This is a genomic window from Sphingobium sp. YR768 (assembly GCF_900111125.1).
GTDB lineage: Bacteria > Pseudomonadota > Alphaproteobacteria > Sphingomonadales > Sphingomonadaceae > Sphingobium.
The window spans coordinates 1-55,916 of the sequence record NZ_FOGE01000022.1 but is presented as its reverse complement, the minus strand read 5'-3'; the positions used below and the strand labels follow the sequence as shown (position 1 = coordinate 55,916).

Here is a 55,916-nt window from a genome sequence, read left to right as displayed (position 1 = left end):
CTTTCACGAAACCGAAAAACATTTGCCAAGTCCGCCCTGAGTCCGCCATGCACTTTATAGAAACGCCATGCTCGTGCATCGGGTTGCCAGAGGACAATGGCTGTCCCACTCACCCAAGCGCCCAAGCGGCACATTTCAGCCTGTTGCTGGCTTTCCGACGATATGGGAAGGACCAGTGCGTTAATAAAGGAACTGCCCGTGCAACCGCCGAAAAAATCCGGACCGCCCCGCAGGGCAGGACCCGGCGGCCCAAGACGCCCGACCGGCCCCGGTGGTCCCGGCGGCAAACGTCCCGGTGGAGGCCGGGATGGGGATGGCAAATCGCGCTTCGGCCGTAATGAAGGCGAACGTAGCGAGCGCCCCCGTGACCGGACCAGGTCTGACGGACCGCGCTTTGGCGCGCCGAAGGACGCACGCGGCAGCCGGGGTGAAAGCGACCGATCGGAACGCCCCCGCACCGACCGTGGCCGCCCTGATCGTGCACGGTCGGAAGGATCACGCTTGGGCGCCCTCAAAGACGCGCGCGGCAATCGCAGTGAAGGCGAGCGCTCAGACCGTCCACGTTTCGACCGTGGTCGGCCAGACCGGGACCGCACCGACGGTTCGCGCTTCGGCGCGTCCAGAGATGCACGCGGCAGCCGGGGCGACGGCGAACGGGCAGAACGGCCCCGCTTCGATCGCGGCAGGTCCGACCGGGCCCGGCCGGAAGGATCACGCTTCGGCGCGCCGAGAGATGCACGCAGTGAGGGCGAGCGTTCTGAGCGGCAGCGTCCCGAGCGGACACGCACCGATGCGCCGCGTTCGGGTGCACCAAGAGATGCGCGCACGAAACGGAGCGAAGGCGATCGCGCCGAACGCCCCCGTTTCGATCGCAACCGGGCCGTAGCACCGAAAAGCTATCCGCCCCGCAAGCCGGGTGGAAAGAAGCCCGCCCCCGCAGGTCCGGCCAACCCGCATCCCGCCCATGCCGCAGCGGAAGGCACGGGTGAACCGCAGCGCATCGCCAAGCTGCTGGCCCGTGCAGGCGTCGCTTCCCGGCGTGAGATTGAGCGTATGATCGAGGAAGGCAGGGTGGCGAAGGACGGCGTGGCGCTGGATACGCCCGCGACCTTGCTGACGTCGCTGCGTGGCGTGACGGTCGACGGCGTTGCTGTCGCCGCACCGGAACCCACGCGCCTGTTCCTGTTCCACAAGCCGACCGGCTATCTGACCACCGAGCGTGATCCGGCCGGGCGGCCGACCATCTATGATCGCCTGCCCGCCGACCTGCCCCGCCTGATGCCGATCGGTCGCCTGGACATGAATACCGAAGGACTATTGCTGATGACCAGCGATGGCGGCTTCAAACGGCAGATGGAATTGCCATCGTCCGGCGTGCCGCGCACCTATCGCGCCCGCGCCTTTGGCGAGGTGAGCCAGCAGCAACTGGAAGACCTGTTCGACGGTGTGGAGATTGACGGTATCCGCTACGGCCAGATCGAGGCCAATCTGGAGCGGCGGACTGGCCGCAACCAGTGGATCGAAATGACCCTGGCCGAAGGCAAGAACCGCGAAGTGCGCCGGGTGCTGGAGCATCTGGACCTGAAGGTGAACCGCCTGATCCGCACCAGTTACGGCCCCTTCCATCTGGGCGAACTGCCGGTCGGCGCGGTCGAAGAAGTGCGTCAGCATGATCTGGATCATTTCCGCGCGAGCCTGAAGGTGGCACCGAAATGAGGATCATTTCAGGCCAATGGCGCGGACGGCCGCTGGCCGCGCCGAAGGGCGATGCGACCCGCCCGACCGCCGACCGCACGCGCGAGACGCTGTTTTCGATGCTGACCAGCCGGATAGGATCGTTCGAAGGGCTGGCCGTGGGTGATTTCTTCGCCGGGTCGGGCGCGCTGGGCTTTGAATCCCTGTCACGCGGTGCGGCATCCTGCCTTTTCGTGGAGCAGGACAAGGCGGCGCTGGACGTGATCCGGGCCAATGGCGACCGGCTGGGCATTCGCCCCGAAATCCGCGCTAGCAGCGTCCTGTCGCTCGGGCCTGCGCCCAAGCCGCTCGACCTGATCTTCATGGACCCGCCCTATGAAACAGGTGCGGGTCAGGTGGCGCTCGACAAGCTGGCGCGACTGGGCTGGACCAACAGCGCGACCTGGGTGAGCATCGAAACCGACCGGCGCGAGGATGTGGTGGTGAAGGGCTTTGCCGTCGACGCGGTGCGCGACGTGGGCAAGGCGCGGATCACCCTGCTGCGGACGGAGGACTGAACATGGCGGGCGCGACCAACTGGTTCGATCAGGGTGGCGCCAACTATGCCCGCTATCGCCCGAACTATCCCGATGCGCTGGCACAGGCGCTTACGGAACTGGCGCCCGACCGGCGGCTGGCGGTCGACGTTGGTTGCGGCAACGGGCAATTCACCCAGTTGCTGGCAGCGCATTTCGATGCAGTGATCGGGCTTGATCCCAGCGCGGACCAGATCGCCCATGCCGCCCCGGATGCGCGGATTGTCTATCGTTGTGCGCCCGCCGAGGCGCTGGCGGTCGAGGATGGCACGGCCAATCTGATCACCGCAGCACAGGCGGCACACTGGTTCGACCTGCCGACATTTTATGCGGAAGCGCAGCGGATCGCAGCGCCCGGCGCGGCGATTGCGCTGGTCAGCTATGGCGTGGCGCGGCTCGATCCGGGACCGATCAACGATCGGCTGGCCCGCTTTCATGATCTGGACGTCGGCCCCTTCTGGCCTGCCGAACGGCATATGGTCGAAAATGGCTATGCCGACATGGCCTTTCCTTTCCCGCCCTTGTCGGTGCCTGCGCTGGCGATCCGTCGGGACTGGAATGCCCATCAATTGCTTGGTTATGTCGGCACATGGTCCGCGGTCCGCCGCGCGCGGGAGGCCGGGCAGGAACAGAAGCTGACGGATTTCGCCGCCGACCTGATCGACCTTTGGGGCGACCCCGAACAGGCGCGCGCCATAAGCTGGCCGATCAGCGTGCGGGCGGGGACACAGTGATTTCCCGCTCGGTTCTGGACAAGCGCGAACCGAACGGATGTTTCCTCAGGCCGCTACGGCGTAAGCCTTCGCCTCTTCCGCAATAAGAATGTCCGCCAGGAACTGATAGGCTTCGGCCCAGGCGGCCAGCACGGCGTCAGTCGCGACCTCCTCGCCCAGTACGTCGCGGATGGCGGGCAGCAGGGCGGCGGCGACCTTGGGATAATGTTCGGGTTTCACACCCGTATCGACATGGCGCGAGACCATGCGGGCGACCGCGCCGCCCAGCGCCTCCAGCTTGTCGATATTCTCGGCATAGCCCAGGATCGCCGCCGCCAACCGCCGGGGCTGTTCGCCGCTGTCCTGCGCCGCAGCGTCGAACATCGCCTTCACTTCCGCATCCTGAAACAGGCGGGCATACATGGCCGTAGTGATCTCCACACCATGGCGGCGCAAAGCGGGGCCGGTGGATTTCACGATGGCGACGGTTTCCTGAGACAGCGAGTGAGACACTTGTTTGACCTTTCTGCGGAGTCGATAAGATGCATTTAATTTGCATCTTATAACATGTAAACAGGATATATGTTTGAAAGCCAAACGACGCCGCTCTATCGGATAATGTTATGCAATTGACCCGCCACACCGACTATGCGCTGCGCGTGCTGATCCACCTTGTGGCAGCGCCTTCGGGACGGGCGACCATTGCAGACATCGCCGATGGCTATGGCCTGTCGCGCAATCATCTGATGAAGGTGGTGCATCATCTGGGCCAGGGCGGCTTCATCGCCACCCAGCGAGGGCGCGGTGGCGGATTCATGCTGGCCCGCCCGCCCGAAGAGATCAGCATCGGCGCGGTGGTGCGGCATAGCGAACCGGACATGCGGATGGCGGATTGCCCGTCCTGCGCGATCCGGGCGGCGTGCGGCCTCTCGGGGATATTGGTGGAGGCGACCAACGCCTTTCTGGCGGTGCTGGATCGCCATAGCCTGGCCGATGCGGCACGCGACCGGCGCGGGCTGGCGGCGCTAATCGCCGCCCTGCCCGCGCCGATGGGTAGCGTCAGCGCAGCTTGCGCGCCTTCCCCGCTTCGCCGGGATTGACACAACTGTCCTGCACGGCGCGCGAGCAGCGCGGATAATCCTTTGCCTCGGTCGGAGGCGGGGTCATGTTGCCACCAACCGTCACCGGATTTGCGGAGGAGCCGACCGGTGAGCTCGGGTCTTCCGGAACGCCTGCCGGTGCAGGCACCATGCCCGTGTCGGCGGGCACCGCGCCGGTCGGCTGGCTGGCATTGGGATCGGCAACGGCTGGATTAGCGGGTGGCGGCGTTGCAGCGTCGCCCGGCGCCTGGCTGGTCGGCACCTCCTGCGCCATCGCGATACCGGACATGGCGGTGAGACCAAGCATGGCGGCACCGGCAAGCATGAAGTTCTTCATCGGGATTTCCTTCCTATGTTCTCGCCCCGTTTGCCCGCTCGGGCTCAGGAGAAAACCGGAAGCGCCATCCCGTCGTTCCTTACGCTAACGGCCAAACGTGCCGCAGCCACGACGGACCGTCCATCACGGACCTTCAGGATAGCGTTCGAAGCTGGGCAGATCCTGCAAATGCGCCATCCATGGTGCGGCTTCGGCCATCTGGATCTGCGCCTGTGGCGGCAGGGCGGCGGGATCGTCTAAAGTCGCCGTCTGCACATCGATCGCACCGGGGAAAATGACCGGATTGGTGTAGAACAGGCCGGTGCCACAGGTGCCGCAAAAATGGCGGGTGGCGTTTTCCGACGATTGATAACGCACGGGAACGCCGCTGATCGTCACCTTGTCTTCCGGGAACAGCGCCCAGCCAACCATCGGCGCGCCCGCGCTCGCGCGGCAATCGGCGCAATGGCACAGCGCGCTATAGGCCGGCTCTCCCTCCGCTTCATAACGGATGGCCCCGCACTGGCATTTACCTTTCACCATGGCGCATCTCCCTTGCATGATTCGCCTTTTGTTCTCATAGAAAGGCGGTCGCCGCAAGGGGCCGCTCCGGCGCTCGCCCCTTGCTCCCCTTGCCTGCCATCCCTAGTTGACCCCGATGACCTTGCCAGCCCCCTCCCCCAATGATCCGCCCTACCTCAAGGGCCTGAACGAACCGCAGCGGGAGGCCGTGCTGACGACCGAAGGACCGGTGCTGGTGCTGGCGGGCGCGGGTACGGGCAAGACGGCGGCGCTGACCGCGCGGCTCGCCCATCTGATCGGCACGCGCCGGGCCTGGCCGTCGGAAATATTGGCCGTGACCTTCACCAACAAGGCGGCGCGGGAAATGCGCGCGCGAGTCGGCAGCATGATCGGCGACGCGGTGGAGGGTATGCCCTGGCTCGGCACCTTCCACGCGATCGCGGCGAAGATGCTGCGCCGCCATGCCGAACTGGTGGGGCTGCAATCCAATTTCACCATCCTGGACACCGACGACCAGTTGCGTCTGATGAAGCAATTGATTCAGGCCGAGGGGATCGATGAAAAACGCTGGCCCGCGCGGCAACTGGGCGGGCTGATCGACCAGTGGAAGAATAAGGGCTGGACGCCGGAGGATGTCGGCGCGGGGGAAAGCGAGGGCTATGCCCATGGCAAGGGGCAGAAGCTTTATGCCGCCTATCAGGCGCGGCTGCGCGATGTGAATGCTTGCGATTTCGGCGACCTGCTGCTGCATGTGCTGACGATATTGAAGAAGCATCGCGACGTGCTGGAGCAATATCAGCAGAAATTCCGCTATATCATGGTGGACGAATATCAGGACACCAATAGCAGCCAATATCTGTGGCTGCGGCTGCTGGCCCAGACGCGCAAGAATATCTGCTGCGTGGGCGATGACGATCAGTCCATCTATAGCTGGCGCGGCGCGGAGGTGGCGAACATCCTCCGCTTCGAGAAGGATTTTCCGGGCGCGACGATCATCCGGCTGGAACAGAATTATCGCTCCACGCCCCATATTTTGGGCGCGGCCTCCGGCGTGATCGCCGAAAATGGCAATCGGCTGGGCAAGACATTGTGGACCGATATCGATGTCGGCGAGAAGGTGAAGGTCGTCGGCGTGTGGGACGGGCCGGAGGAGGCCCGGCGCGTCGGCGAGGAAATTGAGGGGATTGAGCGCAGCGGCGGATCGCTGGACGAAGTGGCGATCCTCGTCCGTGCACAGCACCAGACCCGTGAGTTCGAAGACCGCTTCATCCAGATCGGCCTGCCCTATCGCATCGTCGGCGGCTTCAGATTCTATGAGCGCGCCGAAATCCGCGATTCGCTGGCCTATCTGCGCCTCGTCAACCAGCCGGCCGACGATCTGGCGTTCGAACGGATCGTCAACGTGCCCAAGCGGGGCCTGGGCGACAAGGCGGTGGAGAAACTGCACCGACTGGCCCGCGCGGAGGGCATTCCGCTGGCACTGGCGGCAGCGCGCATTCTGGACACCGACGAACTGACGCCGCAGGCGCGCCGGTCGCTGGGCGCCTTCGTCGGCGATCTGGCGCGCTGGCGCGATCGTGCCGCGCAACTGCCCCATGCCGAACTGGCGCGGCAGATATTGGACGAAAGCGGCTATACCGCGATGTTGCAGGCCGAGCGCACCACCGAAAGCGCGGGGCGGCTGGAGAATCTTTCCGAACTCGCCCGCGCGATGGAGGAATATGAGACGCTGGGCGCCTTTCTGGAGCATGTCAGCCTCGTCATGGACAATGAGGCACAGGCAGATGAGCGCAAGGTCACGATCATGACCATCCACGCAGCCAAGGGGCTGGAGTTCGACACGACCTTCCTCGTCGGCTGGGAGGAAGGCGTGTTCCCGTCGCAGCGCGCACTGGACGAAGGCGGGCAGAACAGCCTGGAGGAGGAACGGCGGCTCGCCTATGTGGCGATCACCCGCGCGCGCAGGCGCTGCACCATCCTCCATGCCGCCAACCGCCGCATTTATGGCCAGTGGACCAGCAGCATCCCGTCGCGATTCGTGGGCGAATTGCCGCCCGAACATGTCGAGGAGGAAAGCAGCATGTCGGGTGGTGCATCGCTGTGGCGCGCCAACTGGTCGGAACGGGAAGACCCCTTCGCCAATGTCGCGCGGGGATCTGGACGTGGACCGGGCTGGCAGCGGGCGCAATCGTCCGGCCAGTTCAGCCGGGAGCCGGTGCGAATCGTCGAGGCGCGCGCATCCGCCGTATCGCTGGGCAATAAGGGGCGCAGCGACATGAGTGTCGGCCAACGCGTGTTCCATCAGAAATTCGGCTATGGCGCCGTCGCGGAGATCGAGGGCAACAAGCTTGAGATCGATTTCGAAACGGCCGGGCGCAAGCGGGTGATGGATAGTTTCGTGTCGCTGGCCTGACAGGTCGATTCTTACCGGCCCGGCGGGACGAAATTGATAGCGATAGAGACTCGCGGCCCGGCCCCTGTGAATCGACGCACCGAATGCAGCAGCCAGGACGGGAACATGACCAATTTTCCCGTTCGCGGACTGATGCGATGGGCTAGACCCGCGTCGAGACAGCCTTCGACCTTCATCTTGAGTTCCGACGACAGCATCGTCGCCACCGAACCGCGCGGATCGGCAAATTCCAGTTCCCCGCCCAGATCGCCTTCGTGCCCGGCCATGCCGTCATCAACCCAATAGACGGCCGACCAATAGGCCCCCGGATGGGCATGCTGGGCGTTGCCATGCCCTGTTCGGTTGACATTGGCCCAGGCATTGAAGGTCCAGGCCAGATCGGCCTCCAGCAGGCCCCGTTCGGGATGCCAGACGGCAGACAGCATATTGGCGAGTTCGGTCGCGAAATCGATCAGTTGCTGCCCCGCCTCGCAGGTCCAGACGAGCAGGTCGTCGCTGGATTGCCAGCCGCCCTCATTGCTGTGGCTGACACCGGGATGGCTGGATTCGCGATCGAGGATAGCCGCCTTCAGCGCCGCGCTGAGTCGCGAGGCATCGGGATGGACGACACTGACGAGCGGCGTCGGGAATAATTTCGTGATGGTCAGCGAAGCGGGATCTATCGCGATGGTTCCTGTCGGTCCGAAGACCGCCCCCTTGTTCGAAAGGAAATGCCCTCTCCATTCGACGTCGCGCGCTGATTATTACCGTGCGTGGCAGGCGTGCAAAGGGGCCGCCAGCCCCTTTATGCGGGCGGAAGGGAAAAAGCGATGCAGGATGCACGGCAAAATCAGCCTAACGGCTGTGCGCATTTTCTGAAATGTTCAGGATGTTTTGGCACCAGCAATTGATGCTGTGCCACCCTCGCTTTGCTGGGGGAATTTTCGGAAAAATGTCTCCCGGACATTTTCCGGTTCCGAAAAATTGGTGGAGCCTAGCGGGATCGAACCGCTGACCTCCTGCATGCCATGCAGGCGCTCTCCCAGCTGAGCTAAGGCCCCATCATTTGCGGCAAGTGCCGCATCCCAATGGGTCAGACCATGTCCGGCAATGCCGTCGGTCATATGTGCATTCCGCCAAAGGCGGAATTGGTGGAGCCTAGCGGGATCGAACCGCTGACCTCCTGCATGCCATGCAGGCGCTCTCCCAGCTGAGCTAAGGCCCCGTACCAGTGAAGCGCCGCTTGGGTCCGGCGCTTCGGAGGTCGCTGCCTCTAGGGTCAGGTGACCCCGTTGGCAAGCATAAATTTCACTTAATTGTCGTCGTTGTCGTCGTCGCCGGCGGCATCGACGCCCAGGTCGTCATCACCACCCAGATCGACGTCATTATCCGGCGAATCACCGTCGTCATCGACGTCGATGTCCAGATCGTCATCAGCCGTTTCCAGCTCGCCATCGGCTGTTTCGATCACCTTCTTGGGCGCCGCTTCCTCATAAGGCAGCGGCTGCTTCGATTTCAGCACCGGTTCCGGTTCCCAGGCACTGTTGCAATTGATGCAGGTGACCGGATCGTCCTTGCCCAGGTCGTAGAAGCGAGTCGCGCATTTCGGGCAGGTCCGCTTCGTGCCCCATTCAGCCTTCGCCATGTCCGGCCTGTTCCTTCTTCGATGCTCAAACAGAAATCACGCGGCACAACGCTTGTTGCCCGCGAAACGTCGGGCGCCTTGCCATAGCAGGATCGCGCTGTCAAAAGCCGGGCGCATTTTTTCGGTTCCATGACAACGGATAGCCCGTGACCCAGCATAGCGATATTCCCGCCCCCAAGACCTTCACCGCCGCGCCTGCGCTTTCGGGCAGCGTCACCGTGCCGGGCGACAAGAGCATTTCCCACCGGTCATTGATGCTGTCCGCCCTGGCCGTCGGCGAAAGCCGGGTCGAGGGTCTGCTAGAGGGCGAAGACGTATTGGCCACCGCCGCCGCGATGCGAGCGATGGGCGCGGACATTCAGCGCGATGCGGACGGCGTATGGCATATCCATGGCGTGGGCGTCGGTGGCCTGTTGCAGCCCGAGACGGCGCTGGACATGGGCAATAGCGGCACATCGACCCGGCTGCTGATGGGCCTGCTCGCCAGCCATGACCTGACCGCGACCTTCGTGGGCGACGCGTCGCTGAGCAAGCGGCCCATGGCGCGCGTGACGGAGCCGCTGTCGCGGATCGGCGCCAGCTTCACGACCAGCCCGGGGGATCGCCTGCCGCTCACCATGAAGGGCGCCTGCCCGGCCGTGCCGCTCGATTACACCCTGCCCGTCGCATCGGCGCAGGTGAAGTCGGCGATCCTGCTCGCTGGCCTCAATACGCCGGGCATCACCCGCGTCGTCGAGCCGATCCCGACCCGCGACCATAGCGAGCGGATGCTCAAGGGCTTCGGCGCGGACCTGACTGTCGAAGTTCAGGCGGACGGTACCCGCGTCATCACGCTGGTCGGCGAGGCGGAACTCAAGCCGCAGAATATCGTCGTGCCAGGCGACCCCTCCTCCGCCGCCTTCCCGATGGTCGCCGCGCTGCTGGTCCCGGGATCGAAAGTGACGATCGGCAATGTCGGTCTGAACGGCACCCGAGCTGGCCTGATCGACCTGCTGCGCGAGATGGGCGGGTCGATCGAGGTCGTGAACGCGCGCGAAGTCGGCGGCGAGCCGGTCGGCGACCTGATCGTCACGGCGTCTCCGCTCAAGGGCGTGGAGCCTGATCCGGCACGCGCGCCGAGCATGATCGACGAATATCCCGTCGCCTTCGTCGCCGCCGCCTGCGCCTACGGCCGCAGCGTCTTCCGTGGCCTTGAGGAATTGCGCGTCAAGGAATCGGACCGCATCGCCACCATGGCGGACGGGCTGCGCGCGATCGGCGTGCAGGTCGAGGAACTGGAGGACGGCATCATCATCGAGGGCAGCGGCGGCGCGCCGCTGGCTGGTGGCGGACCGATCGCGACAAAACTGGACCATCGCATCGCCATGAGCTTCGCCGTGGCGGGGCTGGTATCGAAGGATGGCGTCACTATCGACGATATGCGCCCGGTGGCGACCAGCTTCCCGACCTTCGTTCCCCTGTTGCAGACACTCGGCGCGGTCACATGACCGCTGCCGCCTTCGACTGGGACTGGGCCAATATCATCGGCCTGATCGGCAGCGGCATCATGGTGGTCGCCTATGCTTATAGCAATGTGGCGAAGCAGATGAACTTCCTGCTGTTCAACCTGCTGAACCTGGTCGGATCGCTGCTGCTGATCTGGTCGCTGACTGTATATTTCAACCTGGCGTCGATGACGCTGGAAATCGTCTGGACGCTGATTGCGCTACTGGGCGTGATAAAAGCATTGAAGAGAAAGCCATCATGATCATCGCCGTCGACGGCCCCGCCGCATCGGGCAAGGGCACCATCGCCAAGGCGCTGGGCCGCCATTACGGCCTGCCGGTGCTGGACACCGGCCTGCTCTATCGCGCGGTCGGCCTGTCCGTGTTGAAGGCCGGCGGCGATCCGGACCATGAGGCGGACGCACTCTCCGCCTGCGGATTTGACGATGCGATCCTGAGCGATCCGGCGCTCCGCAGCGAAGCCGTCGGCAGCCTCGCCTCCCGCGTATCAGTGCATCAGAATGTGCGCGACGCGCTGATCCAGCGGCAGCGCGACTTTGCAACCCAACCGGGCGGCGCAATTCTGGACGGTCGCGACATCGGCACGGTGATCGCGCCCAACGCAGACGCCAAGATTTTCGTCACTGCCAGTGTCAAGGTGCGCGCAGAGCGCCGCTTTCAGGACGCTCTCAACCATGGCGGCCATCCTGACATGGACAGTCTGGTCGCCGACATTCAGGCCCGCGACACGCGCGACATGAGCCGCGACCATGCCCCGCTGAAGCAAGCGGAAGGCGCAGACTTGCTAGATACCAGCGATTTGACTATAGACGCGGCCGTCCAGCGGGCGATCGCGCTTGTGGACGCCCAGCTTGAAGGTCGCCCCTGAGGGATGACCCGATAAGGCGCGCGGATATTCCGGGCGCCCTTTTCGCTTATCTGGCCTGCGCGTCCCCGAACCGGCAACCCATTGGATACGCGCCGGATATTCGGTCCTGCGCGTGGTTTGGCCAAAGACCATCGGACACAACCGATTGGCCAGCAATGATGAACGAAGGACCTTTTATGGCCTCTGTGGCATTCCCCTCGCGCGACGATTTCGCCGCGCTTCTCAATGATTCTCTCGGTGGTGAAGATGGCGGCTTTGAAGGCCGCGTCGTCAAGGGCACCGTTACCGCCATCGAAAACGACCTGGCCGTCATCGACGTAGGTCTGAAGTCGGAAGGCCGCGTGCCGCTGCGCGAATTCGCTGCGCCGGGCCAGAAGGCTGACCTGAAGGTCGGCGACGAAGTCGAAGTCTATGTCGACCGCGTCGAAAATGCCCATGGCGAAGCTATGCTTTCGCGTGACCGCGCTCGCCGCGAAGCCGCCTGGGACAAGCTGGAAAGCGAGTTCACCGAGAGCGCCCGCGTCGAAGGCGTCATCTTCGGCCGCGTCAAGGGTGGCTTCACCGTCGACCTCGACGGCGCCGTGGCGTTCCTGCCCGGTTCGCAGGTCGACATTCGCCCGGTTCGCGATGTCACCCCGCTGATGGACATTCCGCAGCCCTTCCAGATCCTGAAGATGGATCGTCGCCGCGGCAACATCGTCGTGTCGCGTCGCGCAATTCTGGAAGAAACCCGCGCCGAACAGCGTTCGGGCCTCATCCAGACGCTGGCCGAAGGCCAGATCATCGAAGGCGTCGTCAAGAACATCACCGACTATGGTGCGTTCGTTGATCTGGGCGGCATCGATGGCCTGCTGCACGTCACCGACCTGTCGTACAAGCGCATCAACCACCCGAACGAGATGATCAATATCGGCGACACCGTCCGCGTTCAGATTATCCGCATCAACCGCGACACCCAGCGCATCTCGCTCGGCATGAAGCAGCTGGAAAGCGATCCGTGGGAAGGCGCCAGCGCCAAGTACCCGGTCGGCGCCAAGCTGTCGGGCCGCGTCACGAACATCACCGAATATGGTGCGTTCGTCGAGCTGGAAGCCGGCATCGAAGGTCTGGTCCATGTTTCGGAAATGTCCTGGACCAAGAAGAACGTCCACCCCGGCAAGATCGTTTCGACCAGCCAGGAAGTCGAAGTTCTGGTTCTGGAAGTCGATCCCGAAAAGCGCCGCATCTCGCTCGGCCTCAAGCAGGCCCAGTCGAACCCGTGGGATTCGTTCGCAGAACGTCACCCGATCGGTTCGACCGTCGAAGGCGAAGTCAAGAACGCGACCGAATTCGGTCTGTTCATCGGCCTGGACGGCGACGTGGACGGCATGGTCCACATGTCGGACATCGCATGGGGCATTTCGGGCGAAGACGCGCTGGCGCTGCACCGCAAGGGCGAATCGGTTTCGGCCGTGGTTCTCGACATCGACGTCGAGAAGGAACGCATCAGCCTCGGCATGAAGCAGCTTGAGCGTGGCGGCCCGGCCGCTGGCGGCACCACTGCTGCTGCTGCTGGCCTGAACAAGAACGCGATCGTCACCGTGACCGTTCTGGAAGTTCGCGATGGCGGCCTGGAAGTCCAGGCTGGCGAAGATGGCGCCACCGGCTTCATCAAGCGCAGCGACCTGGGCCGCGACCGCGACGAACAGCGTTCGGAACGCTTCCAGCTCGGCCAGAAGTTCGACGCCATGGTGACCGGTTTCGACCGCGCCAAGAAGCCGACCTTCTCGGTCAAGGCGATGCAGATCGCCGAGGAGAAGCAGGCTGTGGCACAATATGGCTCGTCCGACAGCGGCGCGTCGCTGGGCGACATCCTGGGCGAAGCGCTCAAGGCCAAGAGCGAAGGCTAATCGCCTTTTCTGCCATCCGGCATGAAAAAGAAGCCCGCCGAACCTTGGTTCGGCGGGTTTTTTCTTTGCCTTTCGCCCCTGTCCTTATGAAAGTGAAACGAACTTCTTGTTGCCCGATTGTCAAAGGCTTGCCGAATCTCTATTGTGCATGTGGGGCACAGCAGAGGGGCGCTGGAGATCCAATGATCCGTTCGGAATTGATCCAGAAACTGGCCGAGGAAAATCCCGGTCTTAACCTCCAGGAAGTGGAGAAGATCGTCGATCTTTTCTTCAAGGAGATTGTCGACCGCTTGTCATCGGGGGGGCGAGTCGAACTGCGCGGCTTCGGCGCCTTCACCACGCGATCGCGCGATGCGCGGACGGGCCGCAACCCCCGGACCGGGGAACAGGTGCCCGTGGATGCCAAGCGCGTTCCCTATTTCAAGCCGGGCAAGGAAATGCGCGAGCGGTTGAACGTCAAGGGCGAGGCCTGATTTCATCTGTCGCTTGACCTGTCGCCCGCCAGCCTTCAGGGGTGACGGGCCTTGGGCACATAAGCGGACGTGGCGAAATCGGTAGACGCAGCGGACTTAAAATCCGCCTTCCCCTGGAATTGCGGGTTCAAGTCCCGCCGTCCGCACCATCCTGACATCATCCCAGAGCATGATGCGATTAGATTGAACTGCATCATGCTCTAAAAGTCTTTTGTTTTCGGCATTTTGCGAGCCGTCATCTGTTCCAGATGACTTCAAAATGCTCTAATGCCAGCGCAGGCGATGTGCGACGCAACGCTTGACCCACATCGTACCACAAGCCACCTGTAATTCGGGTCGCGAGGCATTGCATTGCATGGGGGAATGGGGTGGAGAAAGCATTGAGGCGGATCGGTCGCGCGATCCGGTCCTTCCGATATAATCGAAATCTGATACCCGATCTGGTAGACGCGCTCTATCGCACATTGTTGTTGCGTGCGCCCGATCCGGTGGGCCGTACGCAACATATCAACGCCCTGACCAAAGGTCGCCTTTCCATCAGCGACGCGCTGAATTCGATGCTTGGTTCGGAAGAGTTTTTCCACAAGCGCGGACGCTTGCTGACCCATCATCATCCCGAACGGCACGACCATTTCTTCATGGACATGTCGCAATTCGGCGAAATCCCCACCCTCGTCCGCGCCATGATGGACATGGTCTGCACCAACCGCATCGTCGTGGACGTGGGTGTTCTTGGCGTCCATGATTCGAACAGTTACGACCTGATGCGCTGGTTCGGGTGGCGCGGCCTGTTGATCGAAGCGAACGACAGGCTGATCGACCGGATCAAGCATGAATTCGGTCCATTGGATTATAAGATCGTCAATGTCGCGGTTTCCGACCATGAAGGCGAAGCCACGCTCCATATCGGCACCAATAATGGCGTATCGTCCCTGACGCAGGCGCATTCGGCCAAATTCGGGCCAACCACCGACAGTATCAGCGTGAAAGTCCAGACGCTGCCCGCCATATTGGAGCAGGAGAATATCCCCCTGCGCTTCGACCTGCTGTCGATCGACATTGAAGGCGAGGATATCAAGGTGCTCAACCACCTCGTCACCACATCCCCCTATCGCCCCAACTGGATCATCGTCGAAGCCGGGCTGGAAACGCCCTACAGCCCCGGCATCCTGCCATTGGTTCCCGCGTTCGATGCAGAATATGAATATGTTGGCGCCACAATCGCCAATCTGATCTTCCGCAATCGGTCATTGCTGGCGCGACTGAAGGCGGACGGCGGCGTATAAAACCGACGAACAGACGATTATTTGCGACAAACTCTGGTCATTTGCGACCGCAGCCGCGATGATGGGGCATGGCAGGCACAATCAATACCCAGAGCTTCAGCGACTCCCTCGTCATCCTTGGCGCGGCAGGCCTTGTCATTCCCGGTTTTGCGCGCTTTCGCATCAGCCCGGTGATCGGCTTCATCCTGGTGGGTCTAGCGGTCGGGCCTGCGGGCCTTGGCGCACTGGTCGGCCAATATCCGTGGCTTTACCATGTGACGATATCCAATCGCGAGGCGATCGAGCCATTCGCCGAATTAGGCGTCATATTATTGCTCTTCTCGATCGGACTGGAACTGAGTTTCCGCCGATTATGGACGATGCGTGCGCAAGTGTTCGGCGTGGGTGCGGCGGAACTGATCGGCAGCGGATTGCTGATCGCACTGGGCCTTTACATGCTGGGTCAGCCGACAGCCGGCGCCATTGGCCTTGGCCTTGCCCTTGCCCTGTCTTCCACGGCGGTCGTGCTACCGATGGTCGGTACGCAGAATGCGGTCGGACGATCCGCTTTCTCCATGCTGCTGTTCGAGGATCTGGCCCTCGTCCCGATCATCTTCATGCTCGGCGCACTGGCGCCATCCGTGGCAGCCAGCCCCGAAGGTGCGTGGAACGAACTGGCCAGCACGTTGATGAAGGGCGGCATCACCATTGCCGTGATGCTGGTGCTGGGTCGTCTGGCCCTGCCCCAGATGTTCAGTCAGGCCGCTCGAACCAAGAGCCCCGAAGTATTCCTCGCTGCAAGCCTGCTGGTCGTGATCGTATCGAGCCTTGCGACATCAATCGCCGGCCTTTCGCCGATCGTGGGCGCGCTGCTGGCAGGCCTGCTGATCGCCGAGACGGATTATCATGGCGAGGTCGAAGTGATGACCGCCCCGTTCAAGGGGCTGGCGCTGGGCGTGTTCCTGATCACCGTCGGCATGAGCCTGGACATTCGCGTCATCCTGGCCAACTGGCCCAGCCTGCTGCTGGCGGTAATGGGCGTGGTGGTGGCCAAGACGCTGGTGACATCCGGCCTCCTCTATCTGTCAGGCGTGCGCAAGGGCGTGGCGCTGGAAGTCGGCGTGCTGATGTCCAGCCCGTCGGAAACCACCCTGATCGTGCTGTCGGCGGCGGCGGCAGCGCAATTGATCCTGCCTTCGACGGCCGCCTTCTGGCAGATCGTGACCGCCATCGGCCTGACCATCACGCCACTGCTGGCGCGCATCGGCCATGATATTGCCCGGCGGCTGGAAATGGCTATCGGCGAAGAACGGGTAGAAGCCGAGCAGGATCAGACGGAGGCCGCCGCTGTGGTCATCGGTTTCGGTCGGGTGGGGCGCATGGTGTGCGACCTGCTCAAGACCCACAAGCAGCGCTTCATCGTTGTCGAGTCTGATCCGGACGTCGTCGCGGAAGCGCGGCGGCTGGGCTACCCCATCCTGTTCGGTGACGTGGCGCGGGCGGAAATGCTTGACAAGCTGCGGTTGGGCCATGCCCGCGCGCTCATCCTGACGATGGATGACCCGGTGCTGTCGGTGCGCGTGACCAAGCGGGTGCGTGGCTGGGTGCCCGACCTGCCGATCATCGCCCGTGCGCGCGATACCGAACATGCGACTCAGCTCTACAAGGCTGGGGCAAGCGATGCCGTGCCGGAGACGCTGGAAAGTTCGCTGCAACTGGCAGAGACGGCGCTGGTCGACCTTGGCGTCGCGATGGGGCCAGTGATCGCATCGATCCACCAGACACGCGAAGATCTGCGCATGGGGATCAAGGAAGCCGCCCATCTGGAAACCGCCCCGAAGCTGCGTCGATTGCGGCCGGATGAAGTGCCTTAACGTGCATCCGGCGGGCTGAAGACCGACCAGCCAGTGCGGCGCGCCAGCAATTCCAGCGCCTGCGTACCTAATTGGCTGTTGCCATTTTCATTCAGCCCCGGCGACCAGACCGCGATCGAAGCGCGGCCCGGCACGATGGCCAGGATGCCGCCCCCTACGCCCGACTTGCCGGGAATGCCGACCCGAAAAGCGAAGTCGCCCGATGCATCATAATGGCCGCAGGTCAACATCAGCGCATTGATACGCCGGGCACGGCCGGGCGATACCACCCTGCCCCCTTCAGGATGCCGGCCGTCCAGCATCAGGTAGCGGCCGGCCAGCGCCAGTTGCCGACAATTCATCTCGATCGCGCACTGATGGAAATAGCTGCCGAGCACCAGGTCGACCGGATGGCGGACATTGCCGAAGGCGCGCATATAATTGGCCAGCGCCATGTTGCGGAAACCGGTCGCGGTTTCGGACGCGGCAACCTCCTCATTGATGGCGATCGCGTCATCACCAGCCAGATACCGCACGAAACGCAGCATTTCGCCGATCGCCACACGCGGTTGATGCCCGCCCAGATTGACGTCGGACACCACGATCGCACCGGCATTGATGAAGGGGTTGCGCGGGATGCCCTGCTCCTGCTCAAGCTGAACGATCGAGTTGAAGGCATTGCCGGACGGCTCCCGCCCGACCCGTTCCCATAGCTGATCGCCGACCTTGCCCAGCGCCAGGGTGAGCGCGAACACTTTCGAAATGGACTGGATCGAAAAGCCGGTGTCGGCGTCGCCACCCGCGATCAGCCGCCCGTCGGCGGTCGCGATAGCGATGCCGAATTGCGCCGGATCGACCTTGGCCAGTTCGGGGATATAGCTGGCGACCCGGCCGCGGTCCTCCATCGCGTGCATGATGGTAGCGACTTCATCGACAAGAGCGGGGAGATCGGGAGCCATGGCGATAATCCATAAGCGCAAAGGCCGGACATGGCACGGCGGAAAATCCGCTCCACCATCAGCGCCGCGCAAAAGAAAAGCGCGCAAAACCCGATGGGTCTGCGCGCTTCAAGGATCGCTTGGGAGCGTAGGAATCAGCGCGAGGCGAACTGGCGTCCACGGGTAGCGAGCGCCCAGCGTTGCGGCGTGGCGTTCGGCGCGGTTTCCCGCACGAAGCACTGGCCGCGTTGCGCCCGGATCGTGCGGCAGGCCATCGTCGCATCGGCCCGGCTAGCAAAGCCGCTGATGGCGAGGCGATGATAAGGCTTGCCGTTGACGGTCGCCTGGCTGGTGAGAACCGGGAAGGCGGCCAGCGTGCCGCTGCGACCGGCCATGCTCATATATTTTTCCTTGGCGATCGCCGCGCTGTCATAGGCGCCAAGCTGGACGACCCAATTGCTGGCGCCATTGCTGACAGGCTTCAGGAAGGCAGCCTGCTGCATCCGGGCAACCGGCGCGGCAGAGACCTGTGCCTTACCAGAAGATTTGGCGAAAGCCTTTGCCGCGACCGGGCGAGCGTTATGATCTTCGATGATGAAATCGCGCGCGGCGACGCGCACCGGCCTGGACGATGCCTTGATGACCGGCGCCGGGGCAGGTTGAGCGACCGGCCGCGGTGCTGTGACAGGCGCTGGCGGCGGGGCGGCTTCGGCGACCTGCACGGGGGCGATCGGCTGGGGTTCGGGCTGGGGCGCGGCGACCGGAGCGGCCTCCGCCATCTGCACCGGTGCGGCGGCGGGCGCAGTGAGCGCCAGCGCGACCGGCTGGCCCGGGTCGCCTTCGTTACGGATCACGCCCATCAGCGCGGCGACGCGCATCGGCGCCAGCGACGGTTCGGCAATCTGCGCCCAGTCGGAGATGCGCTTGTTGGCGTCGAGCGGTTCCATGTCCATGCCCACGATCATGCGGGCATCCTTCCAGCGGCCACCCAGCGCATAGGCATAGGCCAGATTCTGGCGGGTGCGCGCCGTGGCGGAGGGATCATGGATCGCCTGCGACAGGATGCGCACGCCTTCGACCGGATCGCCCGCCATCGCCATGGCAAGGCCATAGTCGCCGGCAGGGACGGTGTCGGCATGTTCGATCAGCAGGTTGCGCGCCGCGTCGGGACGGCCCTGCGCCACCTGCACCAGCGCCAGGCTGACGACGGTGCTGGCATCGACATTGCCCAGATCCATCGCATCGGCGAGCGCGGTTTCAGCCGAGGCGAAACGCCCGGCCAGCACATAGGCGCGGCCCAATATCTGACGATAGGCAGCGTTTTGCGGAGCAAGCTGGACCGCAGCTTCGGCCGATTCAACTGCCTTTGCCGCGTTGCGGCCGACCAGCGCCTTTTCAGCGGCGGCGGCGAGTTTGGTCGGATCGCCCTTCTGCTGGACCGCCGAGGTCCGGGGACGGAAGGCTGCACCGGTGCAGCCGACCATGGTGGTGGCGACGATCAGCGAGGATAGTGCCGCCTTTCCAAATGTCTTGCGGTTCATATCAATACCCACCCTTCATTCACTGGCCGTCGCGCATGTGCGGCAGCTGCTGCGTCAGCCGGTCGATTTCCGGCAGGTCGTTGAGAAAATCGTCGAGCGCGTCGGTCACGATCTGTTGCGCGGACTGGCCAGTGATTGCACAGGCCAGCCGCAGCTTGAGATGCCGTTCAGCGTCCAGCCGCAGCGTGAAGGCGGCCTTGCGCCCTGTTGCCGTCGCCTTGGCCTCCACCTTGGCGCGCTTACCCATGATCCGTTTCGCCAGCGTCCGGCGTTCGGTGACGACGGGCGGTTCCGGCGCGGCGATCGGTGGGACAGGCGCCATCGGCGTCAGGCCGATCGGTGCGACGGGCTCCTCGACCGGCTGGAGCACCGGCTCGACATCGAAGCCCATGTCGTTCCAGCCAAGATCATCCTGCGGCACGGCCGCCGTCACGGCGCGGCCGAAGCCGAGCATCGGGCGGCGCATGGCCGGCTGCGCCGCGCCCTTGCGGGCGAGCAGGCCGGAGGTCAGCGATGCGAGTGGTTTGGGTTCTGCCATTTATCCGCCCCCTTTACTGGCCGATCACGCGGCGGCCGAAGCCTCCGCCCGAAGGCCGCGCCGCGCCGGCCGTGCCGACGCTGCCCTGGGGCACGGAAAAGACCGTGCGGCGGAAATTCTTTTCCAGCCGGTCCGACACATAGGACCAGAGCGCCACGACCTCACCGGCCGAGCGTCCCTTGGGGTCGACCTCCATCACGGTGCGGCCATCGATCATCGATGCCGCGAAATCGGTGCGGTGATGCAGCGTCACCGGCGCGACCGTGCCATGCTGCGACAGGGCGACAGCCGCTTCGGAGGTGATGCGCGCCTTGGGCGTGGCGGCGTTGACGACGAAGATCAGCGGCTTGCCTGCGCGCTCGCACAGGTCGACGGTGGCGCCCACGGCGCGCAGGTCGTGCGGACTGGGCCGGGTCGGCACGACGATCAGTTCGGCCACGGAAATGACGCTCTGAATCGCCATGGTGATGGCCGGCGGCGTATCGATGACGGCCAGCTTGAAACCCTGCTGCCGCAATATCTCCAGATCAGCGGCCAGACGCGCGACCGTGGTCTGGGCGAAGGCGGGATATTCGGCCTCGCGTTCGTTCCACCAGTCGGCGAGCGACCCCTGCGGGTCGATGTCGATCAGCACCACGGGTCCGGCACCGGCCATCTGCGCCTGCACGGCCAGATGACCGGACAAGGTCGTCTTGCCCGATCCGCCCTTCTGTGATGCCAATGCCAGAATTCGCACGCACGTCCCCCCAGAAAATCCAGTTCCGTGCGGATTGCCACGAGTGCGCCTAAAATTCGGTTAACTGCCCGAACGACTATGTCTGGTCTTGATGCACCCGCGCTAACGCGACATTAACCTTGTTTGGGGATAGATGTTTTGTAAATTCATCTGGGCAGGAGCATGGGTACATGCACGGTAGACATATTTGGGGATCGGCGGCTGCCGCGCTGTTGATCGCGACCGCACCGGCCATCGCCGATGTAAAGACCGGCGTCGATGCCTGGCAGCAGGGCGATTATGCCAAGGCGATTGGCGAATGGCGGCCGCTGGCACAGGCGGGCGATTCCGATGCGCAATTCAATCTGGGCCAAGCCTATAAGCTGGGTCGCGGCGTCCAGCCGGACCTGAATATTGCAATCGACTGGTATCGCAAGGCCGCCCAACAGGGGCATATGCGCGCCGAGGATAATCTGGGCCTGCTGCTGTTCCAGCAGGGCGACCGGAGCGGCGCCATGCCCTATCTCCAGCATGCCTCCATGCGCGGCGAACCGCGCGCGCAATATATTGTCGGAACGGCCCTGTTCAACGGCGACATGATCGGCAAGGATTGGGTCCGCGCCTATGCGCTGATGACCCGCGCGTCGGCTGCGGGCCTGCCGCAGGCGTCGTCCAGCCTTGAACAGATGGACAAGTTCATTCCCGAGGACCAGCGCAAGCAAGGTCTGGCACTGGCCGCCAGCCTGGAAAAGAACGACAGCAGCAGCAACGCGATGGCGGCCGTCACCCCGGCACCAGTACGCAGCGCCCCGTCTGCGGTCCGCACGACCGAATTGCCGCCTTCGATCATGAACATACCGCCTGCCTCGCCGCCGAGGCAAGTGGCGAGCGCGACCCCCGCTCCGGCCCAGCCAAAGCCGGTACAACCCAAGCCTGTTCCACCCAAGCCTGCGCCACAGGTGGCCGTGGCAAAGCCAGCACCCACGCCGCCCGCCCCCCGCGCCGCGCCTGCGCCTGCGGCATCGGGCAACTGGCGCGTTCAGCTTGGCGCATTCGGTGAAGAAGGGCGCGCCCGTGCGCTCTGGAGCCAGCTCAGCAAGAAGGTTGGCGGCCTGTCCGCTTATCAACCCTATCTGGTCAAGGCCGGGGCCGTCACGCGGCTTCAGGCCGGGCCGATCGCCAGCAGCGCCGACGCCAGCCGCCTGTGCGGCGCGATCAAGGCTGCCGGTGCGGACTGCATGCCCAAGAAGATGTGACCATCCGTACGAGCGTAGCGGGTCTTTGATCCTCTACGCTCGCCTTTCACCCCCTGCCGGCCTGATCCACCATCCAGTCGCGAAACTGGGCCAGCGGCCCGGCCAGCGCATCGGGCGGATAGACGAGATAATAGGCCTGCTCGGTCGACATCGGTCGGGCGAAGGGGATGACCAAAGTTCCTGCCTCCAGTTCCGGCCGGATCAGGAAGCTGGGGATCAGCGCCACCCCTGCCCCGGCCGCCGACGCCTGCGCCAGCATCAGGAAATGTTCGAAAGCGGGACCGGGCGCCAGTCCCGATGCATCCACGCCCGCCGCCGTCAGCCAGCGCGCCCAGGCGTCCCGACGGGAAGACTGGCTGAGCAAGGGGACATGCAGCAGGTCAGCCGGCTCCCGCAGCGGATGCGCCGCGAGCCAGGCCGGCGCGCAGACCGGCACCGCCTCTTCCCGGAAAAGAAAGTCCATCGCGACGCCGGGCCATTCTTCCGCGACACCGAAATGGACAGCCGCATCGAAATCCTCATGCCCGAAGTCGAAGGGCTGGGACCGGGCGGCAAAGTCGATCACCAGATCGGGATGGCGCGCGGTCAGTTGCGGCAGACGCGGCGCCAACCAGCGCATCCCGAAGCTGGGCAGGGTCGCGACGCGCAGCGCCGTCTGCGAGGGTCGCGCCGAAGCCCGCGCACTGGCGCGACGGATATTGTCGAGGGCAGGCAGCAAATCCTCGGCATAGGCGCGCCCGGCCTCGTTCAGGCGTACCCGCCGCCCGATCCGGTCGAACAGCGGCGTTTGCAGCCACGCCTCCAGCTGAGCGATCTGACGGCTCACCGCACTCTGGGTCAGGCCGATTTCCTGCCCGGCACGGGAAAAGCCACCATGGCGCACCGCCGCCTCGAACGCGGTTAGCGTGCTCATGGGGGGCAGCCATTTGCGGAAATTGCTCATTCCAAACTCGCATCAACAGATGACAGGTCGCCATTTTGAAAATCATGCCTATCTTGCGATAATGATGCTGTCACCCCGGAGCATTTCATGTCGAATGAGAATATAAGCACGATAGAGGCGCTGGTCGTCGCGACGCTGGGCGAGGATATTGCCCGCCAGACGCTGGACATGCTGACGATCGACCCGGCACTGCTGGCCGAGAGCGGCGATAACGTGTCGCGCGCCGCCTTTGCCATGGCGATGAATGTCTGCCTGTTCCATGACCTGCTTGCCCGCGTGCCGAGTGGTGACGCCTATGTCGCCGACACGCTGGCGCGGGGCGGCACCGTGCTGTTCGATCATGGCGCGCTGCGCGCCATCCGCTTTCCCGATGGACCGACCGGCGCGCTGCCCGGCGGCGAGGATGCCTTTACGCGCATCTTCCTGCCGCTGGGGTTCGAAATGGCGGCCCTCTATCCGCTGGAACGGCTGCGCATGACCGGCCGCGCCTATCGCCATGCCGACTATCCCGAAGCCATTCCGCAATTCTTCATGTCCGAACTGCATGTCGATCGGTTCGACGCGGAATTTGGCGAGGCGGCGGCCCGCGTCTTCGGCACATCGCGCGATCCGCTGGATGCGGCGGCGAAGGCGGTGCTGGCGCGCTATGCCACAGGCGAAGCTGTCTCACTCGCTGACGCAATCGCAGTTCTGCCGACCATATTGTCGGCCTTCGATCGCCAGCATGAACCGCCCGCCTTCGACGATTATCAGTTGCTGCTGTCCCGTTCCAATGAGGCCGCCTGGATCGCGACCGAGGGGAATGCCTTCAACCATGCCACCGACCGCGTGGCCAACGTCGCCGCGCTGGCCGAACGGCTGAAGGCCGAGGACCGCCCGATGAAGGAGAAGCTGGAAGTGTCCGCCACCGGCCGGGTGCGCCAGACCGCCTTTCGTGCCGACAGTGTCGAGCGTCCGTTCGCCGATGGGGAGGTGCGCATGGTGCCGGGCTCCTTCTATGAATTTATCAGCCGCGACATCGACCCGGCAACCGGTCGCCTCGACCTGGCGTTCGACACCGGCAACGCCACCGGCATTTTCGCCATGACCAGCGCGAAGGAAGCAAAGTGAGCGCCATGTTACAGTCCTTCGACCCGGCATCACGCGAACTGGTCTGGGAAGGGCCGGTTGCGGGCGCGGAAGAATGCCATCGCGCCATTGCCACCGCGCATGCCACCCTGCCCGGCTGGCGCGCGCTGCCGGTGGACGACCGCATCGCCATCGCCCGTCGCTATGCGCAGGTGCTGGGCGAACGGCGGGCGGCACTCGCCGAACTCATCTCGCGCGAAACGGGCAAACTGCTCTGGGAAAGCGACGCTGAAGTCGGATCGATGATCGCCAAGGTCGATGTGTCGATCAAGGCGCATGGCGAGCGCACTGGCGAGCGCGCGGCAGATATGCCCTTTGGCCGGGCAGTGCTGCGCCATCGCGGCCATGGCGTGATGGCGGTGCTGGGCCCCTATAATTTCCCCGGCCATCTGCCCAACGGCCATATCGTTCCGGCGCTGATCGCGGGCAATGCCGTCGTGTTCAAGCCGTCCGAGATCACCCCGGCTACTGGCGCGGCGATGGCGGATGCCTGGGCTGCCGCAGGCCTGCCCGAAGGATTGCTGACCGTGGTGCAGGGCGGGCGATCGACCGGCGAAGCCTTGGTGGCGGGTGATATTGACGGGCTGCTCTTTACCGGATCGGCAGGCGCAGGCGCGGCGTTGCGGCGCGCGCTGGTCGATCGGCCGCATGTCATCATGGCGCTGGAACTTGGCGGCAATAATCCGCTGATCGCCTGGGACAGTCCCGAAGCCGCCGCGTCGATCATCGTCAATTCGGCCTTCATCACCACCGGCCAGCGCTGTTCCTGCGCGCGCCGGCTGATCGTGCCGGAAGGCGCGACCGGCGATGCCATAGTGGAGGCGACCGCCGCACTGGCCGCCCAGCTTCCCATCGCCGCCTGGAATGAACCGGGCGAGGCCTTCATGGGACCGCTGGTGTCGGATCAGGCTGCTGCCGCATCGCACCGCGCCGTCAGCGACCTGATCGCCCGCGGCGCGAAGGTCATCCGCCCGGTCAACGGCGTCGATGGTCGCAGCGCCGCCTTCGTCACCCCTGCCCTGCTGGACATGACCGGCATGGAGGCGCCCGACGCCGAGATTTTTGCGCCGGTGCTTTCGATCATTCGAGTGCCGGCGTTCGATGCGGCGATCGCAGCCGCCAACGCCACCAGCTTCGGCCTGTCGGCGGGCCTGATCTCGCAGGACGAAGCGCTGTGGCAGCGCGTGGTCGAGGAAAGCCGGGCCGGCGTGGTCAATCGCAACCGGCCGACCACGGGCGCGGCGGGCAATATGCCATTCGGTGGTCTGGGCGCATCGGGCAATCACCGGCCCAGCGCCTATTATGCCGCCGACTATTGCGCCTATCCAATCGCCAGTTTCGAGGCGGATGCCGTGATCGCGGTGCCGGTTAACGGCTTGAACAGCTAAAGCCATTAGGGCAACGGCATGCCATCTTTATCGGAGGGGCCGTTGTCCAATATTGCCATCCCGTCCTGGGTACTGACCCTAGTCTGCGCCGATCGCGTCGGAATCGTCGCGGCGGTCAGCCGCTTTCTGGCCGAACGTGGTGGCTTCATCACCGACAGCCAGCAATATGCCGACCGGGAAGCCGATCTGTTCTTCATGCGCGTCGCCTTCGAAGCCACCGATGATCGGATGCACGATACCGATGGCCTGCGCGCCGACTTTGCCGGCATTGGCGAGGAATTTGCGATGGACTGGTCGCTCACAGCCGCCAGCCATCGCCCCCGCATGCTGATCGCGGTGTCGAAGGGATCGCATTGCCTGGCCGACCTGCTGCACCGCTGGCAGACGGGCATGCTGGCGGTCGACATCATGGGCGTGGTGTCCAACCATCCCGACATGCGGCGCATCACCGAATGGCATGGCATTCCCTATCATGAACTGCCCGCCAATGGTGATAAGGCAGCGCAGGAAGCCGCGTTGTTCGATATCTTCGATCGCAGCCGGTCCGACTATCTGATCCTTGCCCGCTATATGCAGATACTCTCGGAAGATCTGATCGCGCGGATGGCCGGGCGCTGCATCAACATCCACCACAGTTTCCTGCCCGGATTCAAGGGCGCCCGTCCTTATCACCGCGCGCATGATCGCGGGGTCAAGCTGATCGGCGCGACCGCCCATTTCGTGACGGCCGATCTGGACGAAGGGCCGATTATCGAACAGGCGGTCGAGCGCGTCGACCATCGCGCCACCGCCGACGACATGATCCGCATCGGCCGCGATATCGAGGCGCAGGTGCTGGCCCGCGCGGTCGGCTGGATCGCCGACCGGCGCGTGCTGATCAATGGCGGCAAGACGGTAGTGTTTCGGTAACAAGCCTCTCTGGTTCGAAGCGAAAGAAGGCCGATTGGAGCGTCACATATCCCCAATAATCCGTTCGCCTTGAGCTTGTCGAAGGGCCGTACTTTTCTTAAACGCTGCAGAAAAAACGGGGCTTCGACAAAGTCGAAGGGCCGAACGGACTTTGAGCGATATCTGTTTAACAGAAGGCCTCTACAGTCCCAGCCGTTCCCAGAAGTCGTCCGCGGCTATGGGTGCTGGGGCTGCGGGCGCAGACTTGTGATCGGCGCGGGTCCAGCTACTGTGGGGGATATAGATATGCTGCGCGGGCTGCGCGTGGCGTTGCAGGCGGGCGCGTGTGGTCGTGCGGGTCATCGTCTTCTCCTCAAGCAAGGGAACACGAAACCTGGCGTGGTCGCTTCGGCACCGTGCGCTTTAGCCGTTGGTGACGCGGAGCAAGCTGACATCCTTCAAAAGCCGCGGAGCGTTAAGCTCGCCACTTTATCTAGCGATTAAATTGAGAATGTCGAAATAGCTTTGCTTGGGGGCAGATACAGATGACCTTGCCCGCCACAAGTACGTGCCAATCCCTGCTGCCAAGCGCGATCCTCCGGAAAGGCGGCCAGATCGAAAGCTCGTAAAGCCGATCAGCCCACGATGCTGTAGAGGAACCAGCCTACGATCAGCAGGCTCGATACGATGCAGATACGATCACCAAAGACGTCGATACGAGACATCACCAAACATCCTTCCACCAAGAGCGATCTTTGTCGCTTCGAAGGAAAGATTACATCAGTTTTTACCGTGACGGAATAGCAAAGTTGCGGCGGAGCGAGGTGAAACGAAGGCGAGCCGACAAAATCCACCTCTTGAAAGGCCAAATCGCGAGATAGTACGCCACAATCTGGTTAGCAAACGAACGAATCGCCCCGGATCAGGTCTTGGCCCGATGTTTCAGGATGGACCGAGTCGCTTCTTCCGGCCCACGATAGGCCTCCTGCAACTCGGCGCTCCAATATTTCAGGTCTTGCAAATCGATTTGCGCACCCGAGACGGCGCAGAGCACGAAGCGCCCCGGCCGCACGATATCGAAATCGGCAGCGCCATAATGCAGCACCGCCAGCCCCTGAATATCCCCGATCATCGCGGCCCCATCAATCGCCGGTCAGAATGCGGTCGACCAGTTGCTTCACGGTCGGCACGAACCCGTTCGAATAGAAGGGGTCCTGCTTGAACCGATAGGCGGCATGGCCTGCGAACAGCAGATTCTTGTCGAGATCGCCGCCATGGACCGATTCCTGGAGCGACTTCTGGATGCAGAAGCTACGCGGATCGGCCAGACGGCCGGTGGAGTTGGTCTCGCTGTCCATCCAGCTGGAGAAGCTGCACTGCGACAGGCAGCCCATGCAATCGGTCTGGTCCTTGCGGATTTCCGCCTTTTCCGCGTCATCGACGAATACCAGCGTATTGTCCGGCGTCTTGAGCGCCGACGTGAAGCCGGCGCCGAACCATTCGCGCGCGCGCTGAAGGTCGCCCAGCGTCACCCAGAAATTCTTGCCCTTCACGCCCACGTCGAGCTGGTGGGTATGATCGCCCGCCTGTTCGGTGCTGAACGGAATCTGGCGGTCCGAGCGTGCTTCGAGCGAGCGCAGGAAGGGATTGCGGATCGCCGAGCTGTAGAAGCCGGTGGGCGAGAATTTGTGCAGCAGCACATCGCCCGGCTCCAACTGCATCAGCCGGTCCTTCCACCCCTGCGGGATCGGGCTTTCCTGCGTCAGCAGCGGACGGGTGCCGAACTGGAACATGATCGATCCCAGTTCCGGATTGTCGATCCAGTCGTTCCAGTCCTTGAGCGCCCAGACGCCGCCCGCCATCACGATCGGCACTTCGTCCGAAATGCCGCCTTCGCGCATCGTCGCGCGCAGATCGCGCACGCGGGGATAGGGGTCCTGCGGCGCGCGCGGATCTTCCGCGTTGGACAGGCCGTTATGGCCGCCCGCCAGCCAGGGATCTTCATAGACCACCGCCGCCAGCCATTCCGACGCCTTGGAATAGGCACGCTTCCACAGCGCGCGGAAGGCGCGGCCGGAGGAGACGATCGGAAGATAGCTGACATTGTAGGACGCGGCGATTTCGCTGAGCTTATAGGGCATGCCCGCGCCGCAGGTGACGCCGGCCACCATGCCACGGGTCTTCTCCAGCACGCCGTGCAGAACCCGCTGCGCGCCGCCCATTTCCCACAGGACGTTGATGTTGATCGCGCCCTTGCCACCGGCGATCTCGAACGCGCGCTTCACCTGTTCGACGGCGCCGTCGATGGCATAGGCGATCAGCTCTTCATGCCGGTCGCGGCGGGTGCGGCCATGATAAAGTTGGGGGATGACGTTGCCGAAGCTGTCATAGCTGTCGGCGTTGACCGCCGACACCGTGCCGATGCCGCCGGCCGCCGCCCAGGCGCCAGAGCTGCTGTGGTTGGATACGGCAACGCCCTTGCCACCTTCGACTATCGGCCAGACTTCGCGGCCACCATAGACGATGGGCTTCAACCCCTTGAACAACGACATCTCCTGCACATGCACCCGGCCCCCTCGACCGGGTAAAAAGCGACCCTATAGCAGCTTTGGCTGTCTATGACGAATTTGGCGCGCCCTAGCGCAAAATCATGGGACTGGCCAGAGCCTCCCCATAAAGGCGTGCATAAGCGTTTACCATGTCTTCCTCGGCATAATCGCGCGTTGCGCGCAGTCGGTTCGCAGCACCCAGACGCTGGCGCAAATCGGCATCCGATGCCAAGGCCCCAAGCGCCTGCGCCAGACCCGTTTCGTCCGGCACGACGAAGGGCCGGTTTTCGGGCGCGACCATGTTGGCGACGTCGCCCACATCCATCGACGCGGCCGGTATGCCCGCCGCCATCGCCTCCACCAGCGAGATCGGAAATTGCTCGCTGTCGGAGGACAGGGCGAAAATATCGAACAGGCCCACGAAGCGCCAGGGACGATCCATGAAGCCGGCCATATGGATGTCGGTGAGACCATGGGCGACCGCCTCCGCCAGGATCACATCGCGTTCCGGCCCCTCTCCCACCACCACCAGTTGCAGCCTGTCCCTATGGGCGGCGACAGCGCGGACGAGGCGCGGGATATTCTTGACCGCGCGCAAGCCGGCCAGCGTGCCGACCAGCAGCTTGCCGGGCGTGCGGACAAGGCCGGGGATCGCATCCGGCGCGGGCGGCTGCGCATAGCGGGCGACATCGATGCCGTTGCGGATCAGATGCACCTTTGCCGCCGGCTGCTTCCACACAGTGCGGGCAATCCCCTCCAGCCGCACCGACGGCACGACCAGCGCATGGGCACGTTGCAAGGCCAGGCGACGAAACAGGTTGCGCTTGGTCTTGAGGCCATTTGCTTCATCCGCGTTGAAGCCATCCTCATGATGGATCAGCGGCGGCATGCCCGCGGAGGCGCCCGCCAGCCGATGCGCCATCACCGCATCCATCGATCCCCAATTATAGGTCAGGATCAGGTCGAAGCGCTTGAGGAAAGCGCGTATCTCCCGATAACGCGCCGGTCCGGGCTTACCGGCGAAGGATGGCCCACCGGGGAAATCCACATCAATGGACGGGTCGATCGCGCTGCGCGCACCCAGCGCCTGCGCGTCTGCACTGACGATGCTATGGCGCGCCTTGTCGCCCCAGATGTTCATCAGCCGGATGGCGCGCGCTTCCTTGCCGCCCAGGGTGAAGCTGCCATGGACATGGAGCATATGGGGCCGTTTCCCGCCTGCCATGTCAGCCCTGGAGGACGCGGGTCAGCAGCCGGTCGATCGCTGCCGCGCTTTCCGGCTCATCCAGCGCCGGTGCATGGCCGACGCCCGGCACCGTGACCAGTTCGACAGTCTCGCCAATGTCCCCTGCCATGCGCTGCGCCGTCGCTTCGCTCAACAGATCGGACCGTTCGCCGCGCAGCAACAGGGTCGGGATGCCCCGAAATGCCTGCACCACCGGCCACATATCGACGCCCGCCTCGCTGCCCATGGCGCGGATCGGCTCGGCGATCTTCATGTCATAGTCCAGCACGACGCGCCCGCCGCTGTTCAGGCGATACAGACGCTTGGCCATGGCCAGCCATTGTTCCAGATCATAAGCGGGATAGACATCTTCATTCGCCTCCGCCAGCGCGCGGGCGGCATGGACCCAGGTGGGATGCGACTGGCCGACGCCGACATAGGAACGGATGCGCGCCAGCCCGCCTTCATCCAGCACCGGCCCCACATCGTTGAGCAGCGCGCCTGCCAGCCATTCCTTGTGCGTGGCGGCCATCAACATGGTGATAATGCCGCCCAGCGATGTGCCGATCGCAACGAAGCGCGTAATGGCAAGGTCCGCCAGCAACCGGCCGATATCCTGAAAATAGGTCAGCGGGACATAGGTCATCGCATCCTTGGCATAGGCGCTTTCGGCGCGGCCGCGCATGTCCGGGCAGATCAGCCGCCATTCGCCCGCCAGCCGACCGGCCAGCGGTTCGAAATCACGCGCATTGCGGGTCAGGCCCGGCAGGCACAGCAAGGGCGGACGCCCATCCTCACCGCCGGCATAATCCCGATAATGGAGCCGAAGGCCGTCAGGCGACCACCAATATCCGTCGCTATATCCGCTCAAGCTTGATCCTTCTGGTGACCTTCCCCCATATCGCCTTATGAACCAGACGCCGCAAGCCGCCAATTATCGCCCCGCGACCGAAATCGACACGCTGATGCCCGACATCGGCGATCCGGTCGCAGCCGCAGACTTTCCACAAACGATCCTGCGCTATCGCAACGACCGGGCGGCGGAGTCCGTAGGGCTGGATGGGCTGAGTGACGCGGAATGGATCGCGCATTTCGGTCGTTTCCAGCCGCTGGAGGGCAGCCTGCCCCGGCCGCTGGCGCTGCGCTATCATGGCCATCAGTTCCGCCACTATAATCCCGATATCGGCGACGGACGCGGATTCCTGTTCGCGCAGATGCGGGATGCCGACGATCGCTTGCTCGATATGGGCACCAAAGGATCGGGACAAACCCCCTATAGCCGCTTTGGCGACGGGAGGCTGACGCTGAAAGGCGGCGTGCGGGAGATATTGGCGACGGAGATGCTGGAGGCGCTGGGCGTCAACACGTCAAAGACCTTCTCCATCATCGAGACGGGCGAGGCGCTGGAGCGCAATGACGAACCCTCCCCCACGCGCGGAGCGGCGATGGTGCGGCTGAGCCATTCGCATATCCGCATCGGCACGTTCCAGCGCGCGGCCTTTCATGAAGACAAGGCGTTACTGGAGCGGCTGACCGATTATGCCCTGACGCGGCTCTATGACGAAATTCCCGACGACAATCCGCCCGCGCAACTGCTGGGGCGCGTGGTGGAGCGTACCGCCGATCTGGCGGCGAGCTATATGGTCGCGGGCTTCGTGCATGGCGTGCTCAACAGCGACAATATAAATGTGACCGGTGAGAGTTTCGACTATGGGCCATGGCGCTTCACCCCGCTGTGGGACGCGAATTTCACCGCCGCCTATTTCGATCATAATGGTCTCTATGCTTTCGGGCGGCAGGCCGAGGCGATTCACTGGGACGTCGCGCAACTGGCGGTGTCGTTGCGCGCGCTGGTCGAGGCGCCGGCGTTGATCGAGCAACTGGAGCGATTCCCGGCCCTCTATGGCGATGCGATGCAGCGTCGTTTCTGCTGGCGGCTGGGCGTCGAGCCGGGTGCGGACCCCGGTGCGATGATCGAGTCCGCCGTGCGCGGCATGGTGACGAGTGCGACGCCGATCGATCGTTTCTTCCATGACTGGCGGGGCGGCGTGGCGGGGGATGACGCCGCCTATGGCGATGCTACATGGGCGCCTTTCCGGGAAGCGATCCAGAACTTTACCGCGACGCCCGGCGCGCGGAATCATGCCTATTGGACCGACGAAACGCCCTGCTCCATGCATATCGAGGAAGTCGAAGCGATTTGGAGCGCGATCGACCGCGATGACGACTGGGGGCCGCTATCTTCCAAGGTCGCCGCGATCCGGCGCATGGGGGAAGCGCTGGGGCCGAAAGCGACGAGTTGAAAATATCCCTCGCCATTCCTTAACCAATTTCCATCATACCTCCGGCCCAAATGGTCGCGCTTACATCTTATGAACCTGCAACCGGCGCCCTGCTGTGGCAAGGCGAGCCGGGCGATGTCGATACGGAAGTCGCGCGCGCCCGCGCCGGCTGGCCGCGCTGGGCCGCGCAGCCCATCGCCTATCGCATCGAAACGCTGCGCCGCTTCGTCAATGTCGTGCGCCGGCACGAGGATGCGCTGGCGGACCTGATCGCCCGCGAAACCGGTAAGCCGCTGTGGGACGCCCGCAATGAAGTCGCCGCCGTCATGGGCAAGATAGACGTCAGCGTCGCCGCCTACTCCGAACGCACCGGGCAGAAGCGGCTGGAAGCGGCGCTGGGCGCGCGCCAGTCCGTGCGGCACAAGCCCCATGGCGTGATGGCGGTGCTTGGCCCCCATAATTTCCCGGCGCACCTGCCCAACGGTCATATCATTCCCGCGCTGCTGGCGGGCAATGCCGTGGTGTTCAAGCCGTCGGAAAAGACGCCCGCCGTGGGCGAAATGCTGGTGAAGCTCTACCATGAAGCGGGCGTGCCCACCGATGTCATCCGACTGCTGATCGGCGGCGCAGATACGGGCAAGGCGCTGAACGCGCACCCCGATGTCGGCGGCATATTGTTCACCGGATCGGCGCAAACCGGCATCGCCATCAACCGCCAATTTGCCAGCAATCCGTCCAAGATTCTGGCGCTGGAGATGGGCGGCAACAATCCGATCATCCTGTGGGACACGCCGGAAATCAGTGCGGCCGCGACACTTGTGGTCCAGTCGGCCTTCATGACCAGCGGCCAGCGTTGCACCGCCGCCAGTCGCCTGATCGTGAAGGAAAGCCTCGCCGATCGCCTGATCGCCGAGGTCAAGAAGCTGGCGGACCGGCTGATCGTGGATCATCCCCATGCCAACCCCGCCCCCTATATGGGACCGGTGATCGACAACCAGACCGCCGATGGCCTGACCGAAAGCTTCCTGTGGCTGATGAGCAATGGCGGCCGGCCGATCAAGCATATGGTGCGCCCGCAAAAGGGCCTGCCCTTTCTGACGCCCGCCATCATCGACGTCACCGCGATGAAGGAGCGTCCCGATGTCGAACTGTTCGGCCCGCTGCTTCAGGTGATCCGGGTAACGGAATTTGAGGACGCCATCGCGGAGGCCAATAATACGCGCTATGGCCTGTCCGCTTCCCTGATCGGCGGATCGCCCGAGCAATATAATCTCTTCTGGTCGAACATCCGGGCCGGTATCGTCAACTGGAACCGGCCGACCAATGGCGCCTCTTCCAACGCGCCGTTCGGCGGCGTCGGGGTATCGGGCAATCATCGGCCCAGCGCCTATTATGCCGCCGATTATTGCGCCTATCCGGTGGTGTCGGCGGAGATCGAGACGCCCCGCGCATCCATCGGCGTGGGGCTGAAGGATATCGACGTCGCCGTCATGGGCGATTGAGCCGGGACCTATCCGGCCCCTATCCGGCAAGAGCGCGAAAACATTTCCTAATCCCCGCCATACCCATTCTGAATTGAACTCACGCGGCGCATTCGCCATGTGGGCGACCATGGCTCAAAATGCATCTGCTACCGTCCACCTGGTGGGCGCGGGACCGGGCGATCCGGAACTGCTGACGCTCAAGGCAGTGCGCCTGATCGGCGACGCCGACGTGATCGTGCATGACGGGCTGGTATCCGACGCCATATTGGCGCTGGCATCGCCCGACGCCGAACTGATCTCCGTTGCCAAACAGCGCAGCCGCCATTCGATGCCGCAGGAGGGAATCAACGCCCTGCTGATCGATCTGGCGCGTGAAGGGCGCCGGGTCGTTCGGCTGAAGGGCGGCGATCCGTTCATCTTCGGCCGGGGCGGCGAGGAAGTCGATGCCTGCCGCGCCGCCGGCGTACCGGTGGAGGTGGTGCCAGGGATCAGCGCCGCGATCGGCAGCGCGGCGGCCGCGCAACTCCCCTTGACCCATCGCGCCGCGTCCAGCGCAGTCAGCTTCGTCGCTGGCCAGTGCAAGGGGCTGACCGATCAGGACTGGTCCGGTCTGGCGGGTAAGGGCCGTACACTCGTTATCTATATGGGCGTGGCGACCGCTGCCGACATCGCCGACAAGCTGATCGCCGATGGCGTGTCGCCGACCTTGCCCGTCGCCGTGCTGGAAAATGGGACGCGCGCGGACATGCGCACGCTGCGCACCCTGCTCGCCGATCTGGGCGACATGGTGGTGCGGGAACAGGTGGTCAGCCCGGCGCTGATCGTGGTCGGTGAAGTCGCCGCCCATGCGCTGGCGCAGGACGCGCTGATCGCCTATCGCGACACGGCAGAGACTATGGAGGGTTCGGCAACGACCGGGCCGGATGGGAAAAGGCCAAATTGGAAAAGGGTGGCATGAAGATATTGACGGGCAATGACCTGGTGAGCGGCGACGTCATCTGGTGGGCGGGCGACGGCTGGTCGCGGCAGGTTGGCGATAGCGCAGACGTGGGCGACAAGGGCGACGATCTCGCCCGCACCGAAGAAGCCGCGCTGCGCGTCGTGGGCGCTTATGTGATCGATGCGACCGTGACCGACGAAGGCGTGCGCCCGGCCCATATCAAGGACCGCATCCGCGCCCTTGGCCCGACTGTCCGCCCCGACCTCAATCTCAAACCGAATGATGCCGACGCCGGCAACTGGGTGATCTGACCATGTATCGCTACGACAGCTATGACCAGTCCATCGTCGACGCCCGTGTCGATGAATTTCGCGATCAGGTGCAGCGGCGCCTGACCGGCGCGCTGACCGAGGATCAGTTCAAGCCGCTGCGGCTGATGAACGGCCTCTATCTCCAGCTTCACGCCTATATGCTGCGCGTCGCCATCCCCTATGGCACCCTCTCCGGCAAGCAGATGCGCAAGCTGGGCGAGATCGCGGCGAAGTATGACAAGGGCTATGGTCACTTCACCACGCGCCAGAACCTGCAATATAACTGGATCAAGCTGGCCGATGCGCCTGACATCCTGGCCGAACTGGCGACGGTGGAAATGCATGCGATCCAGACCAGCGGCAATTGCATCCGCAATATCTCGTCCGACCAATATGCGGGCGTAAGCGCCGACGAGGTGGCAGATCCCCGCCCCTGGGCCGAACTGTTGCGCCAATGGTCGAGCTTCCACCCGGAATTCACCTATCTGCCGCGCAAGTTCAAGATTGCGGTGATCGCGTCGGACGACGACCGCGCAGCGATGCGCCTGCACGATATCGGCCTGAAGCTGGTGTCGAAGGATGGCGTGATCGGCGCCGAAGTCTATGCCGGCGGCGGCATGGGTCGCACCCCGATGGTCGCCCCGCAGATCCGCGATTTCGTGCCGGAAGAGGAGATCGTCTCCTATCTGGAAGCCTGCCTGCGCGTCTACAACCGCTACGGCCGCCGCGACAACAAGTATAAGGCCCGCATCAAGATCCTGGTCCATGAGATTGGCGTCGAGGACTATAAGCGCCAGGTCGAGGAAGAGTTTGCGCATATGAAGCAGCTCGGCCTCAATCCGCCCGTCGAAGAGCTGGACCGCATCCGCGCCTTTTTCGCCAACCCGGCCTATGAAACGGGCCTGAGCGAAGCGATCGATCGCGCCGATCCGGCCTTCGCCCTGTGGGTCGACCGTCAGGTCGCGGCGCACAAGCAGCCGGGCTATGCGATCGTCAATATCAGCCTGAAGCCGCTGACCGGCATCCCCGGCGACGCTTCGGCCGAACAGATCGAACTGGTCGCGTCGCTGGCCGAGCAATATTCGCTCGACGAACTGCGTGTCACCCATGCGCAGAATCTCGTCCTGCCGCATGTGAAGAAGGCGGACCTCTACGCCATCTGGCAGAAACTGGAAAACGCTGGTCTAGCAGAAGCCAATCTCGACCTGATCACCGACATCATCGCCTGCCCCGGCCTGGATTATTGCGCGCTCGCCAACGCCCGCTCGATCCCGCTGGCGCAGAAAATCGCGCAGCGCTTCGCCGACGCGGAACGTCAGGCCGAACTGGGCGAACTGAAGCTGAAGATCAGCGGTTGCATCAACGCCTGCGGCCACCATCATGCCGGCCATATCGGCATTTTGGGCGTCGACCGGAAGGGCGTGGAGAATTTCCAGTTGTCGCTGGGCGGATCGGGCGCGGAAGATACGTCGCTGGGCCAGATCACCGGACCGGGCTTTTCCGAGGACGGCGTGGTCGACGCGATCGAGAAGGTCACGGATCTTTACCTTGCACAGCGGGAAAGCGGAGAGCGCTTCCTCGACACCTATCGCCGTCTTGGCATGAAGCCCTTCAAGGAGGCGATCTATGGTTGAGTGCAAACAACAACCGTTCGCCCTGAGCCTGTCGAAGGGCTCCACCGAACGCAGTGAGGTGTCTTCGCTCCGCTCTGACATGGGCTTCGACTTCGCTCAGCCCGAACGGATTTTTTAAGATGGTTGAATTTCTTTCCTTCCGCGACGGCGAATCCGCGCAGGAACCGGCCGTCACGGTCGAATCCTTCACCGGCCAGACCAACGCCACCGCCGTTCGGGTCGAACCGGGCGAGGATGCGCGCGAATTGCTGCCCTATCTCGACCGGCTCTCGCTGGTCGAGGTGAACTTCCCGGCCTATGGGGATGGCCGCGGCTATTCCGCCGCGCGCATATTGCGGGAATCGGGCTATCAGGGCGAATTGCGCGCTGTGGGCGATGTGCTGGTGGACCAGATCAACGCCATGCGCCGCTGCGGCTTCGACAGCTTCCACCCCAATAAAGCGCTCGACGATGCCGCCGTCGATCGCGCGCTCAATCGCTATGCCGACGTCTATCAAAAGGCGATCGATGGCCGCCAGCCCGTCTGGGCGAAACGGCACCCGGAGAAAATTGATGGCTGAACCTGCCCGCCAGATCGACATGATCGACGCCCGCCCTGCCTTTACGCAGGCCGATGCCGACGCGCTCAACGCGCGGTTCGAGGGCGTCGATACGATCACCATGCTCAAGACCGTGTTCGCAGAAGGGCTCGCCGGCAATGTCGCCGTCGTCTCCTCCTTCGGCACGGAAAGCGCGGTGTTGCTCGATCTGGTGGCCAAGGCGGACAGGAATGTCCCCGTCATCTTCGTCGACACGCTCAAGATGTTTGCCGAGACGCTCAATTATCGCGACACGCTGATCAAGCGTCTCGGCTTTACCGACAGCCGCACCGTCGCGCCGATCGCGGACGTGATCGCGAAGAAGGACGAAACCGGCCTGCGCTGGTCCTATGACCCCGACGGCTGCTGCGAAATCCGCAAGGTCGAGCCGATGAAGCGCGCCAAGGATGGCCTGGACGCCTGGATTTCAGGCCGTAAGGCGTTCCAGTCGGTCACGCGCCAGAACCTGCCCCGGTTCGAGGTGGAGGATGGCCGGCTGAAGCTCAACCCGTTGGGCGACTGGACCAAGTCGGATCTGGAAGTCTATTTCGACCGCGAAAACCTGCCCCGTCACCCGCTGGAGGCGCAGGGCTATCTGTCGATCGGCTGCGAACCCTGCACATCCAAGGTGATGCCGGGCGAAGACCCGCGCGCGGGTCGCTGGCGCGGCTGGGACAAGGTGGAATGTGGTATCCACTCGCCGGTGTCACCGATCCCGACTCCCGTCGCCGATCCTGACGACCCGGCGAACCAGCCGGTTTTCTAACCGGCGCAAGCGTCCGCCGCTCCTGGTACGGCGGACGCTCCTGCATGTCTGACGACCTCATTTCGGCGCGCCCCTAACAATCGCCCTGCGCAATCCCTATATGCCGATCTCGGCATAGGACCGGGGCGGCCTCGCTTCGACCTGAACCCCTTATGCCGATCGGACCCAGTTTCGATCATTTTCCAAAAGGCTGGAAACACCCGCACCGCATCTGGTCGCCTGACCGGACGCGTGCCCGATGGAGTACGCCTTGCATGATCGCTTATCTGATTCTCGTCCATCGCTTCCCCGAACAGTTCAAGCGCATGTTCCGGGCCATCTATGTACCGGGAAATCAGTATCTGATCCATGTCGATCTGCGGTCCGGACCGAAGATGATCGCCGACATTGCCGCCTTCCTCAAACCCTATGCCAATGTCGCGATGCTGCCTTCGCGCAAGATGCTGTGGGGCGGTTACAGCCTTGTCGACGCGGAATTGCGGGGCATGGCGAAGCTGCTGGAGATGAATGCGGACTGGCGCTATTTCATCAACCTGAGCGGACAGGATTTTCCGCTCAAGTCGCAGGCCTATATCGCCAACTATCTGGCCAGCCATGATGGGACGGAGTTCATTCGCGCCGTTCCGCAACAGGTGGTCCGTCCCGACACGATGAATCGTCTCAGCCATTATTTTCTGGAGGCCTTCAACCGGATTGTGCGGACCGGCGTGCGCCGTGGCCCCATGGCCGCAGTCACCCCCTATATCGGCACCCAGTGGAAAGCGGTCACCCGCAATTTCTGCGACTTTGCCTGCCACGATCCGGCCACCGAGCGGTTCAAGCGTTTCTACCGCCGCACGCTGATCGCCGATGAAGGCTTTTTCCAGACGGTGATGATGAACGCCTTTTCCGGCGGCAAGATCGTGAATGACGATCTGCGCACGATCGACTGGATTCCCGACGGCGACATCAAATTGCGTCCTCGCACTTTCGTCACGCGCGATGCGCTGCGGCTGACGCTGAGCCCGGACCTGTTCGCCCGCAAATTCGATGCGCAGGAGGACAGCCATATCCTCGACCTGCTCGAAGCGCATCTGCTGACCCCGGCCGCCACGACCCTTCCCGTGCCCGGCAGCGTGCACGCAACATTGTTGCAAGCCTCTGGACGGATCATATCCCCGGCTTAGAAAGTCTCCCTTATTCAAGGATAAGGGAGTCGCCGCATGGATCGCCGTCAATTTCTCGCCACTACGGGCGCCGTTGCGCTGAGCGCCGCCGCGCCGCGTGTGCTGGCCCAGACCGGCGGGGATGACGCCCGCCTGTCGGCCGCCTTCGCGTCGATCTTCGAACGGCAACTCGATCTGTCGCCCGCGATGGTCACGAGCCTGGGCCTGGACAAGGGCGCGCGGTCGATGGCCAAGAGTCAGCTCGACGACAATAGCAAGTCGGGCATGATGAAGAAGCTGGCCGCCACCCAGGCCGCGATCAAGGAACTGGACGGTTTCAAGTCCGCCAGTCTGTCCGACGCGCAGCGGCTGAACCTCGACGTCGTGCTCTATGCGCTCGACCAGCAGACTGTTTCAGCAGGGAAATTCGGGCTGAACAGCGTGCAGCGCCCCTATCGCATCTTTCAGCAGGGCGGCAGCTATTTCTCGACCCCCGATTTTCTGAACACCTCCCATACGATCGTCGCAGCGCCGGATTGCGAGGCCTATGTCGCGCGGCTCGACGCCTTTGCGCGTAACCTGCGGACTGACACGGCGCTCCAGCGGGATGAAGCAGCGCGCGGCTATCTTGCCCCCGGCTGGTCGCAGGACCTGACGCTGGGCCAGTTGAAGAAGCTGCGCAGCCAGCCCGCCGCCGACAGTTCCATGGTGCAGTCACTGGTCAAACGTGCCGCTGCCAAGGGTATCGCCGGCGACTGGCAGGGACAGGCCAGCGCGATCGTGGAAAAAGCCATCTATCCCGCGCTCGACGAACAGATTGCAGCGATCGAAGCGCTCAAGGGCAAGACCGCTGCCGGGGACGGCGTATGGCGCACCCCGCGTGGCGATGAAATCTACGCGGCCGCCCTGAAGCAGGCGACCACCACGGACCTGAGCTCCGAGCAGATACACGCCATGGGACTGGAGCAGGTCGCCGACATCAGCGCCCAGCTCGACACCATCCTCAAGGATGCCGGACGCACCGGCGGCACGATCGGCGAGCGGCTGGCCGCGCTCAATGTCGATCCGGCCCAGCTTTATGCCGACAGTGCGGAAGGGCGCGCCGCCCTGCTGGCCCAGCTCAATCGCGACGTCGACGCGATGAAAGCCAAGCTACCCAATGCCTTCGCGACCATTCCTGATACCCCGCTGGAAATCCGCGCGGTGCCGGTCGAGATTCAGGATGGCGCCTCCAACGGCTATTATAATCGCGCGGCGCTCGACGGCTCGCGCCCGGCCATCTACTTCATCAACCTCAAGGATGTCGGCGACTGGCCCAAATATGGCCTGCCCTCGCTCACCTATCATGAAGGCGTGCCGGGCCATCATCTCCAGATTTCGACGGCGCAAACCGCCGGCGATATTCCGATGCTGCGCAAGACCGCTTTCATGAGCGCCTATACCGAAGGATGGGCGCTCTATGCCGAGCAACTGGCGGACGAACTGGGCGGCTATGCAACGCCGATCGACCGGGCCGGCTATCTCCAGTCCTTCCTGTTCCGCGCGGCGCGACTGGTGGTCGACACCGGCATCCACGCCAAAAAGTGGGATGTGAAGCAGGCGACCGACTATATGGTCGAAAAGACCGGCTTCGCCCGTCCCCGCTGCCAGCGTGAAGTTGAACGCTATTGCACCCAGCCGGGTCAGGCGACCAGCTACAAGGTCGGTCATGGCGTCTGGACGAAGGCCCGTGCGGCGGCGCAGGCGGAACTGGGCGATGCCTTCGATCTCAAACAGTTCCACGCCATTCTGGAGGAAGGCGCGATGCCGCTGTCCATGCTGGAGAAGCGGGTGGCGGCGCGGGCGAAAGCCGCGAAGGCCGCATAACGCCCCGCTTTATACGCTATCGTCATCCCCGCGGAAGCGGGGACCCATCTCTCGACCCTGCACCAAGAATATGGGTTGGGAGATAGGTTCCCGTCTTCGCGGGAATGACAAATTTTCCGGGATTATTCGTAACTCAGATCTTCGTAGCCATCTTCGGCCAGATCGGAGAAGCGGGTGATCTTCGCGTCGAACTTCATGCGGATGCGGCCGGTGGAACCGTGACGCTGTTTGGCGACGATCACTTCCGCCTTGCCGTAGATGCGCTCCATATTCTCCTTCCACGCAGCATAGGCGGCCTCATCCTCCGGCTTGGGTTCCTTGGCCGCCTCATAATAATCTTCGCGGAACACGAACCAGACCATGTCCGCGTCCTGCTCGATCGATCCGGATTCACGAAGGTCGGATAGCTGGGGCCGCTTGTCCTCACGCTGTTCGACTGCGCGGCTGAGCTGAGACAGGGCCAGCACGGGCACATGAAGTTCCTTGGCCAAGGTCTTCAAACCACGCGAAATTTCCGAAATCTCGTTCACGCGATTCTCGTTGCCGCGCCCGCTACCCTGCAACAGCTGAAGATAGTCGACGACGATGAAGCCGATATCATGGCGACGCTTCAGACGGCGCGCGCGGGTCCGCAATGCCGCGATCGTCAGGCCCGGCGTATCGTCGATGAACAAAGGCAGTTCCTGAAGGTCACGGGCAGCGCGGGACAGATTCTGGAAATCCGCCCGGCTGATCTTGCCCATGCGCAGCGCTTCGCCCGAAATGCCCGACTGTTCGGCAAGAACACGGGTCGCCAGCTGGTCCGCCGACATTTCGAGCGAGAAGAAGGCCGTCTTGGCGCCCATATTCTTCTCCAGCGGAATGCCGTCGCCATGATCGCGCAGCCAGCGGGACGCGGCATTATAGGCGATGTTGGTCGCCAGCGATGTCTTCCCCATGCCCGGGCGCCCGGCCAGAATCATCAAGTCGGAATTGTGCAGACCACCGATCTTGGCATTCAGGCTGTTGATACCGGTGGTGATACCCGACACATGGCCGCCGCTGTTCAGCGCGCGCTCGGCCACCTGAACGGCGGCGGTCGAGGCGGTCAGGAAGCTCTTGACCGATCCTGTCTCGCCCTCGCCCTCCGACACCTTGTAGAGTGCGACTTCGGCCGCCTCAATCTGTTCGCGCGGGTTGACCTCTTCACTCGTATCGAGCGCATTTTCAACCAGTTCCCGCCCGACACTGACAAGCTGTCGCAGCAGAGCAAGGTCGTAAATCTGGCTGGCGAAATCGCGCGCACCGATCAGCGCCGCGCCATTGCCGGTGAGTTGCGCCAGATAGGCAGGACCGCCCAGCTCCTTGAGCGCCGGGTCCTGCTCCAGCATCGGCCGCAGCGTTACCGGATTGGCGACCATATCCTTGTCCAGCAGCCGCATGATCGCGTCATAGATGCGGCCGTGCAGCGGCTCGAAATAATGTTCGGATTTCAGCTTGAGCTGCACATCCTCGGCAATGCGATTGTCGATCATGATCGCGCCCAGCAGCGCGGCCTCCGCTTCGACATTGCGCGGCAGTTCGGTTCCGCCCGTTTCGGCGGGGTTGATTTTCAGCAGTTCGACCATCCGCTCTCTTTCCTCTCCCGACCGGACATGCGCAAGGGGCCAGAACCACGCATCTGTGGATAAGTCCCGCTTGCATTTCGGCGCGCCTCGCCGCACTGACTGTTCGCTTGCATATGGCCGATCCGCGCATCATAGACATCCAACTGGACCAGCGCACGATCCTGTGGCGCAACGCCGACGTGGAGCAGGAACGCCGCATCGCGATTTTCGACCTGCTGGAAGATAATCACTTCGCGCCACAGCGCGACCATGCCGACGGCTATGCCGGCCCCTACAAGGTAATGCTGCGCGTCGAGGAAGGCCGGCTGGTGATAGAGATCAACCGGGAGGATGACAGCCCGCTGGAGGCGATCATCCTGGGTCTGGGCCGGTTCCGCCGCCCGATCCGTGACTATTTCGCCATTTGCGACAGCTATTATCAGGCGATCAGCAACGCCTCCCCGCAACAGATCGAGACGGTCGACATGGCCCGCCGCGCCATCCACAATGATGCGGCGGAGGTGCTGAAGGAGCGACTGGAGGGGAAGATCGAGGTCGATTTCGATACGGCGCGGCGGCTGTTCACGCTGATCTGCGTGCTGCATATCAAGGGGTAAGACGATCAGGGTTGTGACTTTGGGGGGCCTGCTGTTCCGGATTGGGGCAGGACTGGCGGTGGTCGCGGCGCTGGCTCTGGCGCTGTGGCTCTATGCCCGCGGCTGGGCGCCGAGCCGGGACCAATATCCGGTGCAGGGCGTCACCATCTCGTCGGACAACGGCTCGGTCGAATGGGGCACGCTGGCTGCGCAGGGGGCGGACCTGGCCTACCTGCGCGCGGCGGATGCCAGTGGCAGGCGCGATCCGGCCTTCGCCGCCAATTTGCGCGGCGCGCGCGCGGCGGGGATGCGTTATGGCGCCCTGATCGAATTCAGCCTGTGCCGTCAGCCAAGCGATCAGGCAACCAGCTTCATGACCACGGTGCCGCGTGACAATGCCGCCCTGCCCCCGGTCATACGGTTGAGCTTCACACCGGGATGCAAGGCACGCCCCGGCCGCGATCAATTGCTGTCCGACCTCAACACGCTGATCAATCTGGTGGAGAGCCATGCGGGCAAGCCGGCCCTGCTCAACGTCAGCGAGGATTTCGACAAAGCCTATGATATCGGCTCCGGCATCAACCGAACGCTGTGGCTGGACGGCAATTTCTTCCCGCCCGATTATGCGACCAAGCCGTGGGTGATGTGGACAGCCAGCGACATGCGGCATATCGACGGCGTCGATGGTCCGGTCCGATGGAATGTGGTGGCGCCCTGATGCAAGATGAACAGCAAGTTGGACAGTTGATCGCCGCCGCACGCGCCGCGATGGCCAACGCCCATGCCCCCTATAGCCGCTTTGCCGTGGGGGCGGCGGTACGGCTGACCGACGGCAGCATCGTTACCGGCTGCAACTTCGAAAATGCCAGCTATGGCCTCTCGCTCTGCGCCGAAACGGTTGCGCTGGCGACCGTCAATGCGCAGGGCCGCTTCGCCGATGTGGCGGAAATCGCGGTGGTGGGCGGTGCGATGGATGCCGCCGAAGAGGCGCTCGTCACCCCCTGCGGCCGATGCCGCCAGATCATGAACGAGGCGGAACAGATGGCCGGGCGGACGCTCGCCATCTATTGCGCCACGCCCAGCGGCGACCGTGTGCTCGACCTGCGCGTCGCCGATCTTCTTCCCCATGCCTTTGGTCCCAGAGATCTGGGCATCCTGTAACGGCGAGTATCCATGGGTTGGTTTGAGCGACTATTCTCCTTCTGGCGAACCGGACCTACAGCCAAAACAACCGATCTTCCGCAAAGCATGGATGTCATCCGTCGCATGAAAGAAGCCGCTTTGCCGTGCGTCCTATTCGAGAGCGGGCATAAATCCCTGACCAAGTTGGGCGGCTGGCCAGACCTGCCAGACAATCTGGAATGGCCCTACTGGAAGGGCCGCCCCCTTGCCTTTCTGGCCCAGATTGACTTGGCTCAAGCCAAAGGTGCGGGCGCTCCGGAGTGGCTGCCAGGTGATGGCATGCTATTCTTTTTCTACGATGCCGACCAATCAACCTGGGGTTTTGATCCCGCAGATAGGGGCAGTTGGGCCGTTCTCCATGGGCCTTTCAATCCCCAGGCTGTCGCTCGCCCCCAAAGCATCGAACCATTTTCGGAAGTAGGGTTTCGCCTCCGCAACGGCGTCAGCCTGCCTTCTCCTGAACGGTTGGGCATGGACTACATGTCTCTTTCAGAAGAAGAATGGGAGGCCGTTGAAAAGGCACAGGCCGAGTTTTCACCCGCGCATCAACTGGGTGGTCACCCGCATTCCATCCAGAATGATAGCATGGAACTTGAATGCCAGTTGGCGTCCAATGGTATCTATATTGGCACGCCTGAAGGTTATCATGCACCGGCGGCCAAGGCGCTTGAGAGCGGCGCGGTCGATTGGCATCTGCTGCTTCAGCTCGACAGTGATGATGATGCCGACATGATGTGGGGCGATTACGGCCGTCTCTATTTCTGGATCAAACGTCAGGATGCGGAACAACGGGACTTCACAAAGGCATGGATGATCCTGCAATGCACCTGACCTTTGAGGCATCTGCTTGACTCCCTTTCCCCCTCATCCCATGCGGCAGAAATATGGCTATTCTTTCCGACAAATGGATTCGCGAACAGGCACAGACGACCGGCATGATCGAGCCGTTCGTGGAGAGCCAGCGGCGTGAAGGGTGCATCAGCTACGGCCTGTCCTCCTATGGCTATGACGCGCGGGTGGCGGACGAGTTCAAGATTTTCACCAATGTCGACAGCACGATCGTCGACCCCAAGGATTTCGATCCCAAGAATTTCGTCGATCGCAAGACCGACTGCTGCATCATCCCGCCCAACAGCTTCGCGCTGGCCCGCACGGTCGAATATTTCCGGGTGCCGCGTGACGTACTGGTCATCTGCCTTGGCAAGTCGACCTATGCCCGCTGCGGCATCATCGTGAACGTCACGCCGCTGGAGCCGGGCTGGGAAGGCCATGTAACGCTGGAATTTTCCAACACCACGCCGCTGCCCGCCAAAATCTATGCCAATGAAGGCGCCTGCCAGTTCCTGTTCCTCCAGGGTAATGAACCGTGCGAAGTCAGCTATGCCGACCGCGCGGGCAAATATATGGGGCAGCAAGGGGTGACACTCCCCCGCCTGTGATGCGACACTGGGCGCCATGACCTTCTGGCGCATCGGCAAGCAGCGGGACGCAGAGTCCATCGATCGTCCGCCCCCCAGCCTGGGCGCGGACAGGCGTGTCTATGCGATCGGCGACGTGCATGGACGGCTGGATCTGCTGGAGGAATTGCTGCGCCTGATCGCGCTGGACGATCGGGCGCGCGGGCCGATGGCGCCGCATCTGATCCTGCTGGGCGATCTGATCGATCGCGGCCCTGCGTCGCGGGAGATCGTGGAGCGGGTAATGCGGCTGACGGCGGACGGTGACGCCGTACGATGCGTCAAGGGCAATCATGAGGAGCTGTTCATCCTTGCCGCGCGCGGCGACGTGCGCATCCTGCCCACCTTTCGCCGGGCCGGCGGCGCGCAAACGTTGGCCAGCTATGGCTTGGCGCCATTGTTGTTCGACACCATGACCGATGGCGATCTGGCAAGCTGGATGCTGAACCATGTGCCGCGCGATCATGTCGATTTTCTCGACGCCCTGCCCGACAGCGTGGCGATCGGCGATTATCTGTTCGTCCATGCCGGTATCCGGCCGGGCGTGCCGATCGCGCAACAGCAAGGGGCCGACCTGCGCTGGGTCCGTCGCCTCTTTCTGGATCATGAGGGGATGCATCCGATGATGATTGTGCACGGCCACAGCATTTCGCCGGAGGTTGATGATCGCCCCAACCGCATCGGCATCGACACCGGGGCCTATTTTTCCGGTCGCTTGACCGCCATCGGCCTGCAAGGCCCGGACCGCTGGTTTTTGCAAACCGGCGCCTGAATCCACCGCAACGCAGCATCACTGTCAGGCCGCATCATCACGTCTGCCTGCGACTATTTCTCATACTCTTATCAGCAGTATTTTATGTCTCAAAGATGACATATGAAGTAGCGGAATGTCGCAATTGCTTCGTCTGGGGTAATTGAGCGGCTTGAGCGCCGCTAGATCAGGGGAACTGACAATGCGTATACGCCACGTCATGGTGGGGACTGCCCTCGCCATCTGCCTTGCCTCGCCCACTCAACTTTTCGCAGCTGCAAAAACCGATGCAGCAATGAGCCAGCGGCACAAGTTCGACATTGCGGTTCAGCCCCTGAGCGGCGCGCTACGCCAGCTTTCCACCCAGTCTGGCGTGCGCATCCTCTTTCCCTATGACGAGGTTGCCACGGTCCGCAGCCGCAGCATACAAGGATGGATGTCGACCCAGGCCGCACTCGATCGACTACTTGCTGGCACCGATCTCAAATCTTCGGAAGCAGGCGTAGGCGTCATCGCCCTCGCCGGCCCTCCCAACCGCAGCGCAGCGCGCCGTGGCCCTTTGGCCCTGCAATTCGCGCAGGCCAGCCTGCCCGGCGCAGCCAGTGAAAGCCTGGCGATGGCGCCGGCCCCCGAACCGGTAGAAGACGCCACCCCGATCATCGTCACCGGCACCCGCACCACCACCCGTACCGTGGCGGAGAGCCTTGCGCCGATCGACGTGCTGGGCGCAAAAGATCTGGAAACGAGCGGCAAGCAGTCGGTGCGCGACCTGCTCGGCACATTGGTCCCATCGATCAACGTGTCGAACAATGGCGCTGGCGCGAGCTGGGCCGTGCGCACCCTGTCGCTGCGCGGCCTGGGCGGTGATCAGTTGCTGGTGCTGGTGAACGGCAAGCGCCGCCACAATACCGCCACCCTGTTCATCAACGGTAGCGTGCAGAACGGCCAGTCGCCGCCGGACCTGGACCTGATCGCCGGCAATGCGATCCAGCGGATCGAAGTGCTGCGCGACGGCGCGTCGGCGCAATATGGGTCCGACGCGATCGCCGGCGTGGTCAATATCATCCTGAAGAATGACACCTCTGGCGGCGCGGCGTTGACCATGGGCAGCACGGCCGACAATGGCGGATGGCAGGCCCGCTGGCAGATCGACAATGGCTTCGCGCTGGGCCAGGATGGCGGCTACATCCACCTGTCTGGCGACGGCGTGCTTCAGGAGAATACGATCGTCAAGAGCAGCCCGATCACCGGGCAATTCTATCCGACCGGAGATCCGCGCAACGCCAATCCGGATCGCATCCGCGCCAAATATGGCCAGCCGCAGGTCATCGGCGGCAATTTCGGCTATGATGCCATGCTGCCGGTGGGCGACAGTCTGGAACTCTATAGTTTCGGCACCTATTCCAAGCGTCATGCGGCTGGCTGGCTGACCTATCGCACGCCGCAAGCAGCCAACAACATCATCTCCATTTATCCCGAAGGCTATATCCCGCGCATCCATGTCTATGACGAGGATTTCCAGTTCGCTGGCGGCCTGCGCGGCGAAGTGGGCGGCGGCGTGCATTTCGACCTGAGCACCAGCTATGGGCAGGACGAGGTCAAATATTCCCAAACAACATCGCTCAACCCGTCACTTGGCACGGCAAGCCCGACCCATTTCTACCTCGGCAAGCTCCGCTTTGACGAATGGGTCAGCAATCTGGACCTCAGCAAGGAGTTCGACATCGGCCTGGCCGGGCCGCTCTCGGTCGCGGTGGGCGGCGAGTATAAGAAGAACAAGTTCGTCATCAGCCCCGGCGATTCTGTTTCCTACGAGAATGGCGGCTATATTTTCCCCGTCGGCGGCTGGCGCGGCGGCACCTATGCCAGCGGCATCGGATCGCAGGGCGTCATCGGCTTTACCCCCGAAGGATCGGGCAGCTGGAGCCGCGACAACTGGAGCGCCTACGCCAATATCGAGGGCAAGATCGTCGAGGGCGTCGAATTCGGCCTGGCCGGACGGCATGAGGATTATTCCGATTTCGGCACCACCGATACCGGCAAGGCTTCACTGCGCATAGAACCGGTCAGGGGCATAGCGATCCGCGGAACGGCCAGCACAGGCTTCCGGGCACCCACGCTCCAGCAACAGCATTATAACTCGTCCAGCACGATCGGCGTGGTCATCGACGGCGTCAGCCAGTTGCGCCCGGTGGTCGCGCTGCCGGTCGACAGCGCAGCGGCGCGGGCGCTTGGCGCCGTTCCGCTCAGGCCCGAAAAATCGACCAACTTCTCGGCCGGGCTTGTTCTGACCCCCCTGCCCAACTTCAACCTCACGGTCGATGCCTATCAGGTCAAGGTCAAGGACCGCATTCTGCTCAGCGGTACGCTATCGGGCACGACGGTCGTCAATATTCTGAACGCCAACGGCTATGCCGGCAATTTTGGTGCGCTCATCTTCTCGAACGCAGCCGATACGCGGACTCGCGGCCTGGATATCGTCGCCACCCATCGCGCCAATCTGGGCGGCCTTGGCAATTTGACGAGTTCGCTGTCGGCCAATTTCAACAAGACCGTCTTCACTCATATCGATCCTCCGCCAACGGGTGGCAGCGGCGTCTCCTTCGTCGCACGCGACCGGCAGGGCGATCTGAGCGAAGGCACGCCGCGTAACAAGTTCATCGCCAATTTCCTGTGGGAAACCGGCGATTTCAATGCCAATCTGCGCGCCACCCGCTTTGGCAAGGTGACGCAGCGCGCAGCGGCGACCGTGCTGCACACGGCGGACTGGGTGTCCTGCACGGCGGGAAGCACCGGTTGCACGTCAGGCTATGCCGACGAAAAGCTGAAGCCCAAGACCATATTCGACCTGGAACTGGGGTATAAGCTGGCCAAGGGCGTGAAACTGTCGGTTGGCGCCAACAACCTGCTCAACACCTATCCCAACAAGCTGAAGCCGGTGAACCGGCTGGCGGGTAGCCTTTACAATGCCTATGCACCCTACGGCATCAGCGGCGGCTTCTATTATGGCCGGTTCAATCTGGAATTCTGACGGCATTATGGATCAGGCGCAGAGCAATCCGCGCCTGACAAAATCGTAAAAAGGGATGAGGCCGGCGGGATATCCCGTCGGCCTTTTTCCTATCGTCAGACGGCCGCGTTGACCATCGCGCGGGCGCGATCCGTCGCCGATCGCGTGTCACCGGCCAGCTTCTTGACCTCCGCCGCGACCACGGCAAATCCGCGTCCGGCCTCGCCTGCGCGGGCCGCTTCGATCGTGGCGTTGAGCGCGAGCAGGTTGGTCTGGTTCGCGATCAGGCCGATGCCGTCGACGATTTCGACCAGCCCATCGACCATGGTCTTGAGTTCCGCCCGCAATGTCTTGGACGGGGTTGTGTCGGTCGCGATCTTCAGTATGCGCTGCACCCGCCCTTCGGCGTCGAATACGGGATTATAGGTCGCCTGTAACCAGACTTCACGACCATCGCGACCCAGTCGCCGATATTCGCCCGCATCGAAGTCGCCCATGCCCAGCTTGCGCCAGAATTCGGAATAGGTGTGACTGCGCGCATGCGCTTCGTCACAGAATATCCGGTGATGCCGCCCGACGACCTCATCCAAGCGATAGCCCATGACGTCCAGGAACAGATCATTAGCCCACAGGATGATGCCCGTGGGATCGAATTCGATCACCGCCTGCGAACGGCAGATCGCATGCCACGCAGCTTCCAGACTGTGATGTGCGGCTTGGCCCATGAACGAATTGGCTCCTTTGCCATGGGAATAGCGCGCTAGTGGTAAACGGGCCTTTAAAAGCATTTTTGTATTTTGCGTATTTGCGCCGAAACGCAGGATACGGAAAAGGCCGACATCCTTGCGGACTGCCGGCCTTTCCACCCCCTCGAAAGTCTGTGCGGATCAGGCGACCTTGGCCTGTTCCTCCAAGATATCGTCCGGATCGCGCAGCACATAGCCACGGCCCCAGACGGTTTCGATATAATTGTCGCCGCTGCAAGCCAGCGCCAGCTTCTTGCGCAGCTTGCAGATGAACACGTCGATGATCTTGAGTTCCGGCTCGTCCATCCCGCCATAAAGATGGTTCAGGAACATTTCCTTGGTCAGCGTCGTGCCCTTGCGGAGCGACAGCAGCTCCAGCATCGCATATTCCTTGCCGGTCAAGTGCACGCGGTTGCCGTCCACTTCCACCGTCTTGGCGTCCAGATTGACCGACAGCTTGCCGGTGCGGATAACCGACTGGCTATGCCCCTTGGACCGGCGCACCACGGCGTGAATACGCGCAATCAGTTCCTCGCGATGGAACGGCTTGGTCACATAGTCATCGGCGCCGAAGCCGAAGGAGCGGACCTTGCTATCCATCTCGCTGATGCCCGACAGGATCAGGACCGGCGTCTGCACCTTGGCCGCGCGCAGCTTCTTGAGCACGTCATAGCCGTGCATGTCCGGCAGGTTCAGGTCCAGACAGATGATGTCATAATCATAGAGCTTACCCAGATCGAGGCCTTCCTCGCCCAGATCGGTCGTATAGACATTGAACCCCTCGGTCGTGAGCATCAGCTCGATCGCCTTGGCCGTGGTCGGTTCGTCCTCAATCAGCAGCACGCGCATGTGAAGCCCCTTTGTGTCGCAGGTCCCGTTCACCCCACCAGAACGGCTTCTGCTCCAATTCATTAACCAAAAAACTTCTGAAGGACAAAGGTTAATTTTTTGCTAACCGGCAGAAATCCACGAGTCGCGGCAAAACGAATCTATTTACAAAGAGTTGAAGCCGAAACGCCCTACCCGGAGTCAAGCTGGATTCACCTGCGAAACGAAAGGTTCGCACGACCATTCAGCATGGTCGGCACGCCGCACCGATCAACCCTTTTCAGCCAGGTTGACGAGTTGGGTTAACAGCCATGATGCTTCGTCAGGAAGTCCAGCAGCGCGTCGACCCGCGCAGGGCGCAGGCGCGATGGCGGGGTGACGAGGTGCAGACCGAAGGGCGCTGGACGCCAGTCGACCAGCACCTCCTCCACCTCGCCCTTCGCCAGCGCGTCGCCGATGATGAAATCGGGCAGGCGCGCGATGCCGACCCCCAGCCGCAGCGCAGGCAGCATCGCTTCCCCGCTGTTTACCGTGATGCGGCTGCGCACCTGCACCACGACATTTTGCTGCCCCGGCCCGGAAAAGCGCCAGACGTCCGGCGTGGCGACGTTGGAATAGCAAAGGCAATCATGCGTGCCGAGATCGGACGGGTGCTGCGGCCGCCCCCGTGCATCGAGATAGGCCGGGGCGGCGATGGTGTGCATGGTGACATCGGCCAGCCGACGCGCGCGGAGCGAACTGTCGGGCATGTCGGCGATGCGGATGGTGGCGTCCAGCCCCATCTCCACAATATCGATCTTCGCGTCTGACAGATGCAGGTCGACATCGACCAGCGGATGTTCTTTCGTGAACTGCGCGATCAGCGGCGCGACCCTGAGCAGGCCGAAGGTCATCGGCGCACCCAGCCGCACCACGCCGGACAGGTCCGCCGTCTCGTCCCGCGCGGCCTCTTCCGCCGCCTGCCCTTCGACCAATATGCGCTGGGCATGGTCGGCCAAGCGCTTGCCGCTTTCGGTCAGCGCCAGACGGCGGCTGGTGCGGTTGAACAGGCTGGTGTCCAGATGCTCCTCCAGCCGGGTCACGGCCTTCGACACGGTCGCCTTGGACACGCTCAAAGCCTTGGCCGCATCGGTGAAGCTGCGATGTTCCACCACGGCGGCGAACATCGCCCATGCCTCAAAGTCAGGTAGTCGCATTGGGGAAACAATCCGTTTCAAAGCTGCCGGTTTAAGAAACGACACTGATGGCTAGATTGGCGGAAAGCAAGCGGAAGCCTCTGCCTCCGCAACGAAAGGCAATATGTATGTCCACGACCACCACGAGCCGCATCGAGCGCCGCCCGTTCGCGTCGCTGGGCCATGCCGACCATGGCTGGCTCAACGCACGCCACCATTTTTCCTTCGCCGATTATTATGATGAAGAACGCATGCACTGGGGCGCGATCCGGGTGTGGAACGATGACGAAATCGGTCCGCGTTCAGGCTTTCCGCCACACCCGCACAGCGACATGGAAATCATCACCTATGTCCGCACCGGCGCGATCACCCATCAGGACAGTCTGGGCAACAAGGGCCGGACTGAAGCGGGCGACGTTCAGGTCATGTCGGCCGGCACCGGCATCCGCCACGCCGAATATAATCTGGAGGATGAAACCACCACCCTGTTCCAGATATGGGTCATCCCCCGCGCGCGCGGCGGCCAGCCCAGTTGGGGCGCCAAGCCTTTCCCGAAAGGCGATCGTTCCGGCAAGCTGGTCGTCCTGGCGAGCGGTTATGATGATGACAGGGAAGCACTGCGTATCCGCGCCGACGCCCGCCTGCTGGGCGGCACGATCCGGGCGGGCGAGAGCGTGACCTATGACAGCGGCGAAGGACGCCATCTCTATCTCGTCCCGGCGACCGGCCGGATCGAGATTGACGGCCAGCCCTTCGAAGCGCGCGACGGCGCAGCCATCATCGGCGGCGCACCCATAACCATCACCGCGATCGAGGATGCCGAGATCGTTCTGGTGGATAGCATCTGACCCCCTCGGCCCGTCCAACCCCCTCCCCGGACGGGCCCGGCCGCTCGCATCCCCTCATGTGAGCGGCCATCCCTTTCCCCCCTCCCGCAAAAAACGGAGACGCATCATGGCTAAGGTTCTGGTTCTCTATTATTCCTCCTACGGTCATATCGAGACGATGGCGAAGGCCGTGGCCGAAGGCGCCGCGGCTGCCGGCGCGACCGTCGATATCAAACGCGTGCCTGAAACCGCGCCGCTCGAAGTCGCGAAGGCCGCGCATTTCAAGCTGGATCAGGAAGCACCGATCGCCACCGTCGCGGACCTCGCCGACTATGACGCCATCATCGTGGGCACCGGCACGCGCTTTGGCCGCATGTCGAGCCAGTTGGCGGCCTTCCTCGATCAGGCCGGTGGCCTGTGGGCGCGCGGCGCGCTGAATGGCAAGGTCGGCGGCGCCTTCACCTCAACCGCCTCGCAGCATGGCGGGCAGGAAGTCACGCTCTTCTCGATCATCACCAACCTGCTGCATTTCGGCATGACCATCGTCGGCCTCGACTATGGCTTTGCGGGGCAGATGGGCGTTGACAAGGTGCGCGGCGGATCGCCCTATGGCGCCACCACGCTGGCCGATGGCGACGGCAGCCGCCAGCCGAGCGAGGAAGAACTGGACGGCGCCCGCTATCAGGGTCGTCGCATCGCAGAAACTGCGATCAAGCTGCACGGTTGATCGCATTGGACGACGTCTAATAGTCGCAGCGTGACGAAGAGCCCTTGGGTCGCATCAAGGCTTGGAGGAACGCAGCAAGGGCTGGCGCATCGGGACTATGCGCCAGCCCTTTTTATTTGCATGGATCAGGGATGGCGGCGCGAGGCGCGCTGAGAGTCTGTTTGAAAAATGCGCGGAAGAGCGCATTTTCGATGCCGCGCCAAAGGCGCCCTATCCCAGCGTCTTGGGCGTGACCCAGACTTCGACCGGGGTGATGAATTTCCCCGGCGCCGGTTTCCCGACGACGACGCGGTCGGCTGTCACCAACTCCCCATTTTCAAGGTTCAGCGACACCCAGGGTTTGGGCATGCGCTCGAACTTCATTTTCTGGATGGGCTGGCCGGTGGCCGTGTTCATGATGGTTGCAATGACTGACATAGGGCGCGGCGGGTAGCCGCCGCCCGCGCCCCCTGTCCAGAGCGTCGAGGATGTAAATTTTTTCCCTGCGCCAAAAAATAAGGCGGCCCCATGTCACATCCGCCGCACCTGTCTCGTCATGGTTGCAGAACTTGAGGAAAGGAACTGCATCATGACCGACAAGATCAATCCCTATGCCGCCGCGCCCCAGTTGATGAAGAGCTGGACCGCCCTCTCCGCCGCCATCGCCGACAGTCTGGAGCCGAGCCTGATCGAACTGGTGAAAATCCGTTCGTCGCAGATCAACGGCTGCGCCAATTGCATCAACATGCACACTTACGAAGCGCGCGCGAAGGGCGAGACGGAGCAGCGCATCTACCTGCTCACCGCCTGGCGCGAGGCGCCCTGCTATACCGACCGCGAGCGCGCGGCGCTGGCCTGGACCGAGGCGCTGACCGAAATTGCCAAGGGCCACACGCATGAAGCTGCGAAGGAAGCGCTCAACTGGGAATTTACCGAGGAAGAGCAGGTCAAGCTGACCCTGATGATCAACATCATCAACGGCTGGAACCGCATCGCCGTCGGCTTCAACCTCTGGTATGATATGCCGATGAAGGCGGCGGCCTGATGCAGCGGGGGACGCAGATGGACGCAGCCGAGAGTTTCGACCCGCTGCGTCCCCGGCTGATCCGGGTCGCCTATCGCATGCTGGGGTCGGTCGCCGATGCCGAGGATGTGGTGCAGGAAGCCTTCATTCGATGGATGGGCGTCGATCGCGGCGATATTCGTGAGCCCGAAGCCTTTCTCCGCCGCACGGTGACGCGCCTCTGCCTCGACCAGCTCAAATCGGCGAGGGTGCAGCGCGAAACCTATGTCGGGCCTTGGCTGCCCGAACCGCTGGTCGAGGAAGAGGATGCGCAGGAGGACGTGACCCTGCCGCTGATGCTGGCGCTGGAACGGCTCTCTCCGCTGGAGCGCGCCGCCTTCCTGCTGCACGATGTTTTCGGGCTAGGCTTTGGGGAAGTCGCCGCCACCGTCGGCCGCGACGCGGCTGCCTGCCGCCAGTTGGCCGCCCGCGCCCGCAGCCATGTCCGCGATGCCCGGCCCCGCTATCAGGTGGAAAAGACGCGCGGCATGGAAATTGCCGGCGCCTTCTTCGCCGCCTCCCGCAGTGGTGACATGAGCGCACTGGGCGCGCTGCTGGCCGCCGATGTGAGCCTTCATAGCGATGGCGGCGGCAAGCGCCCGGCCGCGATCCGTCCGGCGATCGGCTATGGTCAGGTCATGCAGGTGCACAAGGCGCTGGCCGTGCTGTTCGGCAAATATGGATCGACGCTGCTGCGCACCTGCATCATCAACGGCCTGCCCGGCTTCGTCACCCGCGAGGCCGATGGCGAGGTGCAGACCACCGCGCTCGATATCGAGGACGGCAAGGTCAAGGCGATCTACATCATGCGCAACCCCGACAAGCTGCGACATCTGCATTGACGGTTTGGAGCGGGAGTATTTGCCCTAAAGCGACAAAAGAGCCGCAAAATGCGCGTGATTTTGTCATCTTATGTCGCCTTTCATGAGAGCGACGCGGTGGGCATTTACGATGGAAAGAACTGGGGATGAGTAGCCCCTAGATTTCTGGACGCCTTCTATTCTAATTTTGAGGACAGGAGGGGACGATGGGGAAGCCCAATTTCAGTGATGAGTTCAAGGCT

Annotated in this window: 57 protein-coding genes and 3 tRNA genes (1 of these 60 running past the window's edge); 37 read left to right on the top strand and 23 right to left on the bottom strand. The window is 63.2% G+C overall.

Annotated elements, in window-relative coordinates; genetic code table 11:
* Positions 1–22 carry the 5' end (the start) of a response regulator gene (locus BMX92_RS19985; protein ID WP_093019792.1) on the bottom strand. The gene continues 437 nt to the left of window position 1, outside the view, so 22 of the gene's 459 nt are visible here — the first part of the coding sequence; it begins with the start codon at positions 20–22; the stop codon falls past the left edge of the window.
* Positions 23–501: 479 nt separating this feature from the next.
* Between BMX92_RS19985 and BMX92_RS19980 the strand changes: the two genes are divergently transcribed.
* The 3 genes from BMX92_RS19980 to BMX92_RS19970 are packed head-to-tail and all read left to right on the top strand — an operon-like array spanning position 502 to position 3,004.
* On the top strand, positions 502–1,716 hold the full coding sequence (locus BMX92_RS19980) for a pseudouridine synthase (protein ID WP_256213519.1): 1,215 nt from the start codon (positions 502–504) through the stop codon (positions 1,714–1,716).
* Entirely contained in the window at positions 1,713–2,252 is a 540-nt protein-coding gene (gene rsmD / locus BMX92_RS19975; protein WP_093019790.1) for a 16S rRNA (guanine(966)-N(2))-methyltransferase RsmD, read from the top strand. The genes BMX92_RS19980 and rsmD overlap by 4 nt, the downstream gene beginning before the upstream one ends.
* 2 nt (positions 2,253–2,254) lie before the next feature.
* Complete coding sequence (locus BMX92_RS19970; protein ID WP_093019788.1) at positions 2,255–3,004, top strand: class I SAM-dependent methyltransferase; 750 nt, start codon at positions 2,255–2,257, stop codon at positions 3,002–3,004.
* A 45-nt stretch (positions 3,005–3,049) separates the two neighbouring features.
* On the opposite strand, the gene BMX92_RS19965 is transcribed toward BMX92_RS19970, so the two are convergent.
* Positions 3,050–3,496 carry a globin domain-containing protein gene (locus tag BMX92_RS19965; protein ID WP_093019786.1) on the bottom strand — a complete coding sequence of 149 codons (447 nt, stop codon included), beginning with the start codon at positions 3,494–3,496 and terminating at the stop codon, positions 3,050–3,052.
* A 110-nt stretch (positions 3,497–3,606) separates the two neighbouring features.
* Between BMX92_RS19965 and BMX92_RS19960 the strand changes: the two genes are divergently transcribed.
* On the top strand, positions 3,607–4,083 hold the full coding sequence (locus tag BMX92_RS19960) for an RrF2 family transcriptional regulator (RefSeq protein ID WP_093019784.1): 477 nt from the start codon (positions 3,607–3,609) through the stop codon (positions 4,081–4,083).
* Here BMX92_RS19960 and BMX92_RS19955 read toward each other — a convergent pair.
* Positions 4,043–4,420 carry a Fe-S oxidoreductase gene (locus BMX92_RS19955; protein ID WP_093019783.1) on the bottom strand — a complete coding sequence of 126 codons (378 nt, stop codon included), beginning with the start codon at positions 4,418–4,420 and terminating at the stop codon, positions 4,043–4,045. The two genes, BMX92_RS19960 and BMX92_RS19955, sit on opposite strands and share 41 nt — an antisense overlap.
* Positions 4,421–4,543: 123 nt before the next feature.
* Positions 4,544–4,942 carry a GFA family protein gene (locus BMX92_RS19950; RefSeq protein WP_093019781.1) on the bottom strand — a complete coding sequence of 133 codons (399 nt, stop codon included), beginning with the start codon at positions 4,940–4,942 and terminating at the stop codon, positions 4,544–4,546.
* 115 nt (positions 4,943–5,057) lie between these two features.
* Here BMX92_RS19950 and BMX92_RS19945 point away from each other — a divergent pair, with 115 nt between their 5' ends.
* A complete protein-coding gene (locus tag BMX92_RS19945; protein ID WP_093019779.1) occupies positions 5,058–7,334 on the top strand; it encodes an ATP-dependent helicase in 2,277 nt (758 codons plus the stop codon).
* A gap of 11 nt (positions 7,335–7,345) precedes the next feature.
* On the opposite strand, the gene BMX92_RS19940 is transcribed toward BMX92_RS19945, so the two are convergent.
* From BMX92_RS19940 to BMX92_RS19925, 4 genes are all read right to left on the bottom strand, one after another.
* Positions 7,346–7,906, bottom strand: a complete 561-nt coding sequence (locus tag BMX92_RS19940) for a putative 2OG-Fe(II) oxygenase (protein WP_371262483.1) — start codon at positions 7,904–7,906, stop codon at positions 7,346–7,348.
* Positions 7,907–8,298: 392 nt separating this feature from the next.
* Positions 8,299–8,374 (bottom strand) — tRNA-Ala (locus tag BMX92_RS19935).
* Between the two features lie 88 nt (positions 8,375–8,462).
* A tRNA-Ala gene (locus tag BMX92_RS19930) sits at positions 8,463–8,538 on the bottom strand.
* Between the two features lie 87 nt (positions 8,539–8,625).
* Positions 8,626–8,958, bottom strand: coding sequence for a TIGR02300 family protein (locus BMX92_RS19925; RefSeq protein WP_093019775.1), 333 nt, complete (start codon positions 8,956–8,958; stop codon positions 8,626–8,628).
* A 146-nt stretch (positions 8,959–9,104) separates the two neighbouring features.
* On the opposite strand from BMX92_RS19925, the gene aroA reads away from it, so the two are divergent.
* The 8 genes from aroA (at position 9,105) to BMX92_RS19885 (ending at position 16,832) form a co-directional block, all read left to right on the top strand.
* A complete protein-coding gene (aroA, locus tag BMX92_RS19920; RefSeq protein ID WP_093019773.1) occupies positions 9,105–10,445 on the top strand; it encodes a 3-phosphoshikimate 1-carboxyvinyltransferase in 1,341 nt (446 codons plus the stop codon).
* A complete protein-coding gene (locus BMX92_RS19915; protein WP_093019771.1) occupies positions 10,442–10,705 on the top strand; it encodes a CBU_0592 family membrane protein in 264 nt (87 codons plus the stop codon). The genes aroA and BMX92_RS19915 overlap by 4 nt, the downstream gene beginning before the upstream one ends.
* Positions 10,702–11,331, top strand: coding sequence for a (d)CMP kinase (cmk, locus tag BMX92_RS19910; RefSeq protein WP_093019770.1), 630 nt, complete (start codon positions 10,702–10,704; stop codon positions 11,329–11,331). Before BMX92_RS19915 ends, cmk begins: the two co-directional genes overlap by 4 nt.
* Positions 11,332–11,507: 176 nt before the next feature.
* Positions 11,508–13,220 (top strand): 30S ribosomal protein S1, encoded by a 1,713-nt coding sequence (gene rpsA / locus BMX92_RS19905; protein WP_093019838.1) that lies wholly within the window; start codon positions 11,508–11,510, stop codon positions 13,218–13,220.
* Positions 13,221–13,402: 182 nt separating this feature from the next.
* On the top strand, positions 13,403–13,693 hold the full coding sequence (locus BMX92_RS19900) for an integration host factor subunit beta (RefSeq protein ID WP_093019768.1): 291 nt from the start codon (positions 13,403–13,405) through the stop codon (positions 13,691–13,693).
* Between the two features lie 63 nt (positions 13,694–13,756).
* Positions 13,757–13,842, top strand: a tRNA-Leu gene (locus BMX92_RS19895).
* A gap of 219 nt (positions 13,843–14,061) precedes the next feature.
* Positions 14,062–14,979: an FkbM family methyltransferase gene (locus tag BMX92_RS19890; protein ID WP_177185161.1), complete on the top strand. Its 918-nt coding sequence runs from the start codon at positions 14,062–14,064 to the stop codon at positions 14,977–14,979.
* Positions 14,980–15,047: 68 nt separating this feature from the next.
* Complete coding sequence (locus BMX92_RS19885) at positions 15,048–16,832, top strand: cation:proton antiporter domain-containing protein (protein ID WP_093019764.1); 1,785 nt, start codon at positions 15,048–15,050, stop codon at positions 16,830–16,832.
* Here the strand turns inward: BMX92_RS19885 and BMX92_RS19880 are convergent.
* From BMX92_RS19880 to BMX92_RS19865, 4 genes are all read right to left on the bottom strand, one after another.
* Positions 16,829–17,770, bottom strand: coding sequence for a glutaminase (locus BMX92_RS19880; RefSeq protein ID WP_093019762.1), 942 nt, complete (start codon positions 17,768–17,770; stop codon positions 16,829–16,831). The two genes, BMX92_RS19885 and BMX92_RS19880, sit on opposite strands and share 4 nt — an antisense overlap.
* A gap of 134 nt (positions 17,771–17,904) precedes the next feature.
* Positions 17,905–19,290 carry an SPOR domain-containing protein gene (locus tag BMX92_RS19875; protein WP_093019760.1) on the bottom strand — a complete coding sequence of 462 codons (1,386 nt, stop codon included), beginning with the start codon at positions 19,288–19,290 and terminating at the stop codon, positions 17,905–17,907.
* A gap of 19 nt (positions 19,291–19,309) precedes the next feature.
* Complete coding sequence (locus BMX92_RS19870) at positions 19,310–19,828, bottom strand: hypothetical protein (protein WP_093019758.1); 519 nt, start codon at positions 19,826–19,828, stop codon at positions 19,310–19,312.
* Positions 19,829–19,841: 13 nt separating this feature from the next.
* The gene (locus BMX92_RS19865) at positions 19,842–20,564 is read right to left on the bottom strand and encodes a ParA family protein (protein WP_093019756.1); all 723 of its coding nucleotides are present in this window, start codon (positions 20,562–20,564) and stop codon (positions 19,842–19,844) included.
* Positions 20,565–20,734: 170 nt separating this feature from the next.
* On the opposite strand from BMX92_RS19865, the gene BMX92_RS19860 reads away from it, so the two are divergent.
* Entirely contained in the window at positions 20,735–21,799 is a 1,065-nt protein-coding gene (locus BMX92_RS19860; RefSeq protein WP_093019754.1) for an SPOR domain-containing protein, read from the top strand.
* 46 nt (positions 21,800–21,845) lie between these two features.
* On the opposite strand, the gene BMX92_RS19855 is transcribed toward BMX92_RS19860, so the two are convergent.
* Positions 21,846–22,742: a LysR substrate-binding domain-containing protein gene (locus BMX92_RS19855; protein ID WP_093019752.1), complete on the bottom strand. Its 897-nt coding sequence runs from the start codon at positions 22,740–22,742 to the stop codon at positions 21,846–21,848.
* An 87-nt stretch (positions 22,743–22,829) separates the two neighbouring features.
* Here BMX92_RS19855 and BMX92_RS19850 point away from each other — a divergent pair, with 87 nt between their 5' ends.
* The 3 genes from BMX92_RS19850 to purU are packed head-to-tail and all read left to right on the top strand — an operon-like array spanning position 22,830 to position 26,167.
* The gene (locus BMX92_RS19850) at positions 22,830–23,852 is read left to right on the top strand and encodes a DUF1338 domain-containing protein (protein ID WP_093019750.1); all 1,023 of its coding nucleotides are present in this window, start codon (positions 22,830–22,832) and stop codon (positions 23,850–23,852) included.
* Positions 23,853–23,857: 5 nt separating this feature from the next.
* Positions 23,858–25,258 carry a succinylglutamate-semialdehyde dehydrogenase gene (gene astD / locus BMX92_RS19845; RefSeq protein WP_093019836.1) on the top strand — a complete coding sequence of 467 codons (1,401 nt, stop codon included), beginning with the start codon at positions 23,858–23,860 and terminating at the stop codon, positions 25,256–25,258.
* Between the two features lie 18 nt (positions 25,259–25,276).
* Positions 25,277–26,167 (top strand): formyltetrahydrofolate deformylase, encoded by an 891-nt coding sequence (purU, locus tag BMX92_RS19840; protein WP_177185160.1) that lies wholly within the window; start codon positions 25,277–25,279, stop codon positions 26,165–26,167.
* Between the two features lie 180 nt (positions 26,168–26,347).
* Here purU and BMX92_RS27450 read toward each other — a convergent pair whose 3' ends face one another.
* From BMX92_RS27450 to BMX92_RS19820, 5 genes are all read right to left on the bottom strand, one after another.
* Positions 26,348–26,509, bottom strand: a complete 162-nt coding sequence (locus BMX92_RS27450) for a hypothetical protein (protein WP_177185159.1) — start codon at positions 26,507–26,509, stop codon at positions 26,348–26,350.
* A gap of 559 nt (positions 26,510–27,068) precedes the next feature.
* Positions 27,069–27,278, bottom strand: a complete 210-nt coding sequence (locus tag BMX92_RS19835) for a DUF2093 domain-containing protein (protein ID WP_093019746.1) — start codon at positions 27,276–27,278, stop codon at positions 27,069–27,071.
* A 10-nt stretch (positions 27,279–27,288) separates the two neighbouring features.
* Entirely contained in the window at positions 27,289–28,692 is a 1,404-nt protein-coding gene (locus BMX92_RS19830) for an NAD(P)H-dependent flavin oxidoreductase (RefSeq protein WP_093019834.1), read from the bottom strand.
* A gap of 91 nt (positions 28,693–28,783) precedes the next feature.
* Positions 28,784–29,920, bottom strand: a complete 1,137-nt coding sequence (locus BMX92_RS19825; protein ID WP_093019744.1) for a glycosyltransferase — start codon at positions 29,918–29,920, stop codon at positions 28,784–28,786.
* 1 nt (position 29,921) lies between these two features.
* Positions 29,922–30,791, bottom strand: coding sequence for an alpha/beta fold hydrolase (locus BMX92_RS19820; RefSeq protein WP_093019742.1), 870 nt, complete (start codon positions 30,789–30,791; stop codon positions 29,922–29,924).
* Positions 30,792–30,828: 37 nt separating this feature from the next.
* On the opposite strand from BMX92_RS19820, the gene BMX92_RS19815 reads away from it, so the two are divergent.
* From BMX92_RS19815 to BMX92_RS19775, 9 genes are all read left to right on the top strand, one after another.
* Positions 30,829–32,223: a protein adenylyltransferase SelO family protein gene (locus BMX92_RS19815; RefSeq protein WP_093019740.1), complete on the top strand. Its 1,395-nt coding sequence runs from the start codon at positions 30,829–30,831 to the stop codon at positions 32,221–32,223.
* Positions 32,224–32,273: 50 nt separating this feature from the next.
* Positions 32,274–33,704, top strand: coding sequence for a succinylglutamate-semialdehyde dehydrogenase (gene astD / locus BMX92_RS19810; RefSeq protein ID WP_093019738.1), 1,431 nt, complete (start codon positions 32,274–32,276; stop codon positions 33,702–33,704).
* Between the two features lie 109 nt (positions 33,705–33,813).
* Positions 33,814–34,644 (top strand): uroporphyrinogen-III C-methyltransferase, encoded by an 831-nt coding sequence (gene cobA, locus BMX92_RS19805; RefSeq protein WP_093019832.1) that lies wholly within the window; start codon positions 33,814–33,816, stop codon positions 34,642–34,644.
* The gene (locus BMX92_RS19800; RefSeq protein WP_093019736.1) at positions 34,641–34,937 is read left to right on the top strand and encodes a DUF2849 domain-containing protein; all 297 of its coding nucleotides are present in this window, start codon (positions 34,641–34,643) and stop codon (positions 34,935–34,937) included. Before cobA ends, BMX92_RS19800 begins: the two co-directional genes overlap by 4 nt.
* A 2-nt stretch (positions 34,938–34,939) precedes the next feature.
* Entirely contained in the window at positions 34,940–36,571 is a 1,632-nt protein-coding gene (locus tag BMX92_RS19795; protein ID WP_093019734.1) for a nitrite/sulfite reductase, read from the top strand.
* Between the two features lie 119 nt (positions 36,572–36,690).
* Complete coding sequence (locus BMX92_RS19790; RefSeq protein WP_093019732.1) at positions 36,691–37,131, top strand: DUF934 domain-containing protein; 441 nt, start codon at positions 36,691–36,693, stop codon at positions 37,129–37,131.
* Entirely contained in the window at positions 37,124–37,915 is a 792-nt protein-coding gene (locus tag BMX92_RS19785) for a phosphoadenylyl-sulfate reductase (protein ID WP_093019730.1), read from the top strand. The genes BMX92_RS19790 and BMX92_RS19785 overlap by 8 nt, the downstream gene beginning before the upstream one ends.
* A 254-nt stretch (positions 37,916–38,169) precedes the next feature.
* A complete protein-coding gene (locus tag BMX92_RS19780) occupies positions 38,170–39,081 on the top strand; it encodes a beta-1,6-N-acetylglucosaminyltransferase (protein WP_093019728.1) in 912 nt (303 codons plus the stop codon).
* A gap of 36 nt (positions 39,082–39,117) precedes the next feature.
* Complete coding sequence (locus tag BMX92_RS19775; RefSeq protein ID WP_093019726.1) at positions 39,118–40,926, top strand: DUF885 domain-containing protein; 1,809 nt, start codon at positions 39,118–39,120, stop codon at positions 40,924–40,926.
* A 122-nt stretch (positions 40,927–41,048) separates the two neighbouring features.
* Here the strand turns inward: BMX92_RS19775 and BMX92_RS19770 are convergent, their stop codons facing one another.
* Entirely contained in the window at positions 41,049–42,533 is a 1,485-nt protein-coding gene (locus BMX92_RS19770) for a replicative DNA helicase (protein WP_093019724.1), read from the bottom strand.
* A 113-nt stretch (positions 42,534–42,646) separates the two neighbouring features.
* Between BMX92_RS19770 and BMX92_RS19765 the strand changes: the two genes are divergently transcribed.
* The 7 genes from BMX92_RS19765 (at position 42,647) to BMX92_RS19735 (ending at position 49,529) form a co-directional block, all read left to right on the top strand.
* Positions 42,647–43,129, top strand: a complete 483-nt coding sequence (locus BMX92_RS19765; protein ID WP_093019722.1) for a UPF0262 family protein — start codon at positions 42,647–42,649, stop codon at positions 43,127–43,129.
* A 13-nt stretch (positions 43,130–43,142) separates the two neighbouring features.
* Positions 43,143–43,826, top strand: coding sequence for a GH25 family lysozyme (locus tag BMX92_RS19760; RefSeq protein WP_371262482.1), 684 nt, complete (start codon positions 43,143–43,145; stop codon positions 43,824–43,826).
* Positions 43,826–44,269 carry a cytidine deaminase gene (locus BMX92_RS19755; RefSeq protein ID WP_093019828.1) on the top strand — a complete coding sequence of 148 codons (444 nt, stop codon included), beginning with the start codon at positions 43,826–43,828 and terminating at the stop codon, positions 44,267–44,269. Before BMX92_RS19760 ends, BMX92_RS19755 begins: the two co-directional genes overlap by 1 nt.
* 12 nt (positions 44,270–44,281) lie before the next feature.
* Entirely contained in the window at positions 44,282–45,121 is an 840-nt protein-coding gene (locus tag BMX92_RS19750) for a YwqG family protein (protein ID WP_093019720.1), read from the top strand.
* A 53-nt stretch (positions 45,122–45,174) separates the two neighbouring features.
* The gene (gene dcd, locus BMX92_RS19745; protein WP_093019718.1) at positions 45,175–45,729 is read left to right on the top strand and encodes a dCTP deaminase; all 555 of its coding nucleotides are present in this window, start codon (positions 45,175–45,177) and stop codon (positions 45,727–45,729) included.
* Between the two features lie 16 nt (positions 45,730–45,745).
* The gene (locus BMX92_RS19740; RefSeq protein WP_093019716.1) at positions 45,746–46,519 is read left to right on the top strand and encodes a metallophosphoesterase; all 774 of its coding nucleotides are present in this window, start codon (positions 45,746–45,748) and stop codon (positions 46,517–46,519) included.
* A gap of 181 nt (positions 46,520–46,700) precedes the next feature.
* Positions 46,701–49,529 (top strand): TonB-dependent receptor plug domain-containing protein, encoded by a 2,829-nt coding sequence (locus BMX92_RS19735; RefSeq protein WP_093019714.1) that lies wholly within the window; start codon positions 46,701–46,703, stop codon positions 49,527–49,529.
* Between the two features lie 95 nt (positions 49,530–49,624).
* Here the strand turns inward: BMX92_RS19735 and BMX92_RS28320 are convergent, their stop codons facing one another.
* From BMX92_RS28320 to BMX92_RS19720, 3 genes are all read right to left on the bottom strand, one after another.
* Entirely contained in the window at positions 49,625–50,233 is a 609-nt protein-coding gene (locus BMX92_RS28320; protein ID WP_093019712.1) for a methyl-accepting chemotaxis protein, read from the bottom strand.
* A 162-nt stretch (positions 50,234–50,395) separates the two neighbouring features.
* Positions 50,396–51,103 (bottom strand): response regulator transcription factor CtrA, encoded by a 708-nt coding sequence (gene ctrA, locus BMX92_RS19725; protein WP_093019710.1) that lies wholly within the window; start codon positions 51,101–51,103, stop codon positions 50,396–50,398.
* A gap of 281 nt (positions 51,104–51,384) precedes the next feature.
* Entirely contained in the window at positions 51,385–52,278 is an 894-nt protein-coding gene (locus BMX92_RS19720) for a LysR family transcriptional regulator (protein ID WP_093019708.1), read from the bottom strand.
* Between the two features lie 107 nt (positions 52,279–52,385).
* Between BMX92_RS19720 and BMX92_RS19715 the strand changes: the two genes are divergently transcribed.
* Positions 52,386–53,105 (top strand): pirin family protein, encoded by a 720-nt coding sequence (locus BMX92_RS19715; RefSeq protein ID WP_093019706.1) that lies wholly within the window; start codon positions 52,386–52,388, stop codon positions 53,103–53,105.
* Between the two features lie 106 nt (positions 53,106–53,211).
* On the top strand, positions 53,212–53,811 hold the full coding sequence (wrbA, locus tag BMX92_RS19710; protein WP_093019704.1) for an NAD(P)H:quinone oxidoreductase: 600 nt from the start codon (positions 53,212–53,214) through the stop codon (positions 53,809–53,811).
* Positions 53,812–54,021: 210 nt separating this feature from the next.
* On the opposite strand, the gene BMX92_RS19705 is transcribed toward wrbA, so the two are convergent.
* Positions 54,022–54,207 carry a hypothetical protein gene (locus BMX92_RS19705; protein ID WP_004212193.1) on the bottom strand — a complete coding sequence of 62 codons (186 nt, stop codon included), beginning with the start codon at positions 54,205–54,207 and terminating at the stop codon, positions 54,022–54,024.
* 172 nt (positions 54,208–54,379) lie between these two features.
* Here BMX92_RS19705 and BMX92_RS19700 point away from each other — a divergent pair, with 172 nt between their 5' ends.
* Positions 54,380–54,835: a carboxymuconolactone decarboxylase family protein gene (locus BMX92_RS19700; protein ID WP_093019702.1), complete on the top strand. Its 456-nt coding sequence runs from the start codon at positions 54,380–54,382 to the stop codon at positions 54,833–54,835.
* On the top strand, positions 54,835–55,695 hold the full coding sequence (locus BMX92_RS19695; protein WP_093019700.1) for a sigma-70 family RNA polymerase sigma factor: 861 nt from the start codon (positions 54,835–54,837) through the stop codon (positions 55,693–55,695). Before BMX92_RS19700 ends, BMX92_RS19695 begins: the two co-directional genes overlap by 1 nt.
* Positions 55,696–55,916: the final 221 nt, after the last annotated feature.

Excerpts from the sequence above, each read along its gene's own strand:
- BMX92_RS19740 (WP_093019716.1), top strand. The coding sequence starts at position 45,746 with ATGACCTTCTGGCGCATCGGCAAGCAGCGGGACGCAGAGTCCATCGAT.
- BMX92_RS19970 (WP_093019788.1), top strand. The coding sequence starts at position 2,255 with ATGGCGGGCGCGACCAACTGGTTCGATCAGGGTGGCGCCAACTATGCC.
- cobA (WP_093019832.1), top strand. The coding sequence starts at position 33,814 with ATGGCTCAAAATGCATCTGCTACCGTCCACCTGGTGGGCGCGGGACCG.
- BMX92_RS19790 (WP_093019732.1), top strand. The coding sequence starts at position 36,691 with ATGGTTGAATTTCTTTCCTTCCGCGACGGCGAATCCGCGCAGGAACCG.
- rpsA (WP_093019838.1), top strand. The coding sequence starts at position 11,508 with ATGGCCTCTGTGGCATTCCCCTCGCGCGACGATTTCGCCGCGCTTCTC.
- BMX92_RS19900 (WP_093019768.1), top strand. The coding sequence starts at position 13,403 with ATGATCCGTTCGGAATTGATCCAGAAACTGGCCGAGGAAAATCCCGGT.
- BMX92_RS19815 (WP_093019740.1), top strand. The coding sequence starts at position 30,829 with ATGAACCAGACGCCGCAAGCCGCCAATTATCGCCCCGCGACCGAAATC.
- BMX92_RS19950 (WP_093019781.1), bottom strand. The coding sequence starts at position 4,942 with ATGGTGAAAGGTAAATGCCAGTGCGGGGCCATCCGTTATGAAGCGGAG.
- BMX92_RS19850 (WP_093019750.1), top strand. The coding sequence starts at position 22,830 with ATGTCGAATGAGAATATAAGCACGATAGAGGCGCTGGTCGTCGCGACG.
- BMX92_RS19750 (WP_093019720.1), top strand. The coding sequence starts at position 44,282 with ATGGGTTGGTTTGAGCGACTATTCTCCTTCTGGCGAACCGGACCTACA.
- purU (WP_177185160.1), top strand. The coding sequence starts at position 25,277 with ATGCCATCTTTATCGGAGGGGCCGTTGTCCAATATTGCCATCCCGTCC.
- BMX92_RS19785 (WP_093019730.1), top strand. The coding sequence starts at position 37,124 with ATGGCTGAACCTGCCCGCCAGATCGACATGATCGACGCCCGCCCTGCC.
- BMX92_RS19875 (WP_093019760.1), bottom strand. The coding sequence starts at position 19,290 with ATGAACCGCAAGACATTTGGAAAGGCGGCACTATCCTCGCTGATCGTC.
- astD (WP_093019738.1), top strand. The coding sequence starts at position 32,274 with ATGGTCGCGCTTACATCTTATGAACCTGCAACCGGCGCCCTGCTGTGG.
- BMX92_RS19860 (WP_093019754.1), top strand. The coding sequence starts at position 20,735 with ATGCACGGTAGACATATTTGGGGATCGGCGGCTGCCGCGCTGTTGATC.
- BMX92_RS19765 (WP_093019722.1), top strand. The coding sequence starts at position 42,647 with ATGGCCGATCCGCGCATCATAGACATCCAACTGGACCAGCGCACGATC.
- BMX92_RS19870 (WP_093019758.1), bottom strand. The coding sequence starts at position 19,828 with ATGGCAGAACCCAAACCACTCGCATCGCTGACCTCCGGCCTGCTCGCC.
- BMX92_RS19770 (WP_093019724.1), bottom strand. The coding sequence starts at position 42,533 with ATGGTCGAACTGCTGAAAATCAACCCCGCCGAAACGGGCGGAACCGAA.
- wrbA (WP_093019704.1), top strand. The coding sequence starts at position 53,212 with ATGGCTAAGGTTCTGGTTCTCTATTATTCCTCCTACGGTCATATCGAG.
- BMX92_RS19795 (WP_093019734.1), top strand. The coding sequence starts at position 34,940 with ATGTATCGCTACGACAGCTATGACCAGTCCATCGTCGACGCCCGTGTC.
- BMX92_RS19700 (WP_093019702.1), top strand. The coding sequence starts at position 54,380 with ATGACCGACAAGATCAATCCCTATGCCGCCGCGCCCCAGTTGATGAAG.
- BMX92_RS27450 (WP_177185159.1), bottom strand. The coding sequence starts at position 26,509 with ATGACCCGCACGACCACACGCGCCCGCCTGCAACGCCACGCGCAGCCC.
- dcd (WP_093019718.1), top strand. The coding sequence starts at position 45,175 with ATGGCTATTCTTTCCGACAAATGGATTCGCGAACAGGCACAGACGACC.
- BMX92_RS19800 (WP_093019736.1), top strand. The coding sequence starts at position 34,641 with ATGAAGATATTGACGGGCAATGACCTGGTGAGCGGCGACGTCATCTGG.
- BMX92_RS19755 (WP_093019828.1), top strand. The coding sequence starts at position 43,826 with ATGCAAGATGAACAGCAAGTTGGACAGTTGATCGCCGCCGCACGCGCC.
- BMX92_RS19835 (WP_093019746.1), bottom strand. The coding sequence starts at position 27,278 with ATGATCGGGGATATTCAGGGGCTGGCGGTGCTGCATTATGGCGCTGCC.
- BMX92_RS19825 (WP_093019744.1), bottom strand. The coding sequence starts at position 29,920 with ATGGCAGGCGGGAAACGGCCCCATATGCTCCATGTCCATGGCAGCTTC.
- BMX92_RS19715 (WP_093019706.1), top strand. The coding sequence starts at position 52,386 with ATGTCCACGACCACCACGAGCCGCATCGAGCGCCGCCCGTTCGCGTCG.
- BMX92_RS19695 (WP_093019700.1), top strand. The coding sequence starts at position 54,835 with ATGCAGCGGGGGACGCAGATGGACGCAGCCGAGAGTTTCGACCCGCTG.
- BMX92_RS19960 (WP_093019784.1), top strand. The coding sequence starts at position 3,607 with ATGCAATTGACCCGCCACACCGACTATGCGCTGCGCGTGCTGATCCAC.
- BMX92_RS19885 (WP_093019764.1), top strand. The coding sequence starts at position 15,048 with ATGGCAGGCACAATCAATACCCAGAGCTTCAGCGACTCCCTCGTCATC.
- BMX92_RS19705 (WP_004212193.1), bottom strand. The coding sequence starts at position 54,207 with ATGAACACGGCCACCGGCCAGCCCATCCAGAAAATGAAGTTCGAGCGC.
- BMX92_RS19855 (WP_093019752.1), bottom strand. The coding sequence starts at position 22,742 with ATGAGCAATTTCCGCAAATGGCTGCCCCCCATGAGCACGCTAACCGCG.
- astD (WP_093019836.1), top strand. The coding sequence starts at position 23,858 with ATGTTACAGTCCTTCGACCCGGCATCACGCGAACTGGTCTGGGAAGGG.
- BMX92_RS19915 (WP_093019771.1), top strand. The coding sequence starts at position 10,442 with ATGACCGCTGCCGCCTTCGACTGGGACTGGGCCAATATCATCGGCCTG.
- cmk (WP_093019770.1), top strand. The coding sequence starts at position 10,702 with ATGATCATCGCCGTCGACGGCCCCGCCGCATCGGGCAAGGGCACCATC.
- BMX92_RS19775 (WP_093019726.1), top strand. The coding sequence starts at position 39,118 with ATGGATCGCCGTCAATTTCTCGCCACTACGGGCGCCGTTGCGCTGAGC.
- BMX92_RS19945 (WP_093019779.1), top strand. The coding sequence starts at position 5,058 with ATGACCTTGCCAGCCCCCTCCCCCAATGATCCGCCCTACCTCAAGGGC.
- BMX92_RS19720 (WP_093019708.1), bottom strand. The coding sequence starts at position 52,278 with ATGCGACTACCTGACTTTGAGGCATGGGCGATGTTCGCCGCCGTGGTG.
- BMX92_RS19925 (WP_093019775.1), bottom strand. The coding sequence starts at position 8,958 with ATGGCGAAGGCTGAATGGGGCACGAAGCGGACCTGCCCGAAATGCGCG.
- rsmD (WP_093019790.1), top strand. The coding sequence starts at position 1,713 with ATGAGGATCATTTCAGGCCAATGGCGCGGACGGCCGCTGGCCGCGCCG.
- BMX92_RS19780 (WP_093019728.1), top strand. The coding sequence starts at position 38,170 with ATGATCGCTTATCTGATTCTCGTCCATCGCTTCCCCGAACAGTTCAAG.
- BMX92_RS19955 (WP_093019783.1), bottom strand. The coding sequence starts at position 4,420 with ATGAAGAACTTCATGCTTGCCGGTGCCGCCATGCTTGGTCTCACCGCC.
- BMX92_RS19880 (WP_093019762.1), bottom strand. The coding sequence starts at position 17,770 with ATGGCTCCCGATCTCCCCGCTCTTGTCGATGAAGTCGCTACCATCATG.
- ctrA (WP_093019710.1), bottom strand. The coding sequence starts at position 51,103 with ATGCGCGTGCTGCTGATTGAGGACGAACCGACCACGGCCAAGGCGATC.
- BMX92_RS19735 (WP_093019714.1), top strand. The coding sequence starts at position 46,701 with ATGCGTATACGCCACGTCATGGTGGGGACTGCCCTCGCCATCTGCCTT.
- BMX92_RS28320 (WP_093019712.1), bottom strand. The coding sequence starts at position 50,233 with ATGGGCCAAGCCGCACATCACAGTCTGGAAGCTGCGTGGCATGCGATC.